General features: G+C 64.6%; 53 protein-coding genes, 1 tRNA gene and 1 riboswitch. Of the genes, 36 read left to right on the top strand and 18 right to left on the bottom strand.

Annotated elements, in window-relative coordinates; genetic code table 11:
• From ACOJSI_RS00535 to ACOJSI_RS00525, 3 genes are all read right to left on the bottom strand, one after another.
• On the bottom strand, positions 1 to 345 hold a 345-nt coding region (locus ACOJSI_RS00535; RefSeq protein ID WP_420136299.1), incomplete at its 3' end, for a Ca2+-dependent phosphoinositide-specific phospholipase C.
• 2 nt (positions 346 to 347) lie between these two features.
• Positions 348 to 3,020 (bottom strand): TonB-dependent receptor, encoded by a 2,673-nt coding sequence (locus tag ACOJSI_RS00530; RefSeq protein WP_420136298.1) that lies wholly within the window; start codon positions 3,018 to 3,020, stop codon positions 348 to 350.
• A gap of 149 nt (positions 3,021 to 3,169) precedes the next feature.
• The gene (locus ACOJSI_RS00525) at positions 3,170 to 4,591 is read right to left on the bottom strand and encodes a nucleoside hydrolase-like domain-containing protein (RefSeq protein ID WP_420136297.1); all 1,422 of its coding nucleotides are present in this window, start codon (positions 4,589 to 4,591) and stop codon (positions 3,170 to 3,172) included.
• 188 nt (positions 4,592 to 4,779) lie between these two features.
• Between ACOJSI_RS00525 and ACOJSI_RS00520 the strand changes: the two genes are divergently transcribed.
• Positions 4,780 to 5,181 (top strand): GFA family protein, encoded by a 402-nt coding sequence (locus ACOJSI_RS00520; protein ID WP_420136296.1) that lies wholly within the window; start codon positions 4,780 to 4,782, stop codon positions 5,179 to 5,181.
• A gap of 83 nt (positions 5,182 to 5,264) precedes the next feature.
• On the opposite strand, the gene ACOJSI_RS00515 is transcribed toward ACOJSI_RS00520, so the two are convergent.
• A complete protein-coding gene (locus ACOJSI_RS00515; RefSeq protein WP_420136295.1) occupies positions 5,265 to 5,489 on the bottom strand; it encodes an RNA 3'-terminal phosphate cyclase in 225 nt (74 codons plus the stop codon).
• A gap of 109 nt (positions 5,490 to 5,598) precedes the next feature.
• The gene (locus ACOJSI_RS00510; protein ID WP_420136294.1) at positions 5,599 to 6,771 is read right to left on the bottom strand and encodes a diguanylate cyclase; all 1,173 of its coding nucleotides are present in this window, start codon (positions 6,769 to 6,771) and stop codon (positions 5,599 to 5,601) included.
• A 162-nt stretch (positions 6,772 to 6,933) separates the two neighbouring features.
• On the opposite strand from ACOJSI_RS00510, the gene ACOJSI_RS00505 reads away from it, so the two are divergent.
• Positions 6,934 to 7,410, top strand: a complete 477-nt coding sequence (locus ACOJSI_RS00505) for an AAA family ATPase (protein ID WP_420136293.1) — start codon at positions 6,934 to 6,936, stop codon at positions 7,408 to 7,410.
• Between the two features lie 73 nt (positions 7,411 to 7,483).
• On the opposite strand, the gene ACOJSI_RS00500 is transcribed toward ACOJSI_RS00505, so the two are convergent.
• Positions 7,484 to 9,847, bottom strand: a complete 2,364-nt coding sequence (locus ACOJSI_RS00500; protein WP_420136292.1) for a TonB-dependent receptor — start codon at positions 9,845 to 9,847, stop codon at positions 7,484 to 7,486.
• Between the two features lie 175 nt (positions 9,848 to 10,022).
• Between ACOJSI_RS00500 and ACOJSI_RS00495 the strand changes: the two genes are divergently transcribed.
• A complete protein-coding gene (locus ACOJSI_RS00495) occupies positions 10,023 to 10,397 on the top strand; it encodes a winged helix-turn-helix domain-containing protein (protein ID WP_420136291.1) in 375 nt (124 codons plus the stop codon).
• A 51-nt stretch (positions 10,398 to 10,448) separates the two neighbouring features.
• On the opposite strand, the gene ACOJSI_RS00490 is transcribed toward ACOJSI_RS00495, so the two are convergent.
• Positions 10,449 to 10,874: a hypothetical protein gene (locus ACOJSI_RS00490; protein ID WP_420136290.1), complete on the bottom strand. Its 426-nt coding sequence runs from the start codon at positions 10,872 to 10,874 to the stop codon at positions 10,449 to 10,451.
• A 154-nt stretch (positions 10,875 to 11,028) separates the two neighbouring features.
• Between ACOJSI_RS00490 and hisC the strand changes: the two genes are divergently transcribed.
• Both hisC and ACOJSI_RS00480 read left to right on the top strand, forming a co-directional pair.
• Entirely contained in the window at positions 11,029 to 12,129 is a 1,101-nt protein-coding gene (gene hisC / locus ACOJSI_RS00485; protein WP_420136289.1) for a histidinol-phosphate transaminase, read from the top strand.
• Complete coding sequence (locus ACOJSI_RS00480) at positions 12,129 to 13,037, top strand: prephenate/arogenate dehydrogenase family protein (RefSeq protein ID WP_420136288.1); 909 nt, start codon at positions 12,129 to 12,131, stop codon at positions 13,035 to 13,037. Before hisC ends, ACOJSI_RS00480 begins: the two co-directional genes overlap by 1 nt.
• Before the next feature lie 18 nt (positions 13,038 to 13,055).
• On the opposite strand, the gene ACOJSI_RS00475 is transcribed toward ACOJSI_RS00480, so the two are convergent.
• Genes ACOJSI_RS00475 through ftsE form a run of 3 tightly spaced genes read right to left on the bottom strand, consistent with a single transcriptional unit; the run spans position 13,056 to position 15,093 of the window.
• Positions 13,056 to 13,580: a YdcF family protein gene (locus ACOJSI_RS00475; protein WP_420136287.1), complete on the bottom strand. Its 525-nt coding sequence runs from the start codon at positions 13,578 to 13,580 to the stop codon at positions 13,056 to 13,058.
• Positions 13,577 to 14,425 carry a hypothetical protein gene (locus ACOJSI_RS00470; protein ID WP_420136286.1) on the bottom strand — a complete coding sequence of 283 codons (849 nt, stop codon included), beginning with the start codon at positions 14,423 to 14,425 and terminating at the stop codon, positions 13,577 to 13,579. Before ACOJSI_RS00470 ends, ACOJSI_RS00475 begins: the two co-directional genes overlap by 4 nt.
• Complete coding sequence (ftsE, locus tag ACOJSI_RS00465; RefSeq protein ID WP_420136285.1) at positions 14,422 to 15,093, bottom strand: cell division ATP-binding protein FtsE; 672 nt, start codon at positions 15,091 to 15,093, stop codon at positions 14,422 to 14,424. The genes ACOJSI_RS00470 and ftsE overlap by 4 nt, the downstream gene beginning before the upstream one ends.
• Positions 15,094 to 15,221: 128 nt before the next feature.
• Between ftsE and ACOJSI_RS00460 the strand changes: the two genes are divergently transcribed.
• Positions 15,222 to 15,920 (top strand): zinc-ribbon domain-containing protein, encoded by a 699-nt coding sequence (locus tag ACOJSI_RS00460; protein WP_420136284.1) that lies wholly within the window; start codon positions 15,222 to 15,224, stop codon positions 15,918 to 15,920.
• 84 nt (positions 15,921 to 16,004) lie between these two features.
• Positions 16,005 to 16,091: transfer RNA gene (locus ACOJSI_RS00455), tRNA-Leu, on the top strand.
• Between the two features lie 201 nt (positions 16,092 to 16,292).
• On the opposite strand, the gene ACOJSI_RS00450 is transcribed toward ACOJSI_RS00455, so the two are convergent.
• Together ACOJSI_RS00450 and ACOJSI_RS00445 are read right to left on the bottom strand one after the other, a co-directional pair.
• Positions 16,293 to 16,946 (bottom strand): alpha/beta fold hydrolase, encoded by a 654-nt coding sequence (locus ACOJSI_RS00450; RefSeq protein ID WP_420136283.1) that lies wholly within the window; start codon positions 16,944 to 16,946, stop codon positions 16,293 to 16,295.
• Between the two features lie 41 nt (positions 16,947 to 16,987).
• Complete coding sequence (locus ACOJSI_RS00445; RefSeq protein WP_420136282.1) at positions 16,988 to 17,329, bottom strand: alpha/beta fold hydrolase; 342 nt, start codon at positions 17,327 to 17,329, stop codon at positions 16,988 to 16,990.
• Between the two features lie 185 nt (positions 17,330 to 17,514).
• On the opposite strand from ACOJSI_RS00445, the gene ACOJSI_RS00440 reads away from it, so the two are divergent.
• From ACOJSI_RS00440 to ACOJSI_RS00410, 7 genes are all read left to right on the top strand, one after another.
• Entirely contained in the window at positions 17,515 to 18,411 is an 897-nt protein-coding gene (locus ACOJSI_RS00440; protein WP_420136281.1) for a LysR family transcriptional regulator, read from the top strand.
• A 97-nt stretch (positions 18,412 to 18,508) separates the two neighbouring features.
• Positions 18,509 to 19,243: a dienelactone hydrolase family protein gene (locus tag ACOJSI_RS00435; protein ID WP_420136280.1), complete on the top strand. Its 735-nt coding sequence runs from the start codon at positions 18,509 to 18,511 to the stop codon at positions 19,241 to 19,243.
• 289 nt (positions 19,244 to 19,532) lie between these two features.
• Positions 19,533 to 20,054 (top strand): RNA polymerase sigma factor, encoded by a 522-nt coding sequence (locus tag ACOJSI_RS00430; RefSeq protein WP_420136279.1) that lies wholly within the window; start codon positions 19,533 to 19,535, stop codon positions 20,052 to 20,054.
• On the top strand, positions 20,051 to 20,998 hold the full coding sequence (locus ACOJSI_RS00425; RefSeq protein WP_420136278.1) for a FecR family protein: 948 nt from the start codon (positions 20,051 to 20,053) through the stop codon (positions 20,996 to 20,998). The genes ACOJSI_RS00430 and ACOJSI_RS00425 overlap by 4 nt, the downstream gene beginning before the upstream one ends.
• Before the next feature lie 81 nt (positions 20,999 to 21,079).
• Positions 21,080 to 24,268, top strand: coding sequence for a TonB-dependent receptor (locus ACOJSI_RS00420; RefSeq protein ID WP_420136277.1), 3,189 nt, complete (start codon positions 21,080 to 21,082; stop codon positions 24,266 to 24,268).
• Positions 24,269 to 24,346: 78 nt separating this feature from the next.
• On the top strand, positions 24,347 to 25,054 hold the full coding sequence (locus tag ACOJSI_RS00415) for a SapC family protein (RefSeq protein ID WP_420136276.1): 708 nt from the start codon (positions 24,347 to 24,349) through the stop codon (positions 25,052 to 25,054).
• Positions 25,042 to 25,797, top strand: a complete 756-nt coding sequence (locus ACOJSI_RS00410; protein WP_420136275.1) for a DUF6445 family protein — start codon at positions 25,042 to 25,044, stop codon at positions 25,795 to 25,797. Before ACOJSI_RS00415 ends, ACOJSI_RS00410 begins: the two co-directional genes overlap by 13 nt.
• Here the strand turns inward: ACOJSI_RS00410 and ACOJSI_RS00405 are convergent.
• Both ACOJSI_RS00405 and ACOJSI_RS00400 read right to left on the bottom strand, forming a co-directional pair.
• Positions 25,711 to 26,493 (bottom strand): 3-hydroxybutyrate dehydrogenase, encoded by a 783-nt coding sequence (locus ACOJSI_RS00405; RefSeq protein ID WP_420136274.1) that lies wholly within the window; start codon positions 26,491 to 26,493, stop codon positions 25,711 to 25,713. The two genes, ACOJSI_RS00410 and ACOJSI_RS00405, sit on opposite strands and share 87 nt — an antisense overlap.
• A gap of 46 nt (positions 26,494 to 26,539) precedes the next feature.
• Positions 26,540 to 28,843 carry a GH92 family glycosyl hydrolase gene (locus ACOJSI_RS00400; protein ID WP_420136273.1) on the bottom strand — a complete coding sequence of 768 codons (2,304 nt, stop codon included), beginning with the start codon at positions 28,841 to 28,843 and terminating at the stop codon, positions 26,540 to 26,542.
• Positions 28,844 to 28,963: 120 nt separating this feature from the next.
• On the opposite strand from ACOJSI_RS00400, the gene ACOJSI_RS00395 reads away from it, so the two are divergent.
• The 7 genes from ACOJSI_RS00395 to ACOJSI_RS00365 all read left to right on the top strand — a co-directional run bounded on the left by ACOJSI_RS00395 (position 28,964) and on the right by ACOJSI_RS00365 (position 36,600).
• On the top strand, positions 28,964 to 29,113 hold the full coding sequence (locus tag ACOJSI_RS00395; RefSeq protein WP_420136272.1) for a lmo0937 family membrane protein: 150 nt from the start codon (positions 28,964 to 28,966) through the stop codon (positions 29,111 to 29,113).
• Between the two features lie 87 nt (positions 29,114 to 29,200).
• On the top strand, positions 29,201 to 30,655 hold the full coding sequence (locus tag ACOJSI_RS00390) for a sensor histidine kinase (RefSeq protein WP_420136271.1): 1,455 nt from the start codon (positions 29,201 to 29,203) through the stop codon (positions 30,653 to 30,655).
• Positions 30,652 to 31,005 (top strand): response regulator, encoded by a 354-nt coding sequence (locus ACOJSI_RS00385; RefSeq protein WP_420136270.1) that lies wholly within the window; start codon positions 30,652 to 30,654, stop codon positions 31,003 to 31,005. Before ACOJSI_RS00390 ends, ACOJSI_RS00385 begins: the two co-directional genes overlap by 4 nt.
• 32 nt (positions 31,006 to 31,037) lie before the next feature.
• On the top strand, positions 31,038 to 31,982 hold the full coding sequence (gene metF / locus ACOJSI_RS00380; RefSeq protein WP_420136269.1) for a methylenetetrahydrofolate reductase [NAD(P)H]: 945 nt from the start codon (positions 31,038 to 31,040) through the stop codon (positions 31,980 to 31,982).
• A complete protein-coding gene (locus tag ACOJSI_RS00375; RefSeq protein ID WP_420136268.1) occupies positions 31,979 to 33,043 on the top strand; it encodes a homocysteine S-methyltransferase family protein in 1,065 nt (354 codons plus the stop codon). Before metF ends, ACOJSI_RS00375 begins: the two co-directional genes overlap by 4 nt.
• Positions 33,044 to 33,171: 128 nt before the next feature.
• Positions 33,172 to 35,772 (top strand): methionine synthase, encoded by a 2,601-nt coding sequence (metH, locus tag ACOJSI_RS00370; protein WP_420136267.1) that lies wholly within the window; start codon positions 33,172 to 33,174, stop codon positions 35,770 to 35,772.
• 57 nt (positions 35,773 to 35,829) lie between these two features.
• Positions 35,830 to 36,600, top strand: a complete 771-nt coding sequence (locus ACOJSI_RS00365) for a GGDEF domain-containing protein (RefSeq protein WP_420136266.1) — start codon at positions 35,830 to 35,832, stop codon at positions 36,598 to 36,600.
• A gap of 13 nt (positions 36,601 to 36,613) precedes the next feature.
• On the opposite strand, the gene ACOJSI_RS00360 is transcribed toward ACOJSI_RS00365, so the two are convergent.
• Positions 36,614 to 36,742, bottom strand: coding sequence for a hypothetical protein (locus tag ACOJSI_RS00360; protein WP_420136265.1), 129 nt, complete (start codon positions 36,740 to 36,742; stop codon positions 36,614 to 36,616).
• Positions 36,743 to 36,829: 87 nt separating this feature from the next.
• Complete coding sequence (locus ACOJSI_RS00355; RefSeq protein ID WP_420136264.1) at positions 36,830 to 39,064, bottom strand: TonB-dependent receptor; 2,235 nt, start codon at positions 39,062 to 39,064, stop codon at positions 36,830 to 36,832.
• A gap of 142 nt (positions 39,065 to 39,206) precedes the next feature.
• Here ACOJSI_RS00355 and ACOJSI_RS00350 point away from each other — a divergent pair, with 142 nt between their 5' ends.
• The 11 genes from ACOJSI_RS00350 (at position 39,207) to ACOJSI_RS00300 (ending at position 51,022) form a co-directional block, all read left to right on the top strand.
• The gene (locus ACOJSI_RS00350; protein WP_420136263.1) at positions 39,207 to 40,568 is read left to right on the top strand and encodes a histidine kinase; all 1,362 of its coding nucleotides are present in this window, start codon (positions 39,207 to 39,209) and stop codon (positions 40,566 to 40,568) included.
• Entirely contained in the window at positions 40,565 to 41,179 is a 615-nt protein-coding gene (locus ACOJSI_RS00345; RefSeq protein ID WP_420136262.1) for a response regulator transcription factor, read from the top strand. Before ACOJSI_RS00350 ends, ACOJSI_RS00345 begins: the two co-directional genes overlap by 4 nt.
• 750 nt (positions 41,180 to 41,929) lie before the next feature.
• A riboswitch (glycine riboswitch) is annotated at positions 41,930 to 42,020 on the top strand.
• A gap of 172 nt (positions 42,021 to 42,192) precedes the next feature.
• Entirely contained in the window at positions 42,193 to 43,311 is a 1,119-nt protein-coding gene (gcvT, locus tag ACOJSI_RS00340; protein ID WP_420136261.1) for a glycine cleavage system aminomethyltransferase GcvT, read from the top strand.
• The gene (gene gcvH, locus ACOJSI_RS00335) at positions 43,308 to 43,679 is read left to right on the top strand and encodes a glycine cleavage system protein GcvH (RefSeq protein WP_420136260.1); all 372 of its coding nucleotides are present in this window, start codon (positions 43,308 to 43,310) and stop codon (positions 43,677 to 43,679) included. Before gcvT ends, gcvH begins: the two co-directional genes overlap by 4 nt.
• On the top strand, positions 43,676 to 43,918 hold the full coding sequence (locus tag ACOJSI_RS00330) for a hypothetical protein (RefSeq protein ID WP_420136259.1): 243 nt from the start codon (positions 43,676 to 43,678) through the stop codon (positions 43,916 to 43,918). Before gcvH ends, ACOJSI_RS00330 begins: the two co-directional genes overlap by 4 nt.
• A gap of 115 nt (positions 43,919 to 44,033) precedes the next feature.
• A complete protein-coding gene (locus tag ACOJSI_RS00325) occupies positions 44,034 to 44,804 on the top strand; it encodes a class I SAM-dependent methyltransferase (protein WP_420136258.1) in 771 nt (256 codons plus the stop codon).
• Complete coding sequence (gene gcvPA / locus ACOJSI_RS00320; RefSeq protein ID WP_420136257.1) at positions 44,804 to 46,165, top strand: aminomethyl-transferring glycine dehydrogenase subunit GcvPA; 1,362 nt, start codon at positions 44,804 to 44,806, stop codon at positions 46,163 to 46,165. Before ACOJSI_RS00325 ends, gcvPA begins: the two co-directional genes overlap by 1 nt.
• A gap of 160 nt (positions 46,166 to 46,325) precedes the next feature.
• Positions 46,326 to 47,888 carry an aminomethyl-transferring glycine dehydrogenase subunit GcvPB gene (gcvPB, locus tag ACOJSI_RS00315; protein WP_420136256.1) on the top strand — a complete coding sequence of 521 codons (1,563 nt, stop codon included), beginning with the start codon at positions 46,326 to 46,328 and terminating at the stop codon, positions 47,886 to 47,888.
• Between the two features lie 14 nt (positions 47,889 to 47,902).
• Positions 47,903 to 49,243 (top strand): chloride channel protein, encoded by a 1,341-nt coding sequence (locus tag ACOJSI_RS00310; RefSeq protein WP_420136255.1) that lies wholly within the window; start codon positions 47,903 to 47,905, stop codon positions 49,241 to 49,243.
• A gap of 116 nt (positions 49,244 to 49,359) precedes the next feature.
• On the top strand, positions 49,360 to 50,208 hold the full coding sequence (locus ACOJSI_RS00305) for a GGDEF domain-containing protein (protein WP_420136254.1): 849 nt from the start codon (positions 49,360 to 49,362) through the stop codon (positions 50,206 to 50,208).
• Positions 50,209 to 50,395: 187 nt separating this feature from the next.
• A complete protein-coding gene (locus ACOJSI_RS00300; RefSeq protein ID WP_420136253.1) occupies positions 50,396 to 51,022 on the top strand; it encodes a twin-arginine translocation pathway signal protein in 627 nt (208 codons plus the stop codon).
• A 53-nt stretch (positions 51,023 to 51,075) separates the two neighbouring features.
• Here the strand turns inward: ACOJSI_RS00300 and ACOJSI_RS00295 are convergent, their stop codons facing one another.
• On the bottom strand, positions 51,076 to 51,621 hold the full coding sequence (locus ACOJSI_RS00295; protein WP_420136252.1) for a hypothetical protein: 546 nt from the start codon (positions 51,619 to 51,621) through the stop codon (positions 51,076 to 51,078).
• Positions 51,622 to 51,691: 70 nt separating this feature from the next.
• Positions 51,692 to 52,030 carry a hypothetical protein gene (locus tag ACOJSI_RS00290; RefSeq protein WP_420136251.1) on the bottom strand — a complete coding sequence of 113 codons (339 nt, stop codon included), beginning with the start codon at positions 52,028 to 52,030 and terminating at the stop codon, positions 51,692 to 51,694.
• Here ACOJSI_RS00290 and ACOJSI_RS00285 point away from each other — a divergent pair.
• From ACOJSI_RS00285 to ACOJSI_RS00270, 4 genes are all read left to right on the top strand, one after another.
• Positions 52,020 to 52,646: a YczE/YyaS/YitT family protein gene (locus ACOJSI_RS00285; RefSeq protein ID WP_420136250.1), complete on the top strand. Its 627-nt coding sequence runs from the start codon at positions 52,020 to 52,022 to the stop codon at positions 52,644 to 52,646. The genes ACOJSI_RS00290 and ACOJSI_RS00285 overlap by 11 nt on opposite strands.
• Positions 52,647 to 52,865: 219 nt before the next feature.
• Positions 52,866 to 53,720 carry a hypothetical protein gene (locus tag ACOJSI_RS00280; RefSeq protein WP_420136249.1) on the top strand — a complete coding sequence of 285 codons (855 nt, stop codon included), beginning with the start codon at positions 52,866 to 52,868 and terminating at the stop codon, positions 53,718 to 53,720.
• A gap of 31 nt (positions 53,721 to 53,751) precedes the next feature.
• Positions 53,752 to 54,201, top strand: a complete 450-nt coding sequence (locus ACOJSI_RS00275; RefSeq protein ID WP_420136248.1) for a type II toxin-antitoxin system VapC family toxin — start codon at positions 53,752 to 53,754, stop codon at positions 54,199 to 54,201.
• A 354-nt stretch (positions 54,202 to 54,555) separates the two neighbouring features.
• On the top strand, positions 54,556 to 55,103 hold a 548-nt coding region (locus ACOJSI_RS00270; RefSeq protein WP_420136247.1), incomplete at its 3' end, for a hypothetical protein.

Below are 55,103 nucleotides of genomic sequence, written 5' to 3'. Positions count from 1 at the left end.
GCCCGACTTCAGCATCGCCGCCCGATCGAACGATGTATGTTCCCCGGCAGCGCGCGCCCATTCCTCGCCCTTCGGGTTGGCATAGCGACCGCCGGTCGGATCCGCGAAGATGTCGATCTCCAGCTGTCGCACGCCCGCATCCAGCTGGCGGGCGAGCGGCAGGTGATAATAATCCAGCCCGTCGGCGAGCTTGGGCTCGGCGGCGCGTATCTTCGCCATCACCGCCGGAGGTATCTGCGCCTTGTAGCTGTTATGCGACCCGACGACCTGGATATCGTTCATCGCCAGCGGCGCGGCCGCCACCGCGCCGGAGGACAACAGGAGGGCGGCGAGGAGCGCCTTCATCCTTAAAACTCCGCCCGCACGCCGAACAGGATCGTCCGGCCATAATAGTTGATTTCGCCGAACCGCAGCTTGTCCTCGTTGTACGAATAGGTGTGCGCGCCGGCGAGATTGATGCCCTCAATACTGGCGGTTACGTTCCTGGTGATCTTCAGCGCCAGGCTGCCGTCGAGCGATCCGAACGGTGCCAGATAGGTCGACGCCTGCGTCGTGCTGCCGTTGCCGGTCAGATATTTGTCGCGCCAGACGTAGGAAAGGCGACCCGAAAAGGGCCCCTTTTCGTAGAAACCGACCACGTTGAAGCTGTTCTTGGACAGGCCGATCAGCTGGTTTTTGATCGGCCGTGCGCCCGCCGTATAGTCCGAGCGCACCGATGTGTGCGTGTAGGATGCCTGGAAACCCAGCCCATCAAACGGCTTCGGCAGGAAGGTGAAGACCTGGTTATAGGCCGCTTCCAGGCCGTAAACCTTGGCATCGCCGCCATTCACCTGAGTGCTCAGCAGCACCGTTCCCCGCCCGGGAATGTCGATATTGATGTTCTGAGCGGTGATATAATCGTCCATCTTCTTGTAGAAGAGCGCGCCGGTAAGCGATCCTTCGCGGCTGAAATACCATTCCAGTGACGCGTCAAACTGCGTTGCGAGGAAGGGTTTCAGGTCCGGATTGCCGCCGCTGGCAGTCGGTGCGTCGGTCGCGACGCTGATCTGGGGTGCGCTTTGCGTGACGTTAGGACGGGTCAGCACGCGGCTGGCGGCGAGCCGCCCGATCAGATTGGGCGTCAATTGCGCGCGCAGGTTGAAGCTCGGCAGCCAATTGTTGAAGGTCTTCGGAAAGCTTGCCGGCGTCGGCGCGGTGCCGATCGTGAGCGTACCGCTCGCGACCTGATCGGTGTGGACATAGCGCACGCCGAAATTGCCGGTGACATCGACCGTGCCAAGCGCGAAGCCGTAATCGGCTCGCACATAGCCGGCTGCGACCTTCTCCTTGACGACGTACGAGGCGCGCAGATCGGCGGCGCCGAGCGGCGCGTTGGCGATCGCATCGGTGAACAATTTATCGTAAAAGACGTCGGTGATCGGGACTAGCCAGTTGCGCGGATAATTGCCCGGCACGCCTTTCAGGAAATCGTCATAAGGCATCGGCTCATAACCGTTCGGTGCGAACTGGTTGAGCGGGACATTGTTGGCGCTGTTCACCGTGAAATCGCGCCTGCGATAATCGCGCTTGCGCCAATGATATTCGCCGCCCGCGCTGATCTTGGTGATGAAGCCGCCGATATCGCGCGCGACGTCGAGCCGGCCGTATCGATCCCAATCCTTACTGTTCTTGGGCGCGATATTGAACGGATAGATGATGTAATTGGCTGGATTGTTGACGTCGGTCGTCGTGCTGATCGTCGGCAGCTTCTTATAGCCGGCCGAGGCATCATAGGTCAGCGGCGCGAAGAACATGATGCGGCTGCGCACCGTGCCCTCGGCATAGCTTGGGTGGAAGCTGTGGGCGTAGGACCAATTGGCGTTCGCTGCGACATGCCAGTCGTCGCCCGGATCCCACGTCTGCTTCAGCCCGATCGTGATCAGATCATGCCGGTTGAGGCTATATTCGCGCGTGCCCATGAAGCGCACGTCGTTGATGGTCGCGCCGACCACCGTGTCCCCGACCGTCTTGACCGACCCCGGCACGATGACCGGCTTGTGACCGGCGACGCTCGTGTCGTCAGGGTAGATGTCGAGCCCGAATTCGTCATAGGCGACGTCGAGCCGGGTCGCGAGGACGTCCAGCGTCGTCTGCAATTCCGGCGTCGGCTGCCACTGCGCGGAGACGATGCCGGAGATGCGCTTGCGGTCTTCTGTTTCCACCGTCGGGCGCAGGCGGGTCGGCGTGTAGAAGCCTGATCCCAGCGCCGAGGTGAATTTATCGAGGTTCCAGCCGGTCTGGTAGGATCGATCGTTGCGCACCGACTTGCGCCAATATTGCGCGCCGGCAAGGATACCGAATGTGCCGTCGGCGGTCTTGTAGCTGGTCAGCCCGGTCAGGTTCGGCCGGACCTTGTCGGTCATGTCGGTATAGGTGCCGCGCAGGTTGAGCGTCGTGCGGGTCCCGATGTCCAGCGGATGGAAGGTGCGGACGTCGATATTGCCGCCCAGCGCGCCCTCGGTCATGTCCGGGGTCGGCGTCTTCACCACGTCGATCCGCGATACAAACTCGGCCGGCAGCATCTCGAACCGGAACTGCCGACCATTGGCGCCGCCATTCTCGATAAGGTCGTTGATCGCGACCGGGCTGCCGTTCAACAACGTGCTCTGGAATTGCGGGCCCAGGCCGCGCACGCTGACATACAAGCCTTCGCCGCGCGGGCGCGTGATCGTCACGCCGGTGACGAGCTGGAGCGCTTCGGCGACGTTCTGGGTCGGGAATTTGCCGATGTCGGTCGATGCGATCGAATCCACGCCATAGGCGGCGCGCCGCTTGGTCTCGGTCGCTTCGGCAAGGCTGCGCGCGTAGGAGCCCGTGACGACGACTTCGCCGCTATCGGTTTCGGGAGCGGGGGGCGCCGGGGCAGGGGCGGGGCCCGCACCCTCCGCCAAAGTCGCAGGCGCTGCCAAAGCCGGCGTCGTGCCCAGCATCAGACAGGTGAACGGAAGCGTCGCCTGAAGCAGGCGCGAGCGCAGTAACATCGATGATTTCCCCTTGATGCCGGCTATTTAGCCGTTGGCAAGGGCCCTCTAGGGGCGCCGTATTACACTTTCCGGGCGGAAATATTGCGGTGATGTTGCACTGCGGTAAACTGCTCCCGCAGCGTGCTGCCTTGCTGTCGGCAAATATGTCAGGGCGTGATCGTCACGATCACCCGGCCATAGCGTGTCAGCGGCGGCTCACCCTTGTCCGTTACCCGCACGATGAAATGCGCCTCGCGCGGTTCGGTGACGGTCGGTCCGGTGAAATCCACCGTATGGAGGTTGGCCGCACCGCCGGGGATTGCGGCGCGCCAATGGCCGATTTCCTGATAGTGAAACCATTGGAAGCTCAGGCTGTCGCCGTCCGGGTCGCTGCTGTCGACCGCGCTCAGTTCGAACTTTTGACCCGATTTTACGGTAAGCCGGCTGGCGGCGAGCTTGACCACGGGCGGATGATTGGCCCGATCGAACGGGCGTGTCGTCCACGTCATGCGCGCGGCGAAATCATTCTGGAAATCGTCGCGCCAGCGCCAGATGCCGGCGCGGAAATCCTTGATCTGTCGATCGCCGGGTATCTGTGCGCGGCCGTAGGGCTTGGCCACTTGCGGCGTGTAGAGGTCGATCGCGTTCGTCCAGATCGGCCGCGTCTCCGGCTCGATCGGTACGCCGCTGAATCCACTTGGATCGGTGGTGGCGATCGGCGGCGTATACAGCTCGTATCGGCCACCCCAGCCGCCCCAATCCGGATGTTCGGGCACGCTCAACCCGTTCGGGATCAGAGACAGATAAGCGGGCGTATCCCCCTCCATCCCATAGGCGACGTCGGGATAGAGTGCGCCCAGTGGCCCATGGCCCTGCTGAATATTGTCACGCAGCCACGTATTGCTGATGGTCGTATTGTCCCCACCATCGATCAGCGTGTGAATGCCCGTCCACGTGCCCGCGCCATAGCCGCCCGGGCTGACGATGTAGAACAGATCGGGGAAGGTCCGGCGGATCCACGCGCCGCTATCGTCCTGGTCCGAAATCGTGGAAACGCGCAGCTTCCCGATCAGCCGGCGGGCCTCCTGCGGCGTACGCGTCGCGCGGATCGTATATAGCGCCTGCGCCAGCGTGTTCGCGCCGCCCCATACCGTCACCCACAAGGGGCGGGCATCGCTCCGCTCCAGCGCCTCCACGATCAGCCGGGATCCCGGCGTGTCTTTGCCGGCGCCGACAGTCTCCATGCCATAACCCGGCTGCCCCTCGCGGACGAGCGCGAGCAGCCGAGCGGGGGCGGGATAGCCCGTCTCATGCTTCAGCAGATTGGGCTGCACCTTGGCATAGGCCTGGACGATCCGCCGGATCGACTCCGGATGCAGCGCCGTCTTCATGTGAGTCGACGTCGTCGCGACCAGCCCTTCGATGTCGATCTCGTTGGCATAGAGGAACAGCCGAACGAAGGACTGGGAATCGTCAGGATCGGCTTCGATATCGCTCAACACGATCATCCGCTGCCGCTCGGCAGGAGCCGTAAGCGGTGCCTGCGCGGCCGCGGCGGCGGGCAGGGCGGTCGCCCCGATCAGCGCCAACCAAATCCACCCTGTCCGCATTGCGTCCCCCCACATGATCCCGCGTCCAAGGCGCTTTTGGCGACAACGCAGCGGCCCGTAAACGCTTCGCATTGCTCATCTGCACGCGGCATGATCGCGAGATTTGATCACTCGTTGCCAATAGGGAGGTTCATCGGCAACGTGGGAGCGGGGAAGGGGAGCGCGCAATGCTAACAGGAACCTGCCATTGCGGAGCGGCGGCTTGGACGCTGATCGGCGACCCCGGTTCCATAACCGCCTGCAATTGCACGCTATGCCATCGCTATGGCGCGCTCTGGGCCTATGATTTCGAGGGCGAGAGGATCAGCGTCGAGGGCCCGACGTCGCGTTTCTGCCGCGTCGGCAAGAAGGATCCCGCTCTGGAAATCCTGTTCTGCCCGACCTGTGGCGGAGTTCTTGCCTGGCGCGGCCTCAGGCTGGAGCCGGATGGCCGGCGGCGCATGGCCGTCAACCTTCGACTGGCGCCATTCGAAATGGTGGCCGATCTTCCGATCGATCATTTCGATGGCTTGGACTCATTCGAGGATCTGCCTGCCGATGGCTGCAAGGTGCGCGATCTCTGGGCGTAATCGCCGGTAAGCAATAACAGTTTAGCGACGCCCATGCTGTGCCCCGCTAAACTGCTTCAACCGGCCTGACCTACACTAATCCCTCAGGACGTCGTGCTCACCACCTCGACGAGATGCACGCCATCCGCCCGCTGCTGGAACGTGCATCGGCGATCCAGGAACTGCGCGATGATCGCCGCCGCCGTCAGGCTGTGCTGACTCGGTTTGACGGTGGTGAAGGATCCGCCACCAGCCAAGGCAAACGGCAGCAGCAGTTGGTCTGCCAGATAGGGGCCAGCGAACGCCGAAGACGCCAGGTAGCCCGCCATCCGGCCCGCCGCCATCGTGGCGACGGACCGACTGCGCAAATATCTGGCGCGCTTCGATCTTTCCTGGGCTGAGCTCAACGACGCCGCCTAGCGACGGCTGTGGCGGGGCTTACGGTGCGGTTTGCTCCACCGGTTCGGCAAGTTCGATGCGGTTGCGGCCCAAGGCTTTGGCGGCATAGAGCGCACGATCGGCGGCCGACATGGCGCTGCTGAGCGTGGCCATGCCATTGCCGAGCTCGGCCAAGCCAATGCTGACGGTCGCGTCTACGCAAACCCCATCGATGCCCGCTTCGGCAGCGTTGGAGAAGGCGATGGACAGGCTCTGTCCGGCGGCGCGCGCGTCCATCCTGGTCTGACCCGGCACCAATGCGGCGAATTCCTCGCCGCCGACGCGCGCAAAGATTGCGTTCGGCCCGAGCGAGCGCAGTGCGATATGGGCGAACAGCTTCAACACCTCGTCGCCGGTGGAGTGGCCGAAACGATCGTTGATCGTCTTGAAATGGTCCAGATCGAATAGCAGCAGGGAGACCGGCTGGCGTGCCAGATGTTTCTGGACCAGCTTTTCCCCTTGTTCGAAGAACCAGCGCCGGTTGCCGACGCCCGTCAGATAGTCGGTCTGCGAGGCATTGAGCAGCTGCTCGTGCGCCTCTTCACGGATCAGGGCGAGCAGGGCCATCGGCATGCCGACGGAATAGAGTACGCCCTCATACATGGTGATCTTGGCGGCGACGGACAGAATGTCCGGGCCGAAATGTTCCGCTAGGGGCGGAAGCGCGAAAATGCGCGTTGCGTAGAAAAGTGCGTGAAAGGCGACGATCCCGACCACGATCGGCCGCGAGCGAAGCCCGCGCAGTCGATCGCTGCGGGTGACTTCCCAAGCGGTTGCTGCCGAGACGAGCGCGATCGGCAAGGCGCTGACATAATTCCACAGGCCTCCGCCCCACGCCGAGCCCGCCAACACCCATGTCGCCGCCAGAAGCACGAGCAGGATCACCGACGCCTTGCGATGCCGGCGGCCGCTCAAGGATGCCACGCCATGCAAAACCAGCAGGTAACCGGACACCAGGATAAGGTTGCTCGCGCCCGAGATGATGGTGCCGGGGAAAATATGGCGGCCGATCGCGACCGCGCAGCCGAACGCGAGCGTCGCATAGGCAGCCGCAAGAATTCCCAGCTCCCGCCGGCGCTGCGGCCGCGCCTCCCGCTCCCACAGCGTCATGCCGGCACTCAGCAACAGCGTGCCGACCGCCAAGAGGTATAGAGTGAGGAGATCGAAACGCATTCAGGCACCGAACTTGCCGACGCCTGTAAGTGGGGCGCCGCGCTTCTTTAAGGAATTATGACACGCGCGGCACCCCTAAGTGTCGCGGCCGCGCTCCGCTGACCGGCAGCGATATCGCCGAGCGGATTGCTCGTGCCAACCGGACTCATGCTAATGTGGATCATGTCGCGAAAACCAAAAGCCTTCATGCTCCACGGCTTCATTGCTTCGGGCAAGACGACGCTCGCCAAGCAGCTGGAGCGGCAACATGATGCGCTCCGCTTCACGCACGACGCATGGATGCGCAGCTTATATGGTGAAGATCCGCCGGCCGAGCAGTTTCCGGATTATGCGGCGCGCGTCCATGGCGTGATGGAGGCGATGTGGACGCGCTGCCTTGTTATCGGCGTCGATGTTGTCCTGGATTTCGGCTTCTGGTCACGCGCCGAGCGGCAGCGCACGCGGGCGTTGATCGTCGCGCATGGCGGTGCGCCGCTGCTGTACGAAGTGAGCTGTCCCGAGCCGGTGGCACAGCAACGTCTCGCCCGCAGGAACAATGATTTGGCAGACGGTCTGCACATCGCCCCTGCCACCTTCGCAGCGCTCAAGGCGAGGTTCGAGCCGCTTCATCCTGACGAAGATCGTATCGGCTCGTTTTAACGACTCGGCCCTTCGGCAATGGCACGTGGCTCATCGGATGACCCGACCCTGTGATGGGGCGGCGGCACCTTATTCATTGCCGCGCCCGCAGCGTCAGGCCGATCGTGCGGGGCTCGCTCGGCGTGCCGAGGATCAGGCCGGAATTGCCTGCCTGAACCGTCAGATTCTGGATATAGTTGGATTTGAACAGATTGCGCGCGAACACGGCGACCTCCCACTTGTCGGCAAGCTGCAGGCTGACACTGGCATTGATCACTTCATAGCCCTTGATGAACGTATAGCGCGACAAGGACGGGTCGCCATAATAGCCGCTCCGCCAGCTGTTGTCGGCATGCAGCACAATGGCCGCGTCGCGCCCGCGCAGGGTGAACGGCAGGACATAGTCGCCGCCCAAGGTCTCGGCGAACCGCGGCAGTCCTGATAGGCGCTGGCCGGTGAGGTTGCAGGCGGCCGTTGCCGATGTCTGCAGCTCCAGGGGGCAGGGGCCGGCGGGATATTTGGCATAGTCCCCGTGCGCGTAGGCGATCGATCCACGTAGCGAGAAGCCCTTGAACAGCAAAGCGGTGGCATCGGCCTCGATACCTTTGACGACCACCTTCGGGATGTTGGCGAGATAGCCGCGCAGGGCCACCGTCTGGCTGTTGTCGACGATCGTCGCCTGAAAGTCGCGGACGCGGGTATAATAGCCGGCCAGGTTCAGGATCAGTCGCCGATCGAACAGGCGGGATTTCAGGCCGATCTCATAGGTCGTATTGCGCTCCGGCGCGACGACCGCAGTGGCGATCGCCGGTTGGTTCTGGGCGTCGAGCGGCAGGCCCGACATGTTGATCCCGCCCGATTTGAAGCCGCGTGCGAAGCTCGCATAGCCGTGGATATCGTCGCTCACGGCATAAGCGATGTTCGCGCGGCCGGACAGGCTGCCATCCTTGTCGCGCGCCGCATAGGATTGCGGACGCAGGATCGACAGCTTGGCATTGGCCAGCGTCGTGTTGGTTGTCGGCAGGCCGCCGAACACGATCGTGGAATAACGCCCGTGCTTTTCCTCATAGGTATAGCGCAGGCCCCCCGTCAGCGTCAGGCGCGCGAGCGGGGTCCAATTGACCTCGCCAAAGGCGGCATAGCTGTCGGTCGTAAAGCGGGTCGCCCCGTCCGTGCCATAGCCGTCGAGCAGGTTGGACGGAAATTGCGGCGCGGGACCGAGCAGCCAATAGGTTGCCTGCGGGCCATAGATGCTGATCGGCCGGCCGCGGATCGTCTGATTGAAGAAATAAAGCCCGCCGACATAATTGAACGCGCGGTCGCCGTTCGATGCGATCCGCAGCTCCTGGCTATATTGATCCTGATGCGATGGGATGTGCTGGGTCAGCTGGATCGGGATGCCGGTATAATCGCGATCGTTGGCGGCATCCCATTGCCAGAAGCGCCAGGCGCTGACCGATGTCAGCGTGGCGGGGCCTAAATCCCAATCCACGATCGCCGAAGTGCCGCCTTCGCTGGTGCGGACGCCCAGATCGGCATCGATATCGTTGACGCGGTCATAGGCGTTCAGGCTGGGCGGGGCATAGTTCAGCCCGGCCGCGAGCGCCGGATATTGCCGCGCCGCCGGCCGCAGGCTGGTGCCCACGCGCAGATAGACTTGCGCGCAGCAATCGGCATTGAACGCGGAATAATCCGCCGTCAGCCGGATTCGCAGCGCGGGCGTTGGCGTGAACAGCAGCTGCCCGCGCACCGCCTGATTGCCGATGCCGTTATAGCTCCGGCCGTTCACCGCATTGCGGATATAGCCATCGCTCCGCGTCGACAGGCCGGAAATCCGGAACGCGATCTGATCGTCCATGATCGGCCCGGAGGCGGACGCCTTCGCCTGAAGGAATTGCCGGCTGCCATAGGAGATTTCTTCGCTGGCTTCGGGCGTGAAGCTGGGGGCCCGCGTCGTGATGCTGATCGCGCCCGCCGTCGTGTTCTTGCCGAACAGCGTCCCTTGCGGCCCCCGCAACACCTCGACCCGGTCGATGTCGCTGAAGTCGAACGCGGCCGTCGCCGGACGCGCATGATAGACCTGATCGACATAGAAGCCGACGCCGGGCTCCAGTCCGTCATTGGCCTGGCTGACGGCGACGACGCTGCTGCCAAGGCCGCGGATCGTGAAGGCGGTGTTGCGCGGGTTGGCCGAGCTGTAATTCAGGCTCGGCACCAGCAGGCTCAGCTGCTGCGTATTCACTGTATAGGACCGATCGATAAGATCGCCGCCAATAACGGATATCGCGCCGGGCACCGCCTGAGCGTCTTCGGGACGAAGGCGCGCGGTCACCACCACGTCGGGCAGTCCGGCGCGGGGCGTCGTCGGTTCGGCCCCGGCGGCGGCCGGTCCCATCTGTGCACCAGCTGCGGACGTCGCTGCCAACCCCAAGGCAGCGGTCAGGATCGATCGAAACATTGCAGCCCCCTTCAGATGCCCTTTGTCGGGTCCATCTATATTCGTCTGTATATAGATGCGGTGTGCTGACAAGTTAAAATGGCGTGGTAGGCGAGGCACGGCCCAACGGCGGACGGTTGATTGCGCCGCCACGGTGTGGACAAGGGAGATGGGATCGCGCTGAGAGGAATGGCCAATGGCAATCGACGGACCAGTGAAGCTGAATTTCCAGCTTATCGGCGCCGATCAGCCCGCCATCGGCCCGGGCAAAGCGATGGTTATGGAAGCGATCGACCGCGAAGGCTCGATCTCCGCCGCGGGCCGTGCCTTGGGCATGAGCTATCGGCGGATCTGGTTGCTGGTGGAAGGTCTGAATACCAATTGGCGAGAGCGGGTCGTCGATACCAAGATGGGTGGCGGCAAAAGCGGCGGTGCCCATCTCACCGATTTCGGCCGCACCTTGTTGGAGACCTATAGGGCGGTCGAAACCCGCATGATGGCCGCCGCCGCCGGCCCGGATCTCGATTGGCTCATTGCAGCGCGCAAGCCGGATCAGGCCGCGAACCCATAACCGGCAAAGGAGTGGAACGGCCAACGTCGAGGTGGCACGCCGACCTGCCGCTCAGCACATGATCCCTGGCGTAACGAGCGCTTTCCACGTGGTGCGGGGCGTCGACAACGTCGAGTAATAGACGTTCGTGTCGACCTCATCCGGTGACGCGGAACGAAGGCCCTCAAACCGAACTCTGTCGGTTTTCAGCCCTCGGTTCGACAGCCGCTTGGCGATGGTTATCTTACGCCGCTCGGCAAGAGCATGGGCGGGTCCGTCGGCTGGCCCCGCAACGGTGGGGAAGACCGTAATCCAGCCCGGGCGCCAGAGCGGTCTATCAAGATTTTCGAGATAGCCATCGAGCGCCTCCTCCGTTCGCGCGTCGAACCTATCGCTACCGGAGACAAACCCGAACGCTGGCCCTCCCGGACATATCTCCACGTCCGCTGATCCAAACGGCGTAGCTAGAAGGAGCAGAGTAAAGATCGCGATCACCACCCCATTTTTCTATGAAAGCTAAATGTCTGCAAGACGGCGTTTGGCGCTGGTCTTCATTCATGACCTTGCGGCCGCCTTCGGCGGTGGTCGCGCCCGGCTACGCCATTGTTACACCCGTTGCTCCCCAGGCGTGCGGCCCTTAAAGCGCCTGCCCATGAACGCACTCACGCCCAAGCCTTGGATCGATGCCATCGCGCCCTATGTTCCCGGCCGCGCGACGACGGATGACGGTCGCAAGGTTCACAAACTTTCCTCGAACGAAAATCCGCTCGGCACCAGCGAGCAAGCACGTGCGGCCTTCCTCGCCGCCGCCGCCACGCTGGATCGGTATCCCGATGCCGGCGCGGCCGCCCTGCGCCAAGCCATTGCCGCAAAGTTCGGGATTGAGGCCGATCGCGTGATTCACGGCACCGGTTCGGACGAACTTCTGCATCTCGCCGCCGGCGCCTTTGCGGGGCAGGGCGATGAGGTTCTGTATGTCCGCTACGGCTTCTCGGTCTATCCGATCGCGGCCCGGCGCGTGGGCGCGGAGCCGATCGAGGCGGATGATCGCGATTACGCGACCGACGTCGATGCCCTGCTCGCCAAGGTCACCGAAAAGACGCGCGTCGTCTTCATCGCCAACCCGAACAACCCGACCGGCACCTATACGTCGCGGGAAGAGTTGGCGCGTATCCACGCCGCCTTGCCGGCCAATTGCCTGCTGGTGGTGGACCAGGCCTATACCGAATATCTGGATCCCGAGGACGATGACGGCGCGCTCGATCTCGCGCGCACGATTCCCAACGTGCTGGTGACGCGCACCTTCTCCAAGATCCACGGCCTTGCCGCCGAACGGATCGGCTGGGCCTATGGCGCGCCGCACGTCATCCAGGCGATGCACAAGATCCGCGCGCCCTTCAACGTGTCCACGGCGGGGCAGGCGGCGGCGGTGGCGGCGCTGGGTGCCGACGATTTCATTCGCGCCAGCCATGATCACAATCTCAAATGGCGGACTTGGTTCGCCGACGAGATCACGAAGATGGGCAATGCCGGTCTGCGCGCGATTCCCAGTAAGGCGAATTTCATCCTCGTCCTCTTCAACGGCAAGCTGACGGCGGAGGAAGCCTATCACGGGCTGATGGAGCGCGGTTATATCGTGCGCTGGCTGCCCAATCAGGGGCTCGCCCACGGCCTGCGCATTACCATTGGCAGCGAAGAGGAAGTGCGCGGCATGGCCTGGGCGCTGCACGATATGATCGGCGAAGCGGACTGATGCTGCCCTTCGCGCGTGTATCGATCATTGGACTTGGCCTGATCGGATCCTCCATCGCGCGGGCGGTCCGCGCCACTATGCCGACCGTTGCGCTGACGGGGCACGATGCGAACCCGGACGTGCGCGCCCGGGTCACGGAACTCGGCCTGTGCGATGACGTGACGGATACGGCCGGGGCGGCGGTGATCGATGCGGATCTGGTGATTCTGTGCGTGCCGGTTGGCGCCATCGGCGACGTCGCCGCACAATTGGCGGCGGACTTGCCGGCCGATGCGATCATCAGCGATGTGGGCTCGTCCAAGGCGGGCGTGCTGGCGTCGATGCGCGCCCATTTCGCGGATCGGCAGATTGTTCCCGCTCATCCTGTTGCAGGCACCGAATATAGCGGCCCGGACGCCGGGTTCGCGACCCTGTTCAAGGGCCGCTGGTGCATCCTGACCCCGCCCGGCGATGCCGATCCGGCGGCTGTGATGCGGGTCTCGACCTTCTGGGAACGGCTCGGCGCGCAGATCGAGATCATGGACGCCAAGCATCATGATCTGGTTCTGGCGGTCACCAGCCATCTGCCGCATCTTATCGCCTACACGATCGTCGGCACCGCGTCGGATCTGGAAACGGTGACGGAGAGCGAGGTCATCAAATATTCGGCCGGCGGCTTCCGCGATTTCACGCGTATCGCCGCGTCCGATCCGACCATGTGGCGCGATGTCTTCCTGGCGAACAAGGACGCCGTGCTGGAAATGCTCCAGCGCTTCAGCGAGGACCTAACGGTACTGCAGCGCGCGATCCGCTGGGGCGATGGGGACGCGCTGTTCGATCTCTTCACCCGCACGCGCGCCGTCCGCCGCTCTGTCATCGAACAGGGCCAGGACGATGAGCGTCCGGACTTCGGCCGCACGCACGACTGATCGTCGGCGGGACGCGCCTTAGCGCCCCGCCAGCGCGGCGGCGCGACGCAGCAGATATTTGTGATATTCGCGCAGCAGGCCGATCAGATCGGGTTCGCTCGGCACCGCGTCGCGCACCACTTTCACGCCCTGCAGCACCTGCCGCAGCTCGAACCGGGCGCGCCGCATGTGCCAGTCGGTGGTGACCAGCCGGATCGATTTATAGCCATGGGCCGCGATCCAGCGCCGCGTCTCGAGCGCATTGGACCGGGTATCGACCGCGGAACGGCCCAGATCGATCCTGGTTAACAGCGTCGGCCCGACGCGGAACGTTGCAAGGATATCCGCCGGCCGCACACGGCGGTCGACGCCGGAGACCAGCATCCGCTGCGCTCGGCCGGCGGCCAGCAGGTCGATGCCGCGCTGGATCCGCCCCGGTCCGCCGGTCAGGACCACGATGCCATCCGTATAGTCATTGCCGGCGGGCTTGGGCAGGTCGATCGCGAAGATCACGAAACCCAGCGCCCACAGCAGCACCACCAGGCTCAGGATACGCCGGATCATGGCATGCGTCGCCAATTGACCAGCAAGGTCGCCTGCGCCGCCAGCATCGCCAAACCCACCAGTGCGGCCGCAAGTGCGACCAGGGTCGCCCATCCGGCGACGCCCAGATTGGGATCGATCCCGGCGCCGAGCGCGGAAATGCGATGGCCGACCATCACGATCACGATCGTCGCCACTACCAGGCCGCCCGTGGCGCCGACGGCGGCGTCCCGTGTCACGGCATTGCTTACCAGCTGCGACATCTGGCCATCGGTTGCGCCTAGCGCGTGCAAGATATCCAGCGTGGTGCCCTCGCGCGCGAGCGCTGCGCGCGCCGATAGCATTGCGATCACGCCCGTGGCCGCGGCGCAGATCAGTGCGACGCCGAACGCGACCGCGCGCAACGCCCCGATCAGGCGCGCGAGCGGGCCGAGTTCGGCGCCTGCGGCGGTCACCTGCACCGCCGGCAAGGCGCGCAGGGCCCGCGCCACCGGCTCGCGGCTGCGCGCATGCACCTCGATCAGGGCGGGCAGGGGCAGATCATGCGCCTTCATCCCTTCGATATAGGGTGCCACCAGCGCTTCCGCTTCCTGATCTTGGACACGACGGACGGAGACGATGCCCTCGACCCGGTCGAGCCGGGTCAAGACTGCGCCGGCCAGTTGCTCCCGCCGCTCGGGCACCGGCTCCACCACCTGCACCAATATATGTTCGCGCGCGGTATCCGACACGGCCTCCGCCGCCGCGCGCAGCGACAGGGCCAGTGCCGCCGCCAGCAGCATCGGCAGGCACGTCGCGGCGATCAGCAGGGCAAAGCTGGTCGGCCGCCAACGTCGCAGCGGCAGCAGGGGCACGCCTGTCGTCATGGCGCCTGCTCGATCCGGCCCTTCGCCAGTCGCAGCACCGCCGCATGCGGCCGCTGCTGCAGCAGGTGGACGTCATGCGTGGCGATCAGCACGGTCGTGCCCTGACGGTTCATCGTCTCCAGCAGGTGCAGCACGCGGGCCGCCATGTCCGGATCGACATTGCCGGTCGGTTCGTCGGCGACGATCAGTTCGGGATGCGTGACGACCGCGCGGGCGATCGCGATGCGCTGCTGCTCGCCGCCCGACAAGGTTGCCGGCCGCGCTGCGGCGCGGGCGCGCAGGCCGACCCAGTCCAGCAGCTGCTCGACCCGCGGCCTGATCTCCTCCTCCGCCATTCCCGCGATCCGCAGCGGCAGCGCGACATTGTCATAAGCGGACAGCGAAGGGACAAGACGGGAATCCTGATGGACCACGCCGATCCGCCGTCGCAGCGCCGGCAGGTGCCGCCGCGCCAATCCGGCCGCGTCCGCGCCGAACAGGCTGACGATGCCGCGGCTTGGGCGCCGTGCGAGCGTGATGAGATTGATCAGCGACGTCTTGCCCGCACCCGATGCGCCAGTGAGGAAATGGAAGGATCCCGTAGGCAGCGTGAAGCTCAATCCGGCGAGCGTTTCCGCACCCGTACCATAACGCAAACCGACATTGTCGAACTGGACGATGCCGGCCATCGGCGCGCTTGCTCCCCTTCGCTGCGGTGCCGTTCTCGCATCGCATGCCAAAGCGACGCACGTAAAGCACCTGCCGTGCGACGACGGCGCTTGCAGCGCCGCGGTCGGCATGATTTACGATTTTCGTCATGAAGCTTTCCTGCCCCAATTGCGGCGCAACATACGAAGTCCCCGAACATGCAATCGGCGCGAACGGACGCAAGATCCGTTGCCGTGCCTGCGACACCAGCTGGTTTGAGCCGGCGCCCGGCGCATCGCCCCCCCCGCCGGTGCCCGTAAGTGCGGCGGAACCGATGGCGCCGGTCGCGCCGGCCGCTCCCGCGGCGCCCGCGCCGGCCACCCCGGTCACGCCCCCGACGACGCTGGCGCCGCTTGCGGAAAAACCGAAGGTGCGCCGCAATCGCGGCCCATGGCTGTTGCTGGCGCTGGTCGTTTTGGTCGTCATCCTGGGCGGCATCGCGGCCACCGTGCTGATGGGCACACAGCAGGTCGCCTCGCGTCTCGGCATCAGCGAGGATCGGGTCCCGCTCGGCATCGCCATCACGCGCGAACCCGACTGGCGCATGATCGCCGGTGGCAGCCAGCTTTTCGCAGTGTCCGGCCGCGTCTGGAATCCGACCAAGGAGGAGCAGAGCGTCCCCGATATTCGCGCCGAACTGCGCGATGCGCGGGGCAAGACCGTCTATGCCTGGACGATCACACGGCCCGCCGCCCGGCTCGCACCGGGGGCAGCGGTCAACTTCGATGGCGCCGCCGTCGACGTGCCCGCCAATTCCACCAATGTCAGCGTCAGCTTCGTCGGAACCGGTGTCGATCATCAAAAGTAGGCCGGGGGCCATTGCGGGGCCGAAAACCCTCTGCTAGGGGCTCCGCCTCACCAGCCCCGGCCCGTCCGGGGAATATCCCGATGTGCGGTCGTGGCGGAACTGGTAGACGCGCAACGTTGAGGTCGTTGTGGCCGAAAGGCCGTGGAAGTTCGAGTCTTCTCGACCGCACCATCAGCCCTTCAAGGGGTTGAATATAAGGGAAATTGCCGAGGGGTAGCTGCGGCGCCCCTTGTGCGCCTAGGATGAGCAGCCTGTCCTGGCGTGGCCTATGACCATCCGGCGGCAGCTTAGGCAAAGCCACCCGGCGCAGTTCCTGCGAAGTCATCGCAATCGCGGCCGGTCACGAAGCAGGGTGCCGATCAGGTGAGAAGGCTAGCGCGCAAGACGCGGTGGATTGTCGAGTGCCTGATCGTGCAGCCAGCGATCTATCACAGCGCTCAGTTGCTCCTTACATTCCACCGGCAGCCAGTGCGCCCCGCGCAAGTTGGCGACCGTAAGATTGGCGCATGCCACCCGCATCGGATCGCCCATCCGATTCCCGGTTATCGAATTGATGGCGTCGTACATGCCGTTCACGAACAGCACGGGCTGCGTCAGCCGGCCTCCATTTGGCGCTGCACGCGCAAAGGCCATGTTGGCCGCGTCATTCAGGTACCAGGCGCAGGGTCCGCGGAAACCATGCACTTCAAACGCCGTTACCAGGGCGGCAAAGTCGGCGGCGGGCCACAGGGCCGGATCGGGCGCCGTCGGCGGCGCACGGTGCGAAGGCCCGAAGCGGCCGCCTTTGCGCGTCACCACCGCATTGGGCGAAGGCTTGCCCGCCGCGCGCGGATCCCCGCGACGATAGATGGAGGCGAGGGACGATCGTCTGTCCGCGTCGAGGTCCGCCACGGCCGCGTCGAAATGTGTGGTGTAATAGCGATAATAATCCCACTGCCCGTCTGGATATCGGTCGGCAGGGTAGATCGTGCGATCGACCAGAGGGACTAGCGTCGGCAGCGCGTTGGCGTCCGGAAAATAGGGCACCGATGCCAAAACGACGCCCCGGCCACGCGCGGGGTGATGGGCTACAAGCGAACTTGCGATAACGCTGCCCCAATCATGCCCACCCAGATCGCCGGCTTGCCACCCAGATGGTCGTGCAACTCCGCCATGTCATCGACGACATGGGCGTTGGCGTAGGCACTGGTTGCGTCCGGCGCGGACGAGCCGCCATAGCCACGCATATCCGGCGCGATGCAGTGCCAGCCTCGCTGCGCAAAGGCGTTCATTTGGGCGCGCCAGATCAGGCCGAGTTCGGGCCATCCATGTAGGAAGATCAGCAGAGGGCCGTCGCTCGGGCCGCATTCCAGATACTGCGTCGTATGGCGCGGGCTGGCGAAGCGACGCGAGATCAGCGGTGTTGCCATCGGTGCCGCCGTCGCCGCGTTTGCGAACGCGGATGCGCCCAGGCCAAGCAGGAGAGCGCGGCGATCCAGAGTCGACGATGAGGTTGGCGAAGTTGGCGTCATGTCCCCCATTATGATGACGCCAATAATATCTTATTAGCGCTATAATCGCGCATGCGGCTTGAAGCCGAACTTAAAGGTGAGCCGTGCGGCAGCAGGATATTCTAGAGGGTGTGCCGGTGTTCGTGGCCGTGGCGGAGGCCGGGAGTTTTTCCGCGGCCGGTCGACGCCTCGGTATCTCGCCTTCGGCGGTCAGCCAGGCCGTCCGGGGCCTGGAAGAGAGGATCGGCACGCCGCTCTTCCGGCGCTCCACCCGCAGCCTCAGCTTGACCGATGTTGGAATGGAATATTGGCGGTCAGCGGCGCCGGCGCTGGCCCAGTTACGGCAAGCGGCCGAAATTGCTGCTGGCCAAGCCGGGCGTCCCGCCGGCCCCTTGCGCCTGACGATGCCGCGGGCGCCTTTCGAATTGCTGCTGGCGCCGATGCTCGTCGCCTTCCAGGACGCCTATCCCGATATCGAGCTCGAGATTGCGGTCGAAGCGCGTCTCGTCGACATTGTGAAGCAAGGCTATGATGCTGGCCTGCGCTTCGGGAGATATCTCGACAAGGACATGGTGGCCGTCGAGGTGGCGCCGAAATCAGAGGCCGCCCTCGTCGCAGCGCCCGAATATCTCCGCGCGCGGGGACAGCCCGCCACACCCCGCGATCTGCTCGATCACCGCGTCATCATGTGCCGAAGCCAGGGAAGCGGCCTGGTCATTCCATGGACGCTGCAATCCGCTGGCGAGACTTTGGAGGTGGCACCCCCCTTGGCGACGATCGTCCACGATCTTTCATCGCAGATCGCGCTGTCGATCCACGGCCTGGGTATCGCGAGTGCGCCAACAGCGATGGTGTCGCGGCACCTGCAAACAGCAAAGCTGGTGCATGTTCTTCCGGAATGGTCCTGCCCGCTGGATGCGGTCTACCTCTACTTCCCAAGCCGTCGGCACCGGTCGGCGGCGCTCGCAGCGCTCATCGCCTTCCTCTCTCGTCGTCCCTGACGCGCGGCAGCTCGCGGCGGGAATGATCTGCCGCTTTCCGATGGCACGGCGCGGCCGCTGCCGATACGCACTGCGCAGGTTTTGAGAAGAATGTTCGATGCCGCATGAGACGATCACGATCAGCGCGTCTGACGGCGCATGTCCGGCGCATATCTTCACGCCGCCATCGGGCGATAGCGGACCGGCGATCCTATTCTTCATGGATGCCGGCGGTATCCGTCCAGCCATGTCGGCCATGGCGCAGCGCCTCGCCGACGCGGGTTACGTCGTCCTGCTGCCAGACCTGTTCTATCGGTACGGACCTTATGGTCCCTTCGATCCGATGGAGGTCTTCAAGGGTGACTTCCGGGCGATCCTGGGACCGCTGATGGCGACGACCGGCAACGGTGCCGTCGCGCGGGACGTGGACGCGTTCCTCGACTATCTTGATACACGGTCGGATGTGACCGGATCGAAGATCGGCGGGGTTGGCTTCTGCATGGGCGGGGGGATGGCCATCGCAGCGGCCGGTACGCGTCCGGATCGCGTTGCTGCCGTCGCCAGCTTTCATGGCGGCAACCTCGCAACCGACGCGGCCGACAGCCCGCACACCTTCGTTCCATCCATCCAGGCTGAAGCCTATATCGCGGCTGCCGAAAACGACGGGAGCTATCCACCGGCGATGGCGGAGAGGTTCGAGCAGTCGCTCAAGGATGCCGAGGTCGAATACCGGGCCGAAACATATCCGGCCGCGCACGGCTGGATGATGCCGGACTTTCCTGTCTATGATGCGGATGCAGCAGAGCGCGGCTGGGCCGAGATGCTGGACTTGTTCAGCCGCACCCTGCGTTGAATTCGGTTCTCCTCGCCTGCGCGACCCCTATGCGCAGACGATATATTCCTTGATGAAACGGCTGCGATATTCGGCTTTGATGAAGCCTTTCATGCCGGCATGTGAACATCGCTCGGCCGCCTGACCAGAAAAAAACAAGAGGTTCGGACGGAAGGAAAGTTCGCGGCCAGGTCTCTAAGCGGCACATGGCACGGTCACCCAGATGCCAGGGAGAGGGAGGACGGGCATCAGAGAGGCACAGGCTCTCGCGCGGCGTCGGGCGCTGGCGGCATGGGTCGCTGGTGAGGTGATGCCGCACGAGCCGTTTGTCCGCGGCTGGTTCAGCCGCAGACGTATCGCGCCGGAGGACGTGGATGAGTTGCTGCAGGAAGCTTACTGCCGATTGGCGATGCTGGATGCGTTCGACCATATCGACAATCCGCGCGCCTATTTCCTCTCGATCGCGCGCAATCTGATGCTGCGCCGCCTCAAGCGTCAGCAGATCGTCTCGATCGAAAGCGTGGCGGAGATCGAATCGCTGCGGGACAATGACCATCCTTCACCGGAGGATCAGGTGGCGAGCCGGATGGCCTATGATCGCGTCTTGCGCATCATCGCCACTTTGCCGGAACGCTGCGCCCGCATCGTCCGCCTGCGCAAGGTCGAAGGGTGGTCGCAGCGGGAAATCGCGCTGCATCTCGGCATCACCGAAAAGGCGGTCGAAAAGCAGGTCTGGCTGGGGGTGAAGGCCGTGCGTGCCGCGTGGGACGGGGAGGGTGACGCCGTGGCCGTGTCCGCGAAGGAGCGCCTGGCAGGAGCGTCCCGCCCATGACCGCCGACGATACGCAGATGGCGGCGCGCTGGGTCGCCCGGATGGATTCCGGCGCCTGGAGCGAGGATGACGAGACCGCGCTCCGCCGCTGGCTCGCCGCCGATCCGCGACGTCATGGCACCTTGCTGCGGACGCACGCGACGTGGCTCGCCGCCGATCATGCCCTGAACATGGATCGCGCGGTTGAAGAGGCGGGCGCGTCCCCGCGGGCCGGCTGGCGCCGACGCAGTGTGGTGGCGGGGCTGGCGGCCGCGGGGGTGGCGGCCGTTGTCGGCTCCCTGTCGCGGCTACGCTCCGGTGGGGCCACCAGCTATGCGACCGAAGTCGGTGAGATACGGCGCGTGCCGCTGTCGGACGGCTCGGTCATGACGATGAATTCCGGATCCGAACTGGCCGTGCATATGAAAGGCAAGGCACGCAGCATCGCGCTCGCCCAAGGGGAAGCGTGGTTCGACGTGGCCAAGGATGCCGATCGGCCGTTCGTCGTCGCCGCGCGCAAGGTGAAGGCTAAGGCTGTCGGCACGGCCTTTTCGGTGCGGATGCGCGACGATGCCGTCGAGATCCTGGTGAACGAAGGCGTTGTCGAAGCCTGGTCCGACGATGCCGCCTTCCGGCGCATCCGGTTGGAAGCGGGGCAGCGCGCGCTCGTTGGCGATGATGCCGCGATCAAGCTGGAGCCGGAGCAGGCTTCGTCGGTCGATCGCGCTCTGGCGTGGCGTAGCGGCATGATCGATCTGGACGGCAAGACGCTCCAGCAGGCCGCGGATGAATTCAACCGCTACAATGCGCGCAAGATCGTCATTGCCGATCCCGCCATTGGCGCGGCCCAGATCGATGGTGTGTTTCGGATCAATGATCCGGAAGGTTTCGCCATTTCGGTGCGCAATATCTTGGGCGCATCCGTGAATACCGAGACGGCGGAAGTCATTCGCATCCAAAGCTGAGCTAATTGGGAAGGATTTCCCGAAGCCGCGTCTCCTACCTTCCGCCGAACGGGCCGCAAAGGCCCACGGGGGAGGGGATATATGATAAAGACATCCGCTGGCTTCGCCGCTCTATTTGCATCAACCGCCGTCGCCGCAGCGCTCGCCACGCCAGCGCTGGCCCAGACCAAACATTTTGCTATTCCCGCGCAATCTGCCGGCACTGCCATCGGCATGCTCGGCCGCCAGGGCGACGTGCAGATCGTCGCCTCGCGCGCCACCACGCAGACCAAGCGTACCAATGCCGTCTATGGCGATCTAACCGTTTCCGCTGCGCTGTCGCGCCTCCTGCACAACACCGGCCTGGCCGCGAAAGAGACGCGGCCCAGCACCTATGCGATCGTCACCGCGGCCTATATGCCGATGGCCGCGCAGGTGACGACCGCACGCCTCAACGACGCGCCGGGTGGCTCGGCATCGGTCGGTGGGCAGGATATGCCGGCCCCGATCACCACCTCGGTTCAGGATTCGGGCCAGGCCAATCCCGCGCCGGACGCGGCGTCCGAAATCGTCGTCACCGGCATCCGCGCCAGCTTGGATAGCGCGCGCGGCATCAAGCGGCAGTCGTCCGGCATCGTCGACGCGATCGCCACGCAGGATTTCGGCAAGCTTCCCGACGCCAACCTCGCGGAATCGCTCCAGCGCGTGACCGGTGTCTCGATCGATCGCTCCGGCGGCGAGGGCGCCTTCATCACCGTCCGCGGCTTCGGCCCCGAATTCAACACCGTGCTGGTCAACGGCCGCCAGATCGCCACGCCGACCGACCCCAGCCAGGCCTCCGGCCGCGCCTTTTCGTTCGACACGCTCGCGTCCGAACTGGTCGCCGGTGTGGAGGTCTATAAGTCCGCGAACGCACGCTACCAATCCGGCGGCGTCGGCTCCACCGTCAACATCCGCACCGCGCATCCCTTTGACTTCAAGGGGATGAAGCTGTTCGCGTCGGCCGACGCCAACTATGACGAAAATGCCCGCAAGGCCGGGCCGGATGGCTCCTTCCTGTTCAGCGACACCTTCGCGGAGGGCCGGCTGGGCGTGCTGGTCAGCGGCAGCTACCAGAAGCGCCACACCCGCCTGTCGCAGGCGCAGACTGACGGCTGGCTGGTCAACCCGGATGTCCCGGCCAGTCAGGTCAATGGCGGCGCCGGGGTCACGACCGGCTCCAATCCGCAGGGCAATATCTTCATCCCGCAGAATTTCGACAGCCGCGTCACGCGCGAGGATCGCGAACGGATCGGCGGCACTTTGGTTATCCAGTACAAGCCCACCGACGACATCACGGCGACGGCGGACGCGCTCTATACCCGCTTCACCAACAAGACCGACGCCCGGTCCTATGGCCATTGGTTCACCGCGTCGAACCTGACCAACGTCGTAACCGATGAAAACGGCACCGCCGTCGATCTGACCCAGGCGACGGGTATCGCCAGTGACTTCCACAACAAGAAGTTCGACAAGAAGACCAACACGCGCGAATTCGGCCTCAACCTCAACTGGCGCATGACGCCGAACCTGACGCTGGACCTAGACGGCACCTATTCCCGCGCGCGGGAACTGCCCAATGGCGGCAAGGAGGCCTATCTCGCCCTGCTCGGTTATCTGACCGGCTCCGACCGCTATCAGTCGGACGGCAAGACGCTGCCGTTCACGACCGAGACGCTGCCTACCTTTGCTAACCCGGCCAGCCCGTGCGGATCGGCTGTCACCAATTCGGGCGTGCCCGCGACCGGCAATGTGGTGGGCGCCGGCCAGCCGCTATGCCAGCATGTGATGCTGCTGCGCGGCTATGGCATCAAGGATGAGGTGTATCAGGGTCGTGCGGACCTGACCTACAAGAGCGACAGCAGCGAAGGCCTGATCCGCACCAATCTCGGTTTCTATTATTCGCACGACAAGAAAGACACGTCACTCTTCTCGAATGACGGCGGTACCGGCTGCACCACCTGCGGCTACAATCTGCCGGCACCCGCGGGGCTTGGCATTTCCGTGTTCAACGCCCGTAACAGCTTCTTGTCGGGCGTAAGTGGCTCGGGGCGGTTGCCCACCCAATGGCAGACGTTCAGCGGCCCCGACCTGTTCGATCTGATCACCGCGCAGCAGCGCGCCACCAATCCCAATTTCACCTTTGCACCGCCGCTGGTGAACGACACGATCGTGACCGAACGCGTGATCGGCGGCTATCTGGAGTCCGAATTCGCCGGCGATCTGGCGGGGCGGCCTTTCTCGGTGGTCGCGGGCGTTCGGTTCGAAAACACCCAGACCAACGTCAACGGCCTCGCCACCGCCTATACGGGGCTGGTCAAGCTCGCCAACGATCAGACGCAATATGGATCGGTGTCGTCCGGCAGCACGCGCACCCTAGGAAAGAATAGCTATTCGAACGTCCTGCCCAGCATGGCGTTCAAATGGCTGCTGACCGACAAGCTGACCGCGCGCTTTGCCGCATCGGAAACGATCACCCGGCCGACGCTCGAACAATTGTCGCCGGTGACGACCTTGCTGACCCTGCGGCCAGGCAATTTCGCCGCGGCGCAGGGCAATCCCGATCTGAAACCGTTCAAGTCGAGCAACCTCGATCTGGCGCTGGAATATTATTACGGGCGCACCAGCTACATCTCGCTCGGCGCTTATTATAAGAGCGTCAACAACTTCATCGTGCTGAACTCGACCACCGGCACGGTCGCCGCTGCCGGCGGCGGCACGCTCAACGATCCCGCCACCGGGCTGCCTGCCCAATTCGCGATCACGGCACCGGTGAACGGGCAGGACGCAACGGTCACCGGGCTCGAAGCGGCATGGCAGCAGAGCATCGGCGATACCGGTCTCGGCTTCCAGCTCAACGGCACGCTGGTGCGTTCCAACCGTCATCTCGACCGGCAGGATCTCACTAACAAGTTCGCGCTGACCGGCCTTTCCAATTCCGCCAACGCCGTCCTGTTCTATGACAAGAATGGGATCGAAGCGCGCGTCGCCTACAATTGGCGCGATCACTTCCTGCAATATCTGGCACCGCCGCCGCTCAATGGCGCCGGGCAGGCGGTGACGCAGGTCCGCTCCTACGGCCAGGTCGATGCCAGCCTGACCTACCATATCAACCCGCACATCGCGGTGTTTGCGGAGGGCGCCAACCTGACGGACTCACGCATCCTGAAATATGCTTATTATCGCAACCAGTTCCTCTACGCGGAGGATAGCGGGCGGCGCTTCAAGCTGGGCGCTCGGGTCAATTTCTAGGCAATGACGCTGGATTGCCGCCGGGTGGTCGATCGTGCGATCATCCGGCGGCAAGCATGACGGCAGGGTCCGATAACAATGCGTCTGGTTGAACTTTCCCGTGCCGAACATGGCCATCTTCGGTTCAGCGCGGCCCGGATCAAGGCGCTCGCGGCCGAGGTCCATATGGTGCCGCTGGTCGCCAGCGAACTGCGCAAGGCAGCGGCGACCTATCCGATCCTGTTCGCCAAGAACGGCGAAACCGGCCAATTCTATCCCGCCGCTTTGATGGGGCTGCAGCCCCACGAAAATCTGTTCTGGGACGGGGCCGAACTGGACGCGGCTTATGTCCCGCTCAACCTGATGCGGCAGCCTTTCTACATTGGCGGCGAGGCGCAATCCGGCACGATGTGCGTTGATCTCGACAGCCCGGTGCTGGATCCCGAAGGCGACCATGCGATCCTGGAAAAGGACGGCAGCGACAGCCGCTATATCGGCACGATCCACGCCATCCTGAACGAGCTGGCCGCGCAGCAAACCGCCACGCGCAGCTTCGTCGAGGCGGCCCTGACGCGGGACTTGGTCACACCGATCGCGCTGGATATCCGCTTTGCCGATGGCAGTTCGGCGGCCCTGGACGGCCTCTACGGCATCGACGAACAACGGCTGGGCCATGCCTTGCGCGAGATCGACGATGCGCAGGAGGCCTTGACGCTGGCCGCCTTGGCGATTTCCCTGGACCATATTGCCGGACTGGTGCGGCGCAAGAACCGCCAGATCGAAGCCGATAAAGCGTGGTTGAGCTGACGTCCGTCGCTGTTCCGTCAGCCGAAGAGACCGTTTTGGGGCGCGAGAATGTGCCCCTGATCATCCTCGATGATGCGCATCCGGCGCCGCAAACGCTGGTCGAAATGGCGCACGAACAGCATTTTCAGCGCACCGCAGGCGACTTTTATCCCGGTACACGCGCGGACGTTCCGCCCGAATATCGCGATTGGCTCGCTAGGGTCGTAAGCGCGTCTTGGCCCGGTGGAGATATGGCGGTGCTGCGATCCGCCTTCGCCATCGCGACCGACCAGCCGGCGGATCTCGTCCCGATCCAGCGCATCCCCCATTTCGACACGGTCGATCCGCAGGTGGTCGCCGCGGTCCATTATCTCTGCGCGCCGCCCTGTCGGGGCACGGGCTTCTATCGCCATCGCCGCACCGGCTATGAGCGGATCGATCGGGCGCGGCAAAGTGCGTGGCGCCAGGCCTTGAACCGGGATTCACGCGATCTGAGTGCTCCCGGCCCCGGCCAGCTGCCGGGCGATTCCGCCGCGTTCGAACGGATCGGCAGCGCTGAATTGCGCTTCAACCGGCTGATCCTCTATCCCGCCAATTGCCTCCATGCCGGCGATCTGGCCAAGGGCGGCGGGGTGCCACCGCGGCTGACCATCACGTCCCTGCTGGCACCGGCTGCATCACTGCATGTGCCAGCCATGGCTGACCACGATCGATTGGCCGGTCAGCGCGTTGGTCGGGAAGCCGGCAAGGAAGACCGCGGTTAGCGCCACGTCGTTGACGGTGGTGAACTCGCCGTCGACGGTTTCCTTCAGCATCACCTTGCTGATCACGTCCGCCTCGCTGATCCCCAGCGTCTGCGCCTGTTCCGGTATCTGCTTGTCGACCAGCGGCGTGCGCACGAAGCCGGGGCAGATCACGTTGGATCGGACGCCATGTTTCGCCCCTTCCTTGGCGACCGTCTTGGCAAGCCCGATCAACCCATGTTTGGCGGTGACATAAGGCGCCTTGAGTACGGATGCCTCCTTTGAATGGACCGAGCCCATATAGATCACGCTGCCGCCCCGGCCCTGGGCATACATATGCTTCAGGCAGGCACGCGTGGTCAGGAAGGCGCCGTCGAGGTGGATCGCCAGCAGCCGCTTCCAGTCGGCGAAGCTGAACTGCTCGATCGGCGCGACGATCTGGATGCCGGCATTGGACACCAATATGTCGATCCCGCCGAACCTGGCGGCAACCTCGTCGATCCCGGCATCGACCTGCGCCTCATCCACCACGTCCATCGCGATACCGAACGCGCGCGTGCCGGAGGCATCGAGTTCCCGGGCCGTGGCCTCCGCCGCCTCACGGTTGAGATCGGCGATCGCGACCTTGGCACTGTTCGCCAGAAATTCACGTGCGATATCCTTGCCGATGCCGCTCGCCGCGCCGGTGACCACCGCAACCTTGTCCTGCAGATTCATCGATCGTCCTTTGCCAGTTTCAGCAGCCGATAGCGCAGCGCGGTGATCAGCGCGTCATCGAAAAGGGGCGGGCGTTGGCGGATGTAGCCCATGTCCGGTTGGGCGTCGCCTGCATGACGAAGCGCAACGTTCCGCCCGCCATGATCTCCCGGTGGCGGATATAGCTGCGGTCCAGCGCAACGCCGTTCAGCAGGACCTGCCCGACATAAGGCTTGGCCGGATCGTCGCACAGGATGGTGAAGCTCTTGCCGTTGGGCAGGTTCAGCCGCGCCTGCTGCACGAACGGCCGGCCGATCACATATTCCAGACTACCCGGCGTGACGGGATAGAAGCCAAGGCTGGTGAAGACGAGCCAGGCCGACATCTGCCCCAGATCGTCATTGCCGGCGAGCCCGTCGGGCGTCGGCTTATACTGGCTATCGACGATCTGCTTCACCCGTTCCTGCGTGCGCCACGGCGCGCCTGCATAAGTGTAGAGATAGGCGACCGAGTGGCTCGGTTCGTTACCATGGATATATTGCCCGATCAGCCCGGATATGTCCTCGGCGTGCGAATAATCGAGCTTGCTATTGTCATAGCCGAACATCGCGTCCAGCTTCGCGATCGTCTTCGCATCGCCGCCGAGCAGGCGCACCAACCCGCCCTGATCCTGCGGCACGAACCAGCTATATTGCCAGGCATTTCCTTCGGTATAATCGGAGCCATATTTGATCGAGACCGGGTCGAACGGCTCCCGGAAGCCGCCGCTCGACAGGCGCGCGCGGACCCATCCGGTCTTGGGATCGAAGCTGTTGCGCCAATTGCCCGCGCGCTGCTCGAACGTCTGCGCGACTTTGGTCCGGCCCATGGCGCGCGCCATCTGCGCGATGGTCCAATCGTCATAGGCATATTCGACCGTCTTGGAGGCGGCCTCCGGCTCCTTGTCGATCGGCACATAACCGAGCCTGCGATACTCCGCGATCCCGCCATAAGGGCTGTAATCCGCGCTGGCGATCATCGCATCCAGCGCCTGATTGGCATCGAACCCCTTGATCCCTTTCAGATAGGCGTCGGCGATGACGGGCACGGCATGATAGCCGATCATCGTCCACGTCTCGCGTCCCTGGAATTGCCACACCGGCAGGATGCCGAAGGGGCTGTCCCGCCGGCTTTCGATCAGCGAACGGATGAAGTCCGCATTGGTGCGGTCCGGTTGAACCAGGGTCAGCAGCGGGTGCTCGGCGCGGAACGTGTCCCACAACGAAAAGGTCGAGCGGAAGGTGAAGCCTTGCGCGCTGTGGACCTGGTTGTCCGGCCCGCGGTAGCGCCCGTCGCTGTCGCCCGCGATCGATGGCGCGAGCAGCGCATGATAGAGCGCGGTATAGACATTGGCTTTGGCGGCTGGCGCCGCTTCGATAATGACCGCGCCCAGTGCCTTCTCCCAGGCTGCCTTCGTCGCCGCGCGGATGGTATCGAAGTCGCCCGCCTCACTGTCCAGATTGGCGATCGCACCAGCTTCATCGACGGACGAGATGGCGACCTTCACCTGCAAGGGGGCGGCAAGCGCGCCGAAGTCGAACCGGGCGACGATGGCGCGACCGCTGCGTTCCGCCACGTCATCCGTGCCGCGGCCGGGGCCCTGGAAGCCCTTATAGGCAATGTCCTGTTCCGTGTTCACGAAGGCGTGACCGGTCGCCGGCGCATTGAAGCGCAGCGCGAAGCACAAGATCCGGTCCGGTGCCCAGCCGCGCGTCTGCCGACAGCCGGTAATCGTCCCATCCGCGCGCTGCCGGATCGACGACCACAGGATCTTTTCCGGATAATTATAGATCGCGCTGCGCAGATCGAGCACGATGTGCGCGGGCATGCCGGCGGCGAAGCGGTAGCGATGCACGCCCACGCGCGTGCCGGCCGTCATTTCGGCGCGCACCTCCCGATCGGTCAGCGTCACGCTATAATAGCCCGGTTGCGCTTGCTCGCTCGCACGATCGAACCGCGATCGATAGCCGGATCCCGGCCTGGCGGCGTCGCCCGGTTCCAATGGGACGATGTCGCCCGCCACCGGCATGATCAGAAAATCGCCGAGATCCGAATGGCCCGCGCCCGAGAAATGGGTGTGGCTGAAACCCTGAATGGTGGGATCGGAATGGCGGTAGCCGGCCGCCCATTTATAGCATTCGCGGATGACGCAGCCGGTATTCGTGTCCGGGCTCAACTGCACCATCCCGAACGGCGCGACTGCCCCGGGAAAGGTGTGGCCTTCACCGTCCGTGCCGATGAACGGATTGACGGCATCGTACGCGGGGGATGCGCCGGCGGCGAAAGCGGGCAGGGGAGCGAGGCTCAGGAGCAGCAGGGCGCGGATCGACATCAGCGCGTTTGAGCAGCGGATGCGCCGAAGCGAAAGCGGAACTTGGTCGGGCCGTCGGGAACGCAGCCCCAAAACCGGCGTTCACCGAAAATTCCGCTGTCAAGCTTCAGGAGCTACATCATGCTTTGGACCATCGCCATTATCCTGTTGGTATTGTGGCTCCTCGGCTTTTTTGCCGTTCATGTCGGTGGGGCATTGATCCACCTATTGCTCGTCCTGGCCATCATCGTGGGCCTGATCCAGCTGTTTACGGGCCGACGCGCGCTCTAGCGCCCTTTTCCCGGGACCATGTTCGATTTAACAGCGCCTCTGCGAATGGGGGAGGCGCTGTTGAACGCAGGGGCGAATGAGACAGACGTGAGTGCGACCCCATTTCCGGCAGCCGGTGGCGAGCTGAGCGAGCTGATTGCGGCGTTCGATTGGTCCCAAACCAGCCTTGGCCCGATCGAAGGCTGGCCGCAAAGCCTGAAAACCACGACCAATTTGCTGCTGTTGTCGCCGGTGCCGATCGTCCTGCTGTGGAACGAGGACGGCGTCATGATCTACAATGACGCATATTCGCGCTTCGCCGGCCGGCGGCATCCGCAATTGCTTGGTTCGAAGGTGCGGGAAGGGTGGCCGGAGGTTGCCGACTTCAACGACAATGTGATGAAGGTGGGACTGGCCGGCGGCACGCTCGCCTATCGCGCGCAGGAATTGACGCTGGAGCGGCATGGCCAACCCGCCCCGGCCTGGATGAACCTCGATTATTCCCCCGTCATCGATGAAAGCGGCCAGCCGGCCGGCGTGATCGCGATCGTGGTGGAGATTACCGAGGCGATCCTGGCGGAACGGGCGATGGTCGCCAGCGAGGGCCGGTTGCGCGCGCTGGTCAACGCCACGTCCGACGTTATCTACCGGATGACCCCGGATTGGGGCGTCATGCAGCCGATCGACGGACGCGGGCTGATCGCCAATAATGATCGTCCCAACCCCAATTGGCTGGAAGACAATCTGTTTCCTGAAGATCATGCCGCGGTCCGTGCAGCGATCGACGATGCGATCCGTCGCAAAAGCGTGTTTGAGATGGAACATCGGGTGCGCAGACCGGAAGGCGGCATTGGCTGGACGATTTCCCGCGCGGTTCCGATCCTGGACGATGATGGCGAGATCCTGGAATGGTTCGGCGCCGCGACCGATGTCACCGAACGCCATCGTACCGAGGACCATCTTCGGCTGGTGGTGAACGAACTCAATCACCGCGTGAAGAACAGCCTCGCCATGACGCAGGCGATCGCGGCGCAGACGTTCCGCCGGGCCGAGGATCTCAGCCAGGCGCAGGCGCGCTTTTCGGAACGGATCATGGCGCTGGCCCAGGCCAATGATCTGCTGACCGGCGAACGGGGCATCGGTGTCTCGCTGGAAGGCGCGATCGAACAGTCGGTGCGCCCGCATTGCGCCCGGGAAGATCGTCTGCGGATGACGGGCCCCAGTGTGTCCCTGTCGCCGAAGACCGCGCTGTCGCTGTCGCTCGCCATGCACGAATTGGCCACCAATGCGCTCAAATATGGCGCCTGGTCCGACGATCATGGAATCGTGGACATCCACTGGCGGACCTACATGCCCGCGAAGGGCAGCGAGCGTCTGGCGATCGAGTGGCGCGAGAGCGGCGGTCCGCCGGTTGACGCGCCCAAGCGCCGCGGCTTCGGATCACGCCTGATCGAACGCGGCCTGTCCACCGAGATGGGCGGACAGGTCCACATGCTGTTCGAGCCGGATGGTCTCGTCTGCCAGATCGATGCGCCGCTCACCGTCTATGGGGCACCGTCATGATGCCTTTGCGGGTGCTGATCGTGGAAGATGAGATGACGATTGCACTGTTGCTGGAAGAGATGGTCGAGGATCTGGGGCATGAGGTGGCAGGGCTGGCGATGCGGCTGCCCCAGGCGATGGAGCTTGCCCAGTCCCGTCCGCTCGACCTGGCGATCCTGGATGTGAATCTCGACGGGCACATGTCCTATCCGGTGGCGGATCTGCTGAAGGATCGGGGTGTGCCCTATGTTTTTGCCACCGGCTATGGTGCGCCGGGGATCGAGGCGCCCTACCGGAACGGCGTCGTCATCAAGAAACCCTATGTCATGGACGACATACGCGGTGCGATTGCGGATGCTGTAGCGCCTTGACCCACATATAAAGAATTCTTTATATGGCGGGGATGGCGTCTATCTCTCTCCCCCAGCTCGAAGAGGCGCGTCGCGCCCTCGACGCTCCGTTGTTTGCGGATCTGGCGGGCGATGCCCGGGTCAGCTTCGAATTCTTTCCGCCCAAGACGGACAAGATGGAGGAGCAATTGTGGCACGCGATCGAGACGCTGGTGCCGCTGGAGCCCCAGTTCGTGTCCGTCACGTACGGGGCAGGCGGATCCACGCGTGAGCGCACTCATGCCACCGTGTCGCGGATCGCGCGCGACACCCACATCCCCGCTGCGGCGCATTTGACCTGCGTGGAAGCCAGCAAGGGAGAGATTGAAGAGATTGCACGGGCCTATTGGGATGCCGGCGTGCGCCATATCGTGGCGCTGCGGGGCGATCCGCCCCAGGCCGGACAGCCATTCGTGCCTCACCCCGACGGCTATGTCAGCGCGGCGGACCTGGTCGCAGGCCTCAAGAAAATCGCGCCGTTCGAGATTTCAGTGGCGGCCTATCCGGAATGTCACCCGTCCAGCCCAAGCGTCCAGGCTGATCTCGATAATCTGAAGGCGAAGATGGATGCGGGCGCGGACCGCGCGATCACCCAATTCTTCTTCTCGCCCGAAACCTATTTCCGTTTCCGCGATCGCGCCGCCGCCGCGGGCATTGACGCGGATATGGTGCCGGGCATCCTGCCGGTGTCGAACGTGGCCACCACGCGCAAATTTGCCGGTCTGTGCGGGGCGGCCATTCCGGCCTGGATGGACCGCCTGTTCGAAGGGCTCGACGATCATCCGTCCGCACGTCAGCTGATCGCGGCGACGATCGCGGCCGAAATGTGCCGGCGCCTGTATGCGGGCGGCGTGCGCCACTTCCATTTTTACACGCTCAATCGCGCCGAACTGGCCTTTGCGATCTGCCATCTGCTCGGCCTGCGATCGGCGCCCCGGCTGGCGGAGAAGGCGGCATGACGCGCGTCCCGTCCGCCGCCGCGCGCCGCTTTCGCGCTGCCGCCGCCGAACGCATCCTGCTGACCGACGGCGCGTTCGGCACGATGATCCAGACCTATGGCCTGAGCGAGGAGGATTATCGCGGTTCGTTCACCGATCTGACCCACGATCAGAAGGGCAATAACGATCTGCTCGTGCTGACCCGGCCCGACATCATCCGCGAGATCACCGAAGCCTATCTGGCGGCGGGATCGGACATGGTGTCGACCAACACCTTCAACGCCAACCGCGTGTCGGAGGCCGATTACGGCGCCGAGCATCTGGTGCGTGAGCTCAACATCGCCGCCGCCAGGATCGCGCGCGACGCCGCCGACAAGTTCGAGGCGCAGGACGGCCGTCCGCGCTTCGTCGCCGGCGCGATCGGCCCGACCAACAAGACCCTGTCGCTTTCGCCCGACGTCAACGATCCGGGCTATCGCGCGATCGGCTTCGACGAGCTCAAGGACGTCTATCGCGAGCAGGCGGAGGCGCTGCTCGACGGCGGCTGCGACTTCATCCTGATCGAAACCGTGTTCGACACGCTCAACGCCAAAGCGGCGATCGTCGCGGTGCTGGAGATTGCCGAAGCCCGCCAGCACGAAATCCCGGTCATGCTGTCGATGACGATCACCGACATGTCGGGCCGTAACCTGTCCGGCCATTCGGTCGAAGCGTTCACCTACATGGTGCGCCACGCCTGCCCGCTCACGATCGGCCTCAACTGCGCCTTCGGGGCGGATTTGATGCGGCCCTACCTGAAGGAAATGGCGCAGGTCGCGGACAGCCTGATCATGGCCTATCCCAATGCCGGCCTGCCCAACGATCTCGGCGCCTATGACGAACAACCGCATACCACCGGCGGTCTGGTCGGCGATTGGGCGAAGGACGGGCTGGTCAATGTCGTCGGCGGCTGCTGCGGCACGACACCGCCGCACATCGCCGCGATGGCGGCGGCGGTAAAGGATTTCGCGCCGCGCGCGCTCCACGATCATGCCTCAGTCACGCGTCTCGCCGGTCTCGACCCGTTCGTGATGGCTGCCTGAACCAAACTCCCCTCCCGCTTGCGGGAGGGGGCGGGGGTGGGGCGACCCGCCTTCGACAACGACCTTGATCCCGCTCATGCGGGCCCACCCCCAGCCCCTCCCGCAAGCGGGAGGGGAGCGAGCAGTATATGGCCAGCAGCCCCTCCACCGCCCAATTCGTCAATGTCGGCGAGCTCACCATCGTCACAGTATCTGCGGCGTTCAATAAGCTCATCATGTTCGGCGACTATACCATTGCGTTCGAGGTCGCGCGCCAGCAGGTCGAAAACGGCGCGCAGGTCGTCGACGTCAACATGGACGAAGGCCTGCTCGACGCCGAATATGCCATGACCACCTTCCTGAAGCTGATCGCGGCCGAGCCGGACATCGCGCGCGTGCCGGTGATGGTCGACAGCTCGAAATGGAGCGTGATCGAGGCGGGGCTGAAGTGCGTGTCCGGCAAGCCGATCGTGAACTCGATCAGCATGAAGGAAGGGGAGGAGGCCTTCCTGCACCATGCGCGCAAGGTCATGGCCTATGGCGCCGCGGTGGTGGTCATGGCGTTCGATGAAGTCGGCCAGGCCGACACCAAGGAACGCAAGGTCGAGATTTGCGAGCGCGCCTACAAGCTGCTGACCGGCATCGGCTTCCCGCCCGAAGACATCATCTTCGATCCCAATATCTTTGCGGTCGCCACCGGCATCGACGAACATCGCCGCTACGCGATCGACTTCATCGAGGCGACGCGCGAGATCAAGCAACGCTGCCCGCATTGCCACATCTCGGGCGGCGTCTCGAACCTCAGCTTCTCGTTTCGCGGCAACGAGCCCGTGCGCCGCGCCATGCACAGCGTGTTCCTCTACCACGCCATCCAGGCGGGGATGGACATGGGCATCGTCAATGCCGGCCAGCTCGACGTGTATGACGCGATCGATCCCGAGCTGCGCGAGGCCTGCGAGGACGTGATCTGGGACCGGCGCGACGACGCGACCGACCGCCTGATCGCGCTCGCCGAAAAATATCGCGGCACCGACGCGATCGCCGAAAAGCAGGCCGAGGAATGGCGCGGCTGGGACGTGCGCAAGCGCCTCGAACATGCGCTCGTCAAGGGCATCGACATGTATGTCGTCGACGATACCGAGGAAGCGCGCCAGCAGCATGCCCGCCCGATCGAGGTGATCGAAGGTCCCCTGATGGATGGCATGAACGTGGTCGGCGACCTGTTCGGATCGGGCAAGATGTTCCTGCCGCAGGTGGTGAAATCGGCCCGCGTGATGAAGAAGGCGGTCGCGCACCTGCTCCCCTATATCGAGGCGGAGAAGGAAGCCGGTGCCAAGGCCAAGGGCCGGATCGTCATGGCGACGGTCAAGGGCGACGTGCACGATATCGGCAAGAATATCGTCGGCGTCGTGCTCGCCTGTAACGGCTATGAGATCATCGATCTCGGCGTGATGGTCCCTTGGACCGAGATTTTGAAGTCCGCCAACGACAATGACGCCGACATGATCGGCCTCTCCGGCCTGATCACGCCCTCATTGGACGAGATGGTGACGGTCGCCGCGGAGATGGCGCGCGCCAACATGACGATCCCGCTGCTGATCGGGGGCGCCACCACGTCCAAGGTCCACACCGCGCTGCGGATCGATCCGGCTTATCAGGGGCCCGTCGTCCACGTCCTGGACGCCAGCCGCGCCGTGGGTGTCGCCTCGACCCTCATGTCCGATACGCAGCGCGACTCCTTCGTCGAGAAGACCGCCGGCGAATATGAGGCGGTACGGGTGGCGCGCGCCGACAAGGGCCAGAACGATCTGGCGTCGCTGGACGATGCGCGCGCTAACGCCTTCCCCTATGACGCCGGGCAGAAGCCGCCGGCGCCGTTGCAGCCGGGCAGGCATGTGTTCGAGGATTGGCCGCTGGATGATCTGCGGTCCTATATCGACTGGACACCGTTCTTCCGCGCGTGGGAGCTGGCCGGCAATTATCCGGCCATCCTGGAGGACGAGGTTGTCGGCGAAAGCGCGCGCAGCCTGTTCGCCGATGCCGAGGCGATGCTCGACACGATCATCGCCGAGAAATGGCTGACCGCGCGTGGTGTGGCGGCGCTATGGCCGGCGCACAGGGACGGGGACGACATTGTCGTCCAGGCCGGCGCTGGGGCGGAAACCCGCTTCCCCATGCTGCGCCAGCAGATCAAGAAGCGCGAGGGCCGGCCCAATATGTGCCTGGCCGATTTCATCGATCGCGAAGACGATTGGTTCGGCGGCTTTGCCGTCGGTATCCACGGCATCGATCCGCACATCGCGCGGTTCAAGGCGGACCATGACGATTATCGGGACATCCTGCTGAAGGCGCTCGCCGATCGTCTGGCCGAAGCCTTCGCCGAACGCCTGCATCTGCATGTGCGAACGAACCTCTGGGGTTACGCGGTTGGCGAGCAGCTAACCAATGAAGCACTAATCAAGGAACAATATCGCGGCATCCGCCCGGCGCCCGGCTATCCCGCCTGCCCGGAACATAGCCTGAAGCCGATCCTGTTCGACCTGATCGATGCGGGCGCGACCGGCCTGACGCTTACCGAAAGCTTCGCGATGCTGCCGACCGCGGCCGTCTCCGGATTCTATTTCGGCCATCCCGACAGCCAATATTTCGGCGTCGCCCGCATCGGTCGCGACCAGTTGGAGGATTATGCGGTTCGCCGCGGCGTCGATCTCCAGACGGCGGAGCGGTGGCTGCGCCCGAACCTGGATTGATGCTGGGTTAGCGCGTCGTTGGAGCCGATCGGCGAGGTCGGCGTTGAGAGCGACAAAATGGGACCTTTTTCACGCACCGAACTCAGGAATGATCGCGATCTCGCGCTCTATGTCCTCTTCACGACGCTGCTGTGCGTGTCGATCGCGCTCGCTGTCGACGTCGCCAACCAGCTGTTCTTCTTCACGAATTGGGCGAACGCCATCCGATCGTGGGTGATTACCGTCGCCGTCGTGCTGTGCATCGCCATCCCCGTGACCAGGAAGCTCGGCCGCGCGCAGCTGGCGCTGTATCGTGCGGGCATGCGGGACGAGCTGACCGGGCTGCTCAATCGGCGCGCCTTCCTCGACGGCGTCGACGATACCACCTTCCTGGCCCTGATCATCGTCGACGTGGACGATTTCAAGAACGTCAACGATCGCCACGGTCACTGGATCGGCGATCAGGTATTGCGCACGACCGCGTCGATGATGGTCAAGCTGCTGGGCGAATTCGGCCGGGTCGGGCGGCTCGGCGGCGAGGAATTCGCGTTGCTCGCCTATCATGACGATCACGCCACCTTGCTCGATCGTTTGGAGGCATTCCGCGACACGATCGCCCAGACGCCGATCTTGACCGACACGATCCCGGTTTCGGTCACCATTTCCGCCGGCGTGGCGACGCGTAATGGCGAGCAGAGCTTCCAGGAATTGTTCATCCGTGCGGACAGTGCCCTGTACGAAGCCAAGGCCTCGGGCCGAAACCGCGTCGTCCTGGCACAGGATGGCGAGGCCGCCGGCAATGTGACGCGCAGCCTGCATACCGAAGAGCGGAGATGGCCGGGGCGCTGAAGGCCTGGGCGTTTCACCTCGTGCCGACATGTAAACCGGCAACCAGCGAGGTCATTTTGTCGACCTCCGTCGCGATATTCTCGGCAAAGGTGATGCGGTAGACGCCAGGACGGAGCGCCCCGCACGCGGACGGGCGGCGCATCCGGCCTGCCCGCGGCGGCCCGATCCTGCCGGCTTGCATCGCGCCGACAGATCGCAGCCGCCCGGTCGCCGGCGTCGATCGGATCGATCAGAACGTCTTGCTCAACCCGATGAAGATGCCGCGCCGTGCGCCGAACGACGGGGCACCCACGCCGACACCGGTGCCGTCGCGGATTTCATAGACGTGATCGAACAGGTTGATGACGTCGAGATGGACGTCGATACCGCTCGCCGCGAACTTGTGCCCGATCGACATGTTGACCGTGGCATAATCGGGCAGCGCCGCGCCGTTGGGAATGCTGCTGCCGTCGGCGAGTGTGAGGTCGCTGCGCAGCCCCGAACCGAACACCATGCTGGCGCTTACGCGCGAGCCGGCCAGTGGCCCATCCAGCCAGTGATAGGCGGCGCCCGCCGAGCCGGACCAGGTCTGGTCATGGTCGAGATAGATATAGTGGTTGGAGATGTAGGCGAGATCGGCGGCTGCGAAATTATACTGGTTGGAGACGATGTCGGTCCCCTGCGCCTTCTGATAGGCGATATTGCCATAAGCGCTGAACCCGCCATGCACGTAACTGGCGGTGAATTCGGTGCCGACGATCCGGCCGCGGGCATAGTTGAACGGCGCCAGGATGATCGGTGCGCCGAACTGGCCTTCGTCCACCAGATGCGTCGAACGCCGAATATAGCCGTCGACACCGAAGGTGAGGGCGCCCGCGCGCTGCTGGAAGCCCGCATCCCAGTAATTTTCGCGCTGGGCATAGGTTGCGTCATTGGTGCGTACGTTGGGCGACGCGGTGGTGTTGAAGACCTGTGCGAGGTTGCTGTCGGCGATCAGCTCGAACGGGGCCGGTGCGAAATAGCGCGCATAGCCGGCATGGAGCGTCAGGCTGTCATTCGGCGTCCAGACGAGGTTGGCGCGGGGCGAGAGCTGCCGTTCGTCGCGCGGGCCGTCATTCTCGTCGAAGCGCGCGCCATAGTTGAACACCAGCCTTGGCGTGAGGTGCCACTCATCCTGCAGATAGGCGCTATAGGTCCGCTGCGTCACGCGGACGTTGAACGGCAATGAAACGGGCTGAGCATTGGCGACGATCGCGCCTTGCTGAAAGCCCAGATCCGGCTGGGTGGGATCGAACGTGTCGCCCGTGGTCGGAAAGACGTTGGTGTCGGTCGAACTGCGCGACCGGTCATTCTCGAACTGGAACCCGCCGCGCAGCGTGTGGCTGTCGCTCAGCTTGTAGGCGCTGTCGAACTGGACGCCGGCGGTGACGTCGCGCTTGCTGGCATATTGGGCCTCGCCGTTGAACAGCAGCTCGCCCGTATAGTCCGGCCGATAATCGAGCGTCGCGATCCGCGCGAATGCCGAAGCCTGGAAGGAGAAGGCGCCCGCGCTGTGCAGCCAGGACAGCGCGCCGAAGCCGAACGTCTGCAACTGGCGCTCGTTCAGCGCCTCGCTGGCAAAGCTGCTGACGCCGTTCACCACGACCGGATTGCCGTTGACGTCGGTCTGGCTGCCGGTCAGCCCGATCGGATTGGGGATCTGATAATGCTGGTTGGTATAGCCGCCGGTCAGTGCGATCCGGTCGTTGGGCCCCAGGATATGGTCGACATAGCCGAAGCCGTTGAACTGGTGGGTCCGGTCGTGCAGCGCGTTCCTGCTGCCGTCGACATTCTCGATGCCCAGGTCCGAACGCTTATAGTCGCCGGAGGCGAACCAGCTCGTGGCGCCCGAACTTCCGGCAACCTGCAGGCTCGGCTGGAACGTCCCCTGGCTGCCGCCATACAGGCTGGCGGTGGTGCTGTCCTTCAGACCGGACTTGGTGGTGATGTCGATGATGCCGGCGGTCCGCAGGCCATATTGCGCCGGCAGCGTGCCGGTGATCAGGCTCATCTTGTCGACCAGGCGCGGTGACAAGGCCTGGCCGAAGACCGCAATGCTTTCGGGGATGATGATCCCGTTGAGCCTATACTGGACGCCATTATGTTCGTCGCGGACATGGAACTGCCCGAACTGGTCCTGGCTGACGCCCGGCATCTGCAGGATGATGTTCTGGATCGGCTGGTTGTCGCTGCCGGGCGAATTCTGGATGGCGGCCTGGTCCAGCGTGTACGTGTCCGCGCCCAGGCTGGGCTTGATGCTCTCGCGCGCATCGTCCAGCCGGCGGGCGGTCACGACGATGTCCGGGGACGTCGTCGGCGCTGCCTGCGCCGATGTCGATTGCGTTTGCGACGCCTGATCCTGCGCCTGCGCGCCCGTGCCCTGCACCATTGCAAACAGGGCGCTGGACGCCAGCAACCAGGGGCGGAACGCCCGAACCATCGTCATATTTATCGAACTCCCACTTGTGGGGCGCGACCTAACGGGTGCGGCCGTGGGCGGCGATGGCGAGTCTTCCCGACTTTCCCGGGAAGAATTCCCGAATTGACGAATCCGCTTTTTCGCCCCGAATTGGTGCTAGGACGCGCTTGTGTCGCTCCGCATCCGGGTTATCGCGCTCTTCGCGCTCGCGCTGGTCGCCAGCCTGATTCTGGGCGCCATGGTCGTCGGCTATCATGTGCGCAAGGAACTGGCGACCGAACTGGAGGCCGCGATGGCAGGGGCCAAGCGGTCCGCCGCCGCGACGTTTGAGGATCTGCCGCGCTCCGATCACCCGCTCCGCGATCTTCATCAGCTGGTGCAGACCTTCGACGGCAATCGCCATGTCAGGCTCTCGCTGGTGGCGGCGAACGGGCAAACCCTCGTTTCCTCGCAGCCGGGCGACAGCGCTGTAGCGCCCGCATGGTTCAGCCGTCTCGTGGCGGAACGGCTTCCGGCGGCGATCCTGCCCGTCCCGGTGCATCCCGATCGGCCGCTTGCGCTGCTGCTCGCCTCCACCCCCGGGCCCGATACGGGCGCCGCCTGGGATCAGGCGCTTGCCCTGGCCAAGGTGCTCGGCGGCGTATCGGTGGTCGGGCTGGTCCTGGTATGGCTGGCGATCGGCACGGGATTGCGGCCGTTGGCGCATGTCAGCGAACAATTCGCGCGGCTGGGCGCCGGCGATTATGATGCGCGCGTCGTGGAGGCGGGGCCGCCGGAACTGCGCCTGTTGCAGCGTGGCTTCAACGACATGACCGAACGGCTCGGCTCGACCATGCACCGCAACCGGCTGCTCGGCGAGCAGCTGGCGCAACTCCAGGATGAGGAACGGGCGGAGATTGCGCGCGACCTGCATGACGAGGTGGGTCCCCGCCTGTTCGCGATCAGTCTCGACGCCGCGATGATCGCCCAATTGTGCGAGGCCGGCCAGCCATCCGCTGCCGCGGATCGCGCGCGGGAGATCCAGCATGCGGTCCTCTATGTGCAGGGGCAGGTGCGCGATCTGCTCGGTTGGTTGCGCCCGGCGCGCCTGACCGAGTTCGGCCTCGCCGTCGCGATCCAGGATCTGGTGCGCTTCTGGGCGGCGCGCCGTGCCGATATCACGTTCGATGTGGAGGTGGCGGAGGCCGACATCGGCGATCAGACCGCCGAGGTCGCCTATCGGATCGTCCAGGAGGCCGTCAGCAACGCCGTGCGCCATGCCGAGGCGCGACGGATCGGGATCGAAGCGCGCGTCGATCCCTACACGGCGCTGGTCGTCACGATCGAGAATGACGGCGTCAGGCCGGCCGACGCCGCCTCGGACGGGCGGCGCGGCTACGGCCTGATCGGCATGCGCGAGCGGGTCGAGGCGCATGGTGGCACGCTGACGTACGGCCCGAATGCCGCGGGCTCCCGTTGGACCGTCGAGGCACGACTACCCGGCGCTGCCGCCCCCGCAGCCCAAGCGCAGCGCAGGGACGCCGCGTCATGAAAATTCTGCTGATCGACGATCATGCGATAGTCCGCTCCGGCCTCCGGCGCATGCTGACGATGACGGCCGATACCGAAATTTACGAAGCCGCGACGGGCCGCGAGGGGATCGCCGTGGCGCGTGCCCACGCGCTCGATCTCATCATCGTCGATCTCAATCTTCCCGAACTTGGCGGCATCGAACTCGTGGCCCGGCTGCGGCAGATCGGATCGGTGCCGATCCTCGTGCTCAGCATGCATGCGGACCCCCTGCACGTCAGCCGGGCGCTCGCGGTCGGCGCACAGGGTTATGTCAGCAAGAATGCCTCGCCCGACGAACTGCTCGTCGCCATTCAGCGGATTGCCGCGGGTGGCCGCTATGTGGAGCAGGAGATCGCCCAGGCGCTTGTCCTGGGCGATCCGATCCCGGTCGCGACGCTGGCCCCCCTTGCGCCGCGCGATCTGGAAATCCTGCGCCAGCTGGCGGCGGGCCGAAGCCTGAGCGAGATCGCCGATATCCTGGGCCTCGGCTACAAGACGATCGCCAACAATTGCAGCATGATCAAAAGCAAGCTCGGCGTCTCCCGCACCGCCGACCTCCTGCGGATCGCGATAGAATCCGGCATCCGCTAGCATGACGCCTGGGTGCGCTGACACACGGATATTGGGAGGCCTGGGCTGTTAGGAGCGTCTTCTTCCGCTCACACAGGAAGAGCAGCGTTCAGCAAGCTATGTATCCACGAAAAATGAACGACATGTAATAATCAATGTCATTACCAAATACTTGACTTGAGTAGCGCATCTCTCCGACTGTCATGGTTCGTCCGGGATTAAGTGCGGTCCCATTCTTACAACTTTCGGCTGTCTACGTGGTAGATTATCACGCTAAAGAGGAGAGTGGCCCCTCCCAGCACTAGGATGCCCTTGCCGTAAGTGTCTAAGAAGGTTGGAGATCGTAACTCAGGATATCGGTCGCCTGCAACGGCGCCGTAATATACGAAGAACACGCCAATCCAGTAAATGGCGGTAAGAAGCGCTTTCATTAGAGCGATGGCGTATCCCATACGAGAATCCTGAAAGAGCGTGGCGTACGAACGAGCCCACGTAGCTGCGGTCCCTGCCATATTAGGAACGGGCATGCGTTCTTCGAGGCCCATTAGGGGAAGTCTTCTCCCCATATTGCGTGGCGATGGGAATAAGCTCATCTCGCTAGGACGCGCTGGAACTGCAGGCGCCTCGACAGTTTCGCCAAACGCGCAAATAGCATGCCCGGTACAACTACGTTGGTTGCCCCTTAACTTAGGGCCTTTCGCCTGCCGAACCTCGATTGACTCGAATCTGCGCCCCGTGCAGGGGTGTCGCGTCGTCGGTAGGCAACTGCCGGAGGACTGCGCGGGAGAGCGTTCGCTTTTAGCGGGCCACCGAAGGAGCAACCGCCCCGGAATCTCTCAGGTCAACGGACCGCGCAGACCTTAAGACGCTCTGGAAAGCGAGCGGGGTGCAAGCTCCGCTCCACCGAAGGTGAAAGCGCGACCGGCCTTGGTGCGTGGCGCGCGAATGCTCTCAGGTTCCGTGACAGAGGGGGCGATGGATGGAGCGGATCGAAAGGTCCTGCCGTCTGTCGTGCTCTTGAACGGGACATATTGATGAGCGCCGACGATCATACCGCCGAACCGCTGCCGTTGGATGCGTGGCATCGTGCCCGCGGCGCTCGCATGGTCCCGTTCGCGGGTTACGCCATGCCGATTCAGTATGACGGCATTATCGCCGAGCATCAGTGGACGCGCGACCATGCCGGGCTGTTCGATGTCAGCCATATGGGGCAGCTCACGCTTTCAGGCGAGGATGTCGATACCGCGCTGGAGGCGCTGCTGCCGGGGGACATCAAGGGCCTCGGCGTCAACCGCATGCGCTATTCGCTGCTGCTGGACGACAATGGCGGCGTGATCGATGACCTGATGGTCACGCGCCGCGCGGACGATTTCTACATGGTCGTCAACGGCGCCACCAAACAGGGCGATGTCGCCCATATGCGCGCGCGCCTGCCGGGCAGCGTCCCCCTGGTGACGATGGACAGCTATGGCTTGCTGGCGCTGCAGGGGCCGGAGGCGGTGACCGCGCTCGCGCGGCTGGTGCCGGGTGTCGAACAGCTCACCTTCATGACCGCCGGTCTGTTTGGCCATGGCGAGCATAAATTCTGGATCAGCCGCTCGGGCTATACCGGCGAGGACGGATTCGAGATTTCGCTTCCGGCGCACAGCGTCGACATGTTCGCGACCTTGCTCTGCAACCAGCCCGAGGTGAAGCCGATCGGCCTGGGCGCACGGGATTCGCTGCGTCTGGAGGCGGGGCTGCCGCTGTACGGCCACGACCTGGATACCAACATCAATCCCGCCGCGGCGGATCTGGGCTTTGCCATTTCCAAGCGTCGCCGGACGGAGGGCGGCTTCCCGGGGGCGGAGACGATCCTCGCTGATCTGCGCGATGGCGCGAAGACCAAGCGCGTCGGCTTCGCCGTCGAAGGGCGCCTGCCCGCCCGCGAGGGCGCCGGTATTTTCGCGGGCGACGCGCAGGTCGGCACCATCACCTCCGGCGGCTTTGCGCCCACGGTCGGCGCCCCGATCGCGATGGGCTATGTCGAGGCGGCTCATGCCGCGCCCGGCACCGCGCTTGAAATCGAAGTCCGCGGCAAACGGCTCGCCGCGACCGTGACCCCGATGCCGTTCGTCCCCCACCGCTATGTCCGCAAGGGAGTTTCCCAATGACGACCTATTTCACCCAGGATCATGAATGGATTTCGGTCGAGGGCGATAGCGCCACCGTCGGTATCACCGATTATGCGCAGGCCCAGTTGGGCGACGTCGTGTTCGTCGAAGTGCCGCCCGCCGGCACCGCTGTGGCCAAGGGCAAGGAAGCCGCCGTGGTGGAATCGGTCAAGGCTGCGTCGGACGTCTACGCCCCCGTGTCCGGCACGGTAAGCGAAGCCAATGCCGCGCTGGAGGCTGATCCGGCCTTGGTCAACACGGCGCCGGAAAGCGACGGCTGGTTCTTCAAGCTGACCCTGTCCAACCCGGGCGAGCTGGAAGGCCTGATGGACGAGACCGCCTACAAGGCCTTCGTCGCCGCGCTGTGAGCGATCAACCCGCCCTGTTCGCGTCGAGCGAAGTCGCGACGCCGCACGCGTGGCCTCGGCTGCGCTCGGCAAAGCCCCTCGACTTCGCTCGGGGCGAACGGGGGGCGGGGATGGCCGCGTCCAATGTCACCAGCCGCTGGGATGCAGCCGTCCATGTCAAAACGTCGCTGTCCGATGCGGACAAACTGGAAAGCCGGATGGACGAGACGTGCGACAAGGCGGTCGTGGCGGCGCTGTGAGTGCACTCCATTTCCGTTCGGCCCGAGCGAAGTCGAGGGCTCTTGCCGAGCGCAGCCGAGGCGTCTCGCCCGAGCTCGATGACTCGACGCCTGTCGACGCGAACGGAGGTGGCAGATGACCTCGCCTAATCCCGCCAGCCGCTGGGATGCGGCCGATTATGTCAAGAACGCCGCGTTCGTGCCCGCACTGGGCGCGCCGGTGCTAGCGTTGCTCGATCCGCGGCCGGGCGAGCATATCCTCGACCTCGGCTGTGGCGACGGCATCCTGACGATCAAGATCGTCGAGGCCGGGGCAACCGTCGTGGGTGTCGATGCGTCGGACGATATGATCGCCGCGGCCCAGGCGCGCGGTCTGGATGCGCGGATTGCCAATGGCGAGGCGCTGACCTTCGACCCGGAATTCGATGCGGTCTTTTCCAACGCCGCGCTGCACTGGATGCTGGACGGCAACGCGGTTGCCCAGGGCGTCTTCCGCGCGCTCAAGCCAGGCGGGCGGTTTGTCGGCGAGATGGGCGGGCAGGGCAATGTCGCCACCTTACGCGCCGGCATCCGTGCCGAGCTCACCCAGCGCGGCTATCCCGTCCCGGCCGAGGATCCGCAATGGTATCCGTCGCCGCAGGAATTCACCGCAATCTATGAGGCTGCCGGCTTCACCGACATCGAAGCGCAGTTGATTCCGCGGCCGACGCCTTTGCCGGACGGCGTCGCCGGCTGGCTGCGCGTCTTCCGCGCCGGCTTCATGGATGCCTCCCAGGTGCCCGACAGCGCGCAGCCCGAAATTGCCGCCGCCGTCGAAACCGCGCTCGCCCCCAAGCTCCGGCAGCCCGACGGCAGCTGGATTGCCGATTATGTCCGCCTTCGCTTTTCCATGAGGAAGCCCGCTTGATGCGTTACCTGCCCCTTACCGATGCCGATCGTGGCGCGATGCTGTCCGCGATCGGCGCCGCGTCGATCGACGATCTGTTCGTCGACGTGCCCGCCGCCGCGCGCCTGTCCGCGCCGGTCGAAGGCCTGCCGATGCACATGACCGAAATGGCGGTCGAGCGGCAGCTGAGCGGTCTCGCCCGGCAAAATCTGGTCGCGGGCGAGGCGCCTTTCTTCCTCGGCGCCGGGGCCTATCGCCACCATGTTCCGGCCAGCGTCGATCACCTGATCCAGCGCGGCGAATTCCTCACCGCCTATACGCCCTATCAGCCCGAAATCGCGCAGGGCACGCTGCAGGTCCTGTTCGAATTCCAGACGCAGGTCGCGCGCCTGTTCGGCTGCGATGTCGCCAATGCCTCCATGTATGACGGCTCGACCGCCTGCTGGGAGGCGATCGGCATGGCGCGCCGCATCACGCGCCGCACCAAGGCGATCCTTTCCGCTGGGCTCCATCCCCATTACGTCTCGGTTGCGCAGACGATGGCGAAGTTCACCGGCGACGCGCTCGATACGGCCTTGCCGACGCTGGACGGGGCAGGGGATGACATGGCCCGCTTGCTCGCCGCGATCGATGGCGAAACCAGCTGCGTCGTCGTCCAGAATCCCAACATCCTCGGCCACATCGCCGATCTCTCCGAACTCGCCGAAGCCTGCCATGCCAAGGGCGCGCTGCTGGTGGTCGTCGTGACCGAGCCGGTGGCGCTGGGGGCGATCAAGTCGCCCGGCGAGATGGGCGCGGACATCGTCGTCGGCGAGGGCCAGTCGATCGGTGTCGGCCTGCAGTTCGGCGGACCTTACCTTGGGCTGTTCGCGACGCGCGACAAATATGTACGTCAGATGCCGGGCCGCCTGTGCGGCCAGACCGTCGATGCCGACGGCAAGCGCGGCTTCGTGCTGACCTTGTCCACGCGCGAACAGCATATCCGCCGCGAGAAGGCGACCTCCAACATCTGCACCAATTCAGGCCTCTGCGCGCTCGCGTTCAGCGTCCACATGACGCTGCTGGGCGAGCAGGGCCTGCGGGAGCTCGCCACGATCAACCATGCCAAGGCGTCCGCCGCGGCGGATGTGCTGGCGGCGGTCCCCGGCGTCGAGTTGGTCAACACCGCCTTCTTCAACGAATTCACGCTGCGGCTGAGCAAGCCGGCGCGGCCGATCGTGCGTGGCCTGGCGGAAAAGAACATCCTCGCCGGCGTGCCGCTGAGCCGCCTCTACGGCGACGCCGCGGGCCTTGAGACCGGCATCATCGTCGCGGTGACCGAAACCACCACCCAGGAGCATGTCGCCACGCTTGCCTCCGCGCTTGAGGAGGCATTGGCATGATCCCAACTTCGAGGGAGTACGGGGCCGCTCCCACCCCGTTCGTGCTGAGCTTGTCGAAGCACCGTTCTTCTTTCACCCAACAAGAAAAGCAGCCCTTCGACAAGCTCAGGGCGAACGGTGCTTCATTAGGATCAAGGGTTGTTTCGTGGGAGCTCCAGGCATGACCATCAATCAGTCCGGCTGGCGCCCCGAAGCGCCGCTCGCCAACGGCGCGGGCGAACAGCCCACCTTCACCGGCAACCGCGCGCTGATGCTGGAAGAGCCGTTGCTGTTCGAGATCGGCGCGACCGACCGCACCGGCGTCGACTTCGACGCGGCGCCCCATGCGACCAACCGCCTCTGCGGCCTGGAGCGCGGCAAGATCGGCCTGCCCGGACTGTCGGAGCCCGAAACCGTCCGCCATTATACCCGTCTCAGCCGCCAGAATTATGCGATCGACCTCGGCGTGTTCCCGCTCGGGTCGTGCACGATGAAGCATAATCCGCGCTTGAACGAGCGGATGGCGCGGCTGCCCGGCTTCGCCGACATCCACCCGCTTCAGCCGGTCTCCACCGTGCAGGGCGCGTTGGCGCTGATCCACCTCGTCGGCGAATGGCTGTGCAAGCTCACTGGCATGCCCGCCGTTGCGATGAGCCCCAAGGCCGGCGCCCACGGCGAATTGTGCGGCCTGCTCGCAATACGTGCCGCGCTGGAGGCGCGCGGCGACGCGCGTCAGGTCATCCTCGTCCCCGAAAGCGCGCACGGAACCAATCCGGCCACCGCCGCCTTCTGCGGCTATGCGGTGGAGAATATCCCCGCCACCGCGGAAGGCCGCGTCAACCTGGATGCGCTGAAGGCCCGCCTCGGCCCGGATGTCGCCGGCGTGATGATCACCAACCCCAACACCTGCGGCCTGTTCGAACGCGACATGATCGCGATCTCCGAAGCCGTCCACGCCGCCGGCGGGCTGGTCTATTGCGACGGCGCCAATTTCAACGCGATCGTCGGCCGCGTTCGCCCGGGCGACCTCGGCATCGACGCGATGCACATCAACTTGCACAAGACCTTCTCGACCCCGCATGGCGGCGGCGGGCCCGGTGCCGGCCCGGTCGTCTTCTCCGCCGCGCTCGCCCCGTTCGCGCCCTTGCCCTTCGTCGAACAGACGAGCGAGGGCAGCTTCCGCCTCGTCGAGGAGGAGACCGCCGAGGATCATCACGCGCAGGCGTTCGGCCGCATGGTCGCCTTTCATGGCCAGATGGGCATGTTCACCCGCGCCGCCTCCTACATGCTCAGCCACGGCGCCGACGGCCTGCGCCAGGTCTCGGGCGACGCCGTGCTCAACGCCAATTATGTCCTGCGCAGCCTGGAGGACGTGCTCGACGCGCCCTTCGCCGGCGCCGGCCCCTGCATGCACGAGGCGTTGTTCTCCGATCACGGCATGGCCCAGGGCTTCACCACGCTCGATATCGCCAAGGGCCTGATCGACGAGGGCTTCCACCCGATGACGGTCTATTTCCCGCTGGTGGTGCACGGCGCGATGCTGGTCGAACCGACCGAGACGGAGAGCAAGGCCGGGCTCGATCAGTTCATCGGCGCGCTGCGCTCGGTCGCCGAACGGGGCCGGGCCGGGGATGAGACGCTCAAGTCCGCCCCCCATTTCTCGCCCCGCCGCCGGCTGGACGAGACCGCCGCCGCCCGTTCGCCGATCCTGGCCCAGCGCTACCTCGCCGATCAGGATGACTGACGGCGCCGCGCGTCATGCCTGATCCGGAACCACGCGACGGCGCGGACGTGCGCCGGCGCGTGCGGGTGGCGCTGCGCCGCCACGGCCCGACCGCGCCGGTCTGGCGGCGGCGCACCGCCATCTTCGGCGGGGCAGCGACGGTCGGGCTGATCGCGGTCGCCTTCGCCTGGACGGCGGACCGCGCGAGCGAGCTGTTCGCCGGCATGACCCAGCATCATTGGTGGCTGCCGCTGCTGCTGACGCCGATCGGCTTCGTCGCGATCGCCTGGCTGACCGGCCGGCTCGCCCCCGCCGCGCGCGGATCGGGCATTCCCCAGATCATCGCCGCCAAGCAGGCGCCGGAGGCGGCGATGGCCGGCCTCGTCTCGGCCCGCACCGCCCTCCTCAAGGCCGTCCTCACCGCCGGCGCCTTGCTCTGCGGCGCCTCGGTCGGGCGGGAGGGGCCGACGGTGCAGGTCGGCGCCACCATCATGGCCTATGCGCATAAGTGGATGCGCGTGCCGGTCACCGCATCCGTGCTCGTCGCGGGCGCGGCCGCCGGTGTCGCCGCCGCCTTCAACACGCCGCTCGCCGGCGTCGCCTTCGCGATCGAGGAGCTCGCCGCCGCTTATGAGCAGCGCATGACCCTGCTGGTGATGAGCGCGGTGCTGATCGCCGGCATGATCGCGCAGGGCGTGGCCGGCGATTATATCTATTTCGGCCTTGTCGGGCAGACCTTGCCGCTCCGCGCGGTGCTGCTGATCGCGCCGGTCGCGGGCATATTGGGCGGCCTGAGCGGCGGCCTCTTCTCCCGCCTGATGCTGTGGCTCGCTCGCGGCGGGTCCCGCCTGATCTCCGGCGGCAGGCCCTTATTGCTGGCGGGCGGCTGCGGCCTGATCGTCGCCGCGCTCGGCGTCGTCACCCACCTGACCTGGGGCACCGGCTACAGCGCCGCGCGCGCCATTATCGAGGGCAGCGACGCGCCCTTGTGGTTCGGCCCGGCCAAGTTCCTGGCGACGCTCGCCACCGCCGCGGCCGGCCTGCCCGGCGGCATCTTCGCGCCCAGCCTGGCAACCGGCGCGGGCGTCGGCAATGTCGTCCACGCCCTCTTCCCCGATCAGCCGACCGGCGCGGTCGTGCTGCTGGGCATGGTCGCTTACTTCACCGGCGTCGTGCGCGCGCCGCTCACCTCCGTCATCATCATGTCGGAAACGACCGCCAGCCGCGGCCTGATGCTCCCGCTCCTCGCCACCGCGCTGATCGCCGAAGGCGCGGCCTCGCTCATCTGCCGCGAGCGCCTCTACCACGGCCTCGCCACCGGCTTCCTCCGCCCGGCGCCCGTCCCCGATGCCACGCCTGAAGAAAAGGCGCGCTAGGTGCCCGCGCTTCGCGCTCGATTCACCCGGCCGATCGCACCGTGCGTCGCCATTCCGGCACCACGCTTTGGATCGCGCGTTCGCGCATGTCGTAATTCCCATTATCCGGAGACGACATGCGTTTTTACCAGGCGACGCGCTGGATCTTCCCGCGCAGTTATCAGCTTCGCCTGTTCACCCTGTGCTTCCTGGCGGTGCATCTGCCGATCATCGTCTTCTGCGTGGCAGAGGGCGTGCGCGGCCGCTGGGATTGGGGGATCTTCCTCACATTGCTGGCGGCGACCCTGGTCGGCACCTGCGCGGCGGTGGCGGGGCTGGCCGCCTTGCTCGCGCCGATCGGCTACGCCACCGATCTGCTGCGCACGCTCCAGCGCGGCGAGCGTGTGCCCAACATCCCCACCGGCGGTGAGGATCTGGTCGGCGAACTGCTGGCGGGCGTGGCGCGCGCCTCGAACGAGAATGCCGCGCGCATCAGCAATCTCACCGATGCGGCGGGCAAGGATATGCTGACCGGCCTGCTCAACCGCCGCGGCTTTACCGATATGGCGGCCCGCACCCTGCGCGCCGGCACCAATTCGGCGATCGCGCTGCTGGATCTGGATCATTTCAAGTCGATCAACGATCGCTTCGGCCATGAGGAGGGCGATCGCGTGCTCACCGCCTTTGGCCGCCGGCTGGAAGAAGGCCTCCGCCGGGGCGATCGCGCCGCACGCTGGGGCGGGGAGGAATTCGCCATCCTGATGCCTGCCACCGAGCTGGACGACGCGACCGAGATCGTCGAGCGCCTGCGCCTGCTCCTCCGCCTCGACACCGCTGCCGCCGCCGATCGCCCGCCGCTCACCTTCTCCTGCGGGGTGACCGCGCTGCAGGACTATCAATCCTTCACCGCCGCCATGGCCCGCGCCGACGAGGCCCTCTACGACGCCAAACGTGGCGGCCGCGACCGCGTCGAGACCCGCGCCTGACCTCAAAAGAACCGTCATGCTGAACGTGTTTCAGCATCCATCCCACCACGCGGACTGAACGGGCTCTTGGCGGACTACCGCCGAAACACGCCCGGCACCGCGCCACTCGCAACACCCGTCTGCGCCAAACACCCCATAGGCACACCGCCCCCGCACGCCCGATGCATCGCGCGGGGAGATCACATCCATGCCGACATCATTCCGCACATTCCTGCTCGCCGCCGCCGCGCTGGCATCGCCGCTCGCCGCCCAGACGCCTCCCGCCAGCCCGGCCGCCGCCACGGCCCGGCCCGCAACGCCCTTCATCCCGGCCGGCTTCACCCCGCCGACCCGCATCGAAGGCCCCGGCTTTGTGCTCGTGCCGCTCGGCCCGGAGGTCGTGAAGCTGGATTACGACGCCTACATGGCGTCGATCGATCATCTTCAAAAGACGTTCAGCCGCAGCACCAATTGGCCGCGCCAGGGCATCACCGATGCGGAAGCGATGAAGGATATGGAAGGCGAACAGGCTCGCTTCCGCGCCCGCAAATCCTTCGCTTATGCCGTGCTCACGCCCGATGGCCGCCGCGAACGCGGCTCCGTCTACGTCTCGCCCAGCCCGGTCCCCGGCCATGACGCGATCGTGCGGCTGTGGGTCACCAAGGCCGATTATGACGCCGGCTTCGACGCCGCTTTATACCAGTGGGTAAGGGGCTGGGTGGCGAAGGATTGGCCCTTCCGCACGGTCGCTTATCCCGGCCGCTCGATCGATTGGGCGACCTGGGATGCCGCCGTCGCGGCGCGCAAGGCGGCGGCGGGGAAGGGCACGCCCTAAACCCATGCCCGCGCCGCGGCTCCGCCGTCATCCTTGCCGCCCGCGGCGGGATGTCACCGCGGGGTGATGGTCAGATCCGTGATCAGGAATTCGCCGGTCGAACAGACGATGCGCACCACCGGGTCGGTCAGCTTGAGCGGGAAGCTCTTGCTCTCCACGATGGTGACGGCAAGGCTGCTGCCGTCATAGACCATGGAGAAAGGCTGCACCGCGCCCGGATTGACGAGCATGGACATCGGCAACACCTCGTCGTCCTTGCCGCTGACATTATAGCTCAGCATCTGCGTTGCCGTCTGCCCGGCCGGTGTCTTCCTTTCGCCCACCGGCAGGGCGCCCAGCGAGAAGCCCGCATAATGGGCCGACGGTTTTCCCGGCGGCGAACTCTCTGCCACCTGGATACGCACGGTCGGGACGAATGTCTTGCTCGCGGCCAGCATAGAGAGCTGCACGTTCCCGGTGACCGAAAATCCGCGCCGATCCGCCGGCAGGTTCAATTCTGACCAATGCTCCGCCGCCGTATCGCAGTCATAGGTAATTCCCGCCGCGCCCGCAGGAGCAGTCAGCGCAAGAAGCATCGCAAAGCCGGCTGCCTTCATCATGGATCGTCCCCCCGTTGCCGCGGCATTCCCGTACCGCGTGCTGCGTAAGCACAATGGCAGCGCGCCTAAGTCAAGCCGCGCGCAGGGCGGGCGGCCGCCACACCGGGGAGCGAACCCGCACGCGCCCGGCCGCGCGTGTCCGCCAGGATGCAGTGCCCGGCTTGGCGGTCGGATCGGGGATCAGCACGTCGCCTGTCGAACACGCGATGCGCACCACCGGGGCGGTCCGCCGCAGCGGACAGCGCCTGTCGTTCGCCCAGGCGTCCCTCAAGGCTGCTGCCACCCTGCGCCATGGAGAAAGTCTGCGGAGTGGCGAGAAGCCGGGCACGGCGCCTTCCTTCTTACGATTGTCATTGTAGCGCGACATTTGTGGCGCCGCTCGACCGGCCGGGGCAAGCATGCGCCCCATGATCACGCGACGCCTTATCCAATTGTCCTGGGGCCTGATCCTCTACGGCGTCTCCATGGCGCTCATGCTGCGGGCCAATCTCGGTCTCGATCCATGGGATGTGCTGCATCAGGGTCTGGCGCCGCGCCTCGGCCTCAGCTTCGGCATGACCGTCAATCTCGTCGGGCTGGTCGTGCTGCTGCTCTGGATCCCGCTGCGCCAGCGCCCGGGGATCGGCACTGTGCTGAACATCATCGTCATCGGTACCGTCGTCGATCTGTCCCTGCCGTTCCTGCCCGCGCCGCACGGATACCCGTTGCGCTTCGCCTTCCTGATCGCCGGCATCGTCCTGAACGGCATCGCCGGCGGCGCCTATATTGGCGCCGGCCTCGGCGCAGGCCCACGCGACGGCCTGATGACCGGCCTTGCCCGCCGCACCGGCTGGCCGATCAAGCTCGTCCGCACTGCGATCGAGCTCAGCGTGCTGGCGACCGGCTGGCTGATGGGCGGCACCGTCGGCGTGGGCACCGTGCTGTACGCGCTGACGATCGGCTGGGTGGTTCACTACGCCCTGCCATTTTTTACCTTGGTCCGAAAGGACGTCGCCGCGCAGGCTGGGGGTGACGCTCAGCTCTAATGTGGCGTCACAAGATCCCGCGCGCTGCGAATCGCGCGGCGGTTCCGCCGATTCTGGTTGCCGGCTCACAAGCTCGCGGCGCGCCAAGTTGCCTGCATTTGCTCTGGCATAGGGCGCCCGCGAAGAGCTCGCTCGAGCACTAAAATGCCCGCGCCTTTACTCAGCCATTTTTTCGCGCTCTATGCGGTTTTGGGCCCGGAAGACATGGGGGCGTAATCAATGACAACAACCGTCCAGCTAAGCATTGCGGGCCGTGGAGAGAACGACTCCCCGCTGTTGGATGACCTGCTGGACCAGGTCCGCGACTACTTCGAAATGATCAATGGAGTCGCCGCCTCCATGGCAGAAGGAAACGCGGAGCAATACGACTGGCGCGTAGTAGGCTTAAGCAAGAACAGTCCTGCGACGATTACTGTGGAGGCGGTGGCACGAAGCGGTTTCCCCGATGGAGCGAACCTCGCTGCGCGGGCGCGAGAGCAGACCTCCTACGGCTTAGTCCGGCTGCAGCGCGAGAGCGTCCGTCCTCTTCACTTTACCGACAACGTCCTCGAAGCTGCCGATAGGTTCGCCCGCCGCGTCACGCGGGGACTCGCCGAAACCAGTGTTGTTGCGCAAAATTCCATCGAAGTCGTCTTTCGCCCCGCAGATGCCGTGGCAACTATTGATCATATTGCAGTCGTCCGGGCGGACGATCCGGTGCATCCCTACAAGGAATTGGGTAGCCTCGAAGGCTTGATCCAAACCGTCGGAGCAGACGCGTGGGGCCATCCATTCATTGTCGTACGGAATCGTCTCACCAATGCCGATGTTAAGTGTTTCCTGGCTGGCGAGGCGCTGAGCGCCCTAGAAGAGGAACCGGTTGCCAACGTGGTTTGGAAGCAGCGCCGGGTGACCGCACTCGGCATCCTGCGCTATCGTTCTCTCGGCAAAATTTCTCAGGCAGATGTGACCCACTTAGAGTTCGCTGATCCGGCCAGAAAGCTTCCCGGGCCGGCGGATGTAATTGATCGCCAGTTCACCGGGGGGCTAAGCTCTGAGGAATACCTGGAAAGGTTGCACAATGGCGACGCCTAGGTACGCTTGGGATTCTTGTGCTTGGATCGCGATGATTATTCAGGAGCAGGTCCCACTCAAGGACGGTGGGGTCGAAGACCGAGCCACGTTGTGCAACCATGTAATCGGCCTGGCAGCTAAAAAGCAGCTGGAGATCGCAACTTCCGGGTTGGCCTTAGCGGAAGTGTGCAAGCATGATGAGGTTAAGGCCGTCGATGGCGACGACCTGTCCGATTTTTTCAGAAATGAATACATTCTCGTAGTTGCAACGGACCGTAATGTCGGCACCCTTGCCCGCAAGCTCATGCAGAGCGGGCATCCTGGGCTGAAGCCGCCTGATGCGGTGCACCTTGCCACCGCGATGGTCGCCGATGTGGCAGGACTACATACATTCGACAGGAAGTTGCTCGGGCTTGATGGCAAATTGGAGATGCCGAGCGGCGGCACGCTAAATATCTGCAAGCCGTTCGGACCGCCACCCAGCCTTCTGGATGGAATGTAGGTCCCGCTAAGACGAACTTGCGGGGGTAAGCGCACGCCAGCCCACGAGTACCGAGCGGTCAGGGACTCCGGTAGTCGTCAAAGAAACAAGCTTGGTCGCGCAGATCCTCACGAATTCTTAAACGCAACAGTATCGTACTAAATCGCAGAGGCATCGTCGCTCCCTCAACGACGCCGCCAACAGCCTGTCGGTAAATGCTGGTCGTCGCTGGCCAGTATATATTGAGGAACTGATCAGCTGCGATCGCCACGCGCCGGCATCGTCATGCTGATGATAACGGGAACCCGCTGATCGTCTTGCGTAGCGATGCAAACCCCTTATGGCCTAGCAGCTGCAGCCGGAGAGAGGTGAGAGGTGAGCTCGAGTCTTGTTCGTTTAACCCTCTATGGACTCATCGTAGCAATAGATATCGATCTGCGCACCCTTGTTAGGGAGCAGTTAAACGACAGTCGTGCTATTAATGAAATTTTCGACCCTGAACTTCTAGAAAAGACCCTCGCGCGGGCAAAGCGTGACGGCCGAATGGAAGGCAGCGATGTCTACGACTACCTAGACTTCCCCGATGCGATCCAGACCTTGCGACGTCACAAGGGTGAACTGGATACATCGACCGCCCGGTTTCTTGAGAAAAATTCCACTGAACTCGATCGGCTGACGCCCATCCGTAATCGGGTCATGCATGGTCGCCCGCTTCAGTTCACTGATTATTCTACTGTCGATACATTTGTTCAAAAGCTTCTTAGCTATCCTTCGCGTATGTTTCCTAACGTCTTTGAATTTGAATCCCGGGTCCGCGATAATCCAAATTTCGTTTACTCTCTGGATCTGTCCAGGGTTGGTGCACCTTCTGATCGAATCCCACACAACCTGCCCCTTCCGGATTACGATGAAACGGGTTTCCT

Origin of the sequence: Sphingomonas sp. (assembly GCF_048595155.1) — a bacterium.
Taxonomy (GTDB): Bacteria; Pseudomonadota; Alphaproteobacteria; order Sphingomonadales; family Sphingomonadaceae; genus Sphingomonas_I.
The sequence above is the reverse complement of the archived record's forward strand: the minus strand, read 5'-3'. Positions and strand labels throughout refer to the sequence as shown.

Bases quoted from the DNA above. Each gene is read 5' to 3' on its own strand.
- ACOJSI_RS00530 (WP_420136298.1), bottom strand. From the start codon at position 3,020: ATGTTACTGCGCTCGCGCCTGCTTCAGGCGACGCTTCCGTTCACCTGT.
- ACOJSI_RS00520 (WP_420136296.1), top strand. From the start codon at position 4,780: ATGCTAACAGGAACCTGCCATTGCGGAGCGGCGGCTTGGACGCTGATC.
- ACOJSI_RS00515 (WP_420136295.1), bottom strand. From the start codon at position 5,489: ATGGCGGGCTACCTGGCGTCTTCGGCGTTCGCTGGCCCCTATCTGGCA.
- ACOJSI_RS00510 (WP_420136294.1), bottom strand. From the start codon at position 6,771: ATGCGTTTCGATCTCCTCACTCTATACCTCTTGGCGGTCGGCACGCTG.
- ACOJSI_RS00505 (WP_420136293.1), top strand. From the start codon at position 6,934: ATGTCGCGAAAACCAAAAGCCTTCATGCTCCACGGCTTCATTGCTTCG.
- ACOJSI_RS00500 (WP_420136292.1), bottom strand. From the start codon at position 9,847: ATGTTTCGATCGATCCTGACCGCTGCCTTGGGGTTGGCAGCGACGTCC.
- ACOJSI_RS00495 (WP_420136291.1), top strand. From the start codon at position 10,023: ATGGCAATCGACGGACCAGTGAAGCTGAATTTCCAGCTTATCGGCGCC.
- hisC (WP_420136289.1), top strand. From the start codon at position 11,029: ATGAACGCACTCACGCCCAAGCCTTGGATCGATGCCATCGCGCCCTAT.
- ACOJSI_RS00480 (WP_420136288.1), top strand. From the start codon at position 12,129: ATGCTGCCCTTCGCGCGTGTATCGATCATTGGACTTGGCCTGATCGGA.
- ACOJSI_RS00475 (WP_420136287.1), bottom strand. From the start codon at position 13,580: ATGATCCGGCGTATCCTGAGCCTGGTGGTGCTGCTGTGGGCGCTGGGT.
- ACOJSI_RS00470 (WP_420136286.1), bottom strand. From the start codon at position 14,425: ATGACGACAGGCGTGCCCCTGCTGCCGCTGCGACGTTGGCGGCCGACC.
- ftsE (WP_420136285.1), bottom strand. From the start codon at position 15,093: ATGGCCGGCATCGTCCAGTTCGACAATGTCGGTTTGCGTTATGGTACG.
- ACOJSI_RS00460 (WP_420136284.1), top strand. From the start codon at position 15,222: ATGAAGCTTTCCTGCCCCAATTGCGGCGCAACATACGAAGTCCCCGAA.
- ACOJSI_RS00445 (WP_420136282.1), bottom strand. From the start codon at position 17,329: ATGGCAACACCGCTGATCTCGCGTCGCTTCGCCAGCCCGCGCCATACG.
- ACOJSI_RS00435 (WP_420136280.1), top strand. From the start codon at position 18,509: ATGCCGCATGAGACGATCACGATCAGCGCGTCTGACGGCGCATGTCCG.
- ACOJSI_RS00430 (WP_420136279.1), top strand. From the start codon at position 19,533: ATGCCGCACGAGCCGTTTGTCCGCGGCTGGTTCAGCCGCAGACGTATC.
- ACOJSI_RS00425 (WP_420136278.1), top strand. From the start codon at position 20,051: ATGACCGCCGACGATACGCAGATGGCGGCGCGCTGGGTCGCCCGGATG.
- ACOJSI_RS00420 (WP_420136277.1), top strand. From the start codon at position 21,080: ATGATAAAGACATCCGCTGGCTTCGCCGCTCTATTTGCATCAACCGCC.
- ACOJSI_RS00415 (WP_420136276.1), top strand. From the start codon at position 24,347: ATGCGTCTGGTTGAACTTTCCCGTGCCGAACATGGCCATCTTCGGTTC.
- ACOJSI_RS00405 (WP_420136274.1), bottom strand. From the start codon at position 26,493: ATGAATCTGCAGGACAAGGTTGCGGTGGTCACCGGCGCGGCGAGCGGC.
- ACOJSI_RS00400 (WP_420136273.1), bottom strand. From the start codon at position 28,843: ATGTCGATCCGCGCCCTGCTGCTCCTGAGCCTCGCTCCCCTGCCCGCT.
- ACOJSI_RS00395 (WP_420136272.1), top strand. From the start codon at position 28,964: ATGCTTTGGACCATCGCCATTATCCTGTTGGTATTGTGGCTCCTCGGC.
- ACOJSI_RS00385 (WP_420136270.1), top strand. From the start codon at position 30,652: ATGATGCCTTTGCGGGTGCTGATCGTGGAAGATGAGATGACGATTGCA.
- metF (WP_420136269.1), top strand. From the start codon at position 31,038: ATGGCGTCTATCTCTCTCCCCCAGCTCGAAGAGGCGCGTCGCGCCCTC.
- ACOJSI_RS00375 (WP_420136268.1), top strand. From the start codon at position 31,979: ATGACGCGCGTCCCGTCCGCCGCCGCGCGCCGCTTTCGCGCTGCCGCC.
- metH (WP_420136267.1), top strand. From the start codon at position 33,172: ATGGCCAGCAGCCCCTCCACCGCCCAATTCGTCAATGTCGGCGAGCTC.
- ACOJSI_RS00365 (WP_420136266.1), top strand. From the start codon at position 35,830: ATGGGACCTTTTTCACGCACCGAACTCAGGAATGATCGCGATCTCGCG.
- ACOJSI_RS00360 (WP_420136265.1), bottom strand. From the start codon at position 36,742: ATGCGCCGCCCGTCCGCGTGCGGGGCGCTCCGTCCTGGCGTCTACCGC.
- ACOJSI_RS00355 (WP_420136264.1), bottom strand. From the start codon at position 39,064: ATGACGATGGTTCGGGCGTTCCGCCCCTGGTTGCTGGCGTCCAGCGCC.
- ACOJSI_RS00345 (WP_420136262.1), top strand. From the start codon at position 40,565: ATGAAAATTCTGCTGATCGACGATCATGCGATAGTCCGCTCCGGCCTC.
- gcvT (WP_420136261.1), top strand. From the start codon at position 42,193: ATGAGCGCCGACGATCATACCGCCGAACCGCTGCCGTTGGATGCGTGG.
- gcvH (WP_420136260.1), top strand. From the start codon at position 43,308: ATGACGACCTATTTCACCCAGGATCATGAATGGATTTCGGTCGAGGGC.
- ACOJSI_RS00325 (WP_420136258.1), top strand. From the start codon at position 44,034: ATGACCTCGCCTAATCCCGCCAGCCGCTGGGATGCGGCCGATTATGTC.
- gcvPA (WP_420136257.1), top strand. From the start codon at position 44,804: ATGCGTTACCTGCCCCTTACCGATGCCGATCGTGGCGCGATGCTGTCC.
- gcvPB (WP_420136256.1), top strand. From the start codon at position 46,326: ATGACCATCAATCAGTCCGGCTGGCGCCCCGAAGCGCCGCTCGCCAAC.
- ACOJSI_RS00310 (WP_420136255.1), top strand. From the start codon at position 47,903: ATGCCTGATCCGGAACCACGCGACGGCGCGGACGTGCGCCGGCGCGTG.
- ACOJSI_RS00305 (WP_420136254.1), top strand. From the start codon at position 49,360: ATGCGTTTTTACCAGGCGACGCGCTGGATCTTCCCGCGCAGTTATCAG.
- ACOJSI_RS00300 (WP_420136253.1), top strand. From the start codon at position 50,396: ATGCCGACATCATTCCGCACATTCCTGCTCGCCGCCGCCGCGCTGGCA.
- ACOJSI_RS00295 (WP_420136252.1), bottom strand. From the start codon at position 51,621: ATGATGAAGGCAGCCGGCTTTGCGATGCTTCTTGCGCTGACTGCTCCT.
- ACOJSI_RS00285 (WP_420136250.1), top strand. From the start codon at position 52,020: ATGCGCCCCATGATCACGCGACGCCTTATCCAATTGTCCTGGGGCCTG.
- ACOJSI_RS00290 (WP_420136251.1), bottom strand. From the start codon at position 52,030: ATGGGGCGCATGCTTGCCCCGGCCGGTCGAGCGGCGCCACAAATGTCG.
- ACOJSI_RS00280 (WP_420136249.1), top strand. From the start codon at position 52,866: ATGACAACAACCGTCCAGCTAAGCATTGCGGGCCGTGGAGAGAACGAC.
- ACOJSI_RS00275 (WP_420136248.1), top strand. From the start codon at position 53,752: ATGATTATTCAGGAGCAGGTCCCACTCAAGGACGGTGGGGTCGAAGAC.